The organism is Janthinobacterium kochi, from assembly GCF_051380715.1.
In the GTDB taxonomy this organism is placed as follows: Bacteria; Pseudomonadota; Gammaproteobacteria; order Burkholderiales; family Burkholderiaceae_D; genus Janthinobacterium.
Map to the genome: position 1 here is coordinate 115,344 of NZ_JBNYXO010000009.1, position 55,510 is coordinate 170,853.

A 55,510-nucleotide genomic window follows, 5' to 3' on the forward strand; every position below is an offset into this window, starting at 1 on the left:
GGCCCCGCTTGGTGGTGAAAAACGGTTCAAACATATGTTCGCGCACGGCCGGCGCCAGGCCGATGCCATCGTCGGAAAAATCCAGCAGCAACCAGCGCAAGGCCGCCTCATCTGCATCCGCCTCGATGCGCGCGCGTATCGTGATGCGTCCTGGCCCGCCCTGCGGATAGCCGTGGCGGGCGCTGTTCATCAGCAGGTTCGAGAGGATTTGCGACAACTTGCCGGCCGCCAGGCGCACCTGGCAATCGGGCGCGATATCGAGTTCCACGCCCAGTGCCGCCTTGCGCAGTTCCGGACTGTGCGCCGACACCAGGCCGTGCACATAGTCGTGCAGCGCCAGGTCGGCCACGTATTCGCTGACCTGGTCCACGGCCAGCTGCTTGAAATTGCCGATCAGGTCGGCGGCGCGCGCCAGGTTGCGTTCGATCAAGGCGGCCGCGCCTTTCAGGGATTCGGCAATGTCGACCAGTTCGGCCCGGCTGACCTTGGCGCCGCCCAGCAGCTGCACCAGCTGGTCGGCATAACTGCCCATGCTCGACGCCGCCGTCAGCGCCACGCCGATGGGCGTGTTGACTTCATGCGACACACCGGCCACCAGCGAACCGAGGGCCGCCATCTGTTCCTGCTCGATCAGGTTGGCTTGCGCCGCCAGCAGCGACTCGGTGCGCACGCGCACGATTTCTTCCAGCTGCTGCGTGCGCTCCTGGTGCTGCAGCTCGGCCGCGCTGCGAGCCGAGAAGATCGACAGCAGCAACAAGGCCAGCAAGCGCTTGTTTTCATCGATGGGACGCGTGTCGATGGCCGACAGGATGCCCAGGGTCTTGCCTTCGGTATCGATCAGCGGCATGCCGACATAGCTTTCCGCATGCATGTCGACCAGGAGGCTATCGAATGGAAAGCGACGCTGGATGTCGCTGCCATGAAAACACATGCTCTGGCAGGTCACGTCCTGGCAAGGCGTGTGCTGCAGGCTGTATTCGATATTCGGCCGGTAGCCGTCGCCGCCCCACAGGGCCAGCGTGCGGATGCCTTCGCTGCCATCGTCCATGCGCACCAGGCGCCCGGCGATCACATAGTGCACATCGAGCGCTTCGGCCAGCTCCTTGACGAGGATGCGCAGGAAGTCGTCGCCACGGGCGTGCGCCGTCGAGGCCGTAATCGAGCGCAGGGCCGCTTCCGCCAAGGTGCGCCGCTGCTCGGGGTCGAACAGGGGTTCTTGCGAATTCACATCAAACAACGGAATACTCATGAATGCTCCTGCGCAGCACTGGAAGCGCCAGCAAACCTGCCGGCGTGGCAACCCTCAGCCATGGCCCGCCCCAGCGGACCTGCCGCGATTGTACCCCTGGCTATTGTTTAATAATACAGATACGCAGGAATTTTTTATAGCCAGCCGGAACGCTTGAACAAGTAATACATATAACCGCAGACACAGCTCATCAGTCCCACGGCCACGGGATAGCCGTATTGCCAGTCCAGCTCCGGCATGAACTTGAAATTCATGCCCCACACGCCGGCAAACGCTGTGAACACGGCGAAAATGGCCGCCCAGGCCGCCAACTGCTTGTTCACTTCGCTCTCATCGATGGCCACCATCGACAGATTCACCTGGATGGCCGTGCTGATGGTGTCGCGGATGGTGTCGAGCGTGCCATTGATGCGCGCCAGATGATCGTGCACGTCGCGGAAATACTCCTGGGTATCGTGGCATAGCGGCGGCACGCGGCCGCCGTGCAGCTTGCCCACCGCTTCCATCAGGGGCGCCACCACGTGGCGCAAGACCATGACCTTGCGCTTCAATTGATACAGCCGTTCGATATTGTCGCGCTCGGTGCCACGGTCGAAGATACGGTCCTCGATCAATTCCAGCTCCGATTCCAGCGCGTCGAGCACGGGAAAGTAACGGTCGACGACGGCGTCCATCAGCGCGTACAGCACGAAGGCCGAGCCCTGGCGCAGCAAGTGCGGCTCCCGTTCGGCGCGCGCGCGCACGCCGAGGAAACCTTGCGAGCTGTTGCTGCGCGACGAGAGCACATAATTCGCGCCGACAAAAATGTCGACTTCACCCATGACCAGTTCGTTTTCGACCATTTCCACGGTTTTCACGACGGCAAACAGGGAATCGCCATATTCCTCGATCTTCGGACGCTGGTGGCCCCGCTGCGCATCCTCGACGGCCAATTCATGCAGGCAAAATTCGTGCTGCATCTGTTTCAGCTCAGCCGGCGTGGCATCGAGCAGGGCGACCCAGACGAAACAGTCGGGGCGCTCGACATAATCGCTGATGTCGTCAATCGGCAAGTCGGCCAGTTTTTTGCCATCCTGGTAGGCCACGCAGTTAATCAGCATACAGTTCCACAATGAAGGTTAAGACCGGACGAAACAGTCCGGCAAGCGCCAGCTTACCTTATCGCCTGCTGCGTGTGTGTTGTGGCGTGCAAGGGACGCCGGGAAGGGAAGCGGACGGGGGAGTCCCCGTCCGCAGCGCGTCAATCGTCCTTGGCGCCGTCGATGCCCAGTTCGGAGATCTTGCGGGTGATGGTGTTACGGCCGATGCCCAGGCGCACGGCGGCGTCGTTCTTGCGCCCGTGCGTATGCTTGAGCGCCGTCTTGATCAGGGCCGACTCGAATTGCCGCCCCAGCACGGCCATGACTTCCTGCTGCCCCGCGCCCAGCATGCCGGCCGCCTGCAATTCCAGCAAGCCGATCCAGCCCGGCGGCGCGCCGCTGGCAGGCGCAACGGCGTCGAAGACCTGGCCGCCGTGCGGATGGGCAACGGCCGCCGGCGCAGCCTCGCCCGCCGCCGCAGTGGCCGCGCCATCGCCCTGCCCCTGCGTCAATTCCAGCGGCAAGTCCTTGATTTCCACCGTCTGGCCCGGCGCCATGACGGTGATCCAGTTGCACAGGTTTTCCAGCTGGCGCACATTGCCGGGCAAATCGAGGCTGCTGAGAAACTGCATCGTCGGTTCGCTCATGCGTTTGGCTTCCACGCCCAACTGGCGCGCGCTTTGCACCAGAAAGTGGCGCACCAGGATGGGGATATCCTCGCGCCGCTCCCGCAAACTGGGCAGGCGCAGGCGGATCACGTTCAGGCGGTGATACAAGTCTTCGCGGAACAGGCCATCGCGCACGCGCTGCTCGAGGTTCTGGTGCGTGGCCGTAATGACGCGCACGTTCGCCTTCATCGGCTGATGGCCGCCGACGCGATAGAAATGGCCGTCGGACAGCACGCGCAGCAAGCGCGTCTGCAGGTCGAACGGCATGTCGCCGATTTCATCGAGAAACAGGGTGCCGTTCTCGGCTTGCTCGAAGCGGCCCCGGCGTGTCGTCTGGGCGCCCGTAAACGCACCGCGTTCGTGGCCGAACAATTCGGACTCCAGCAAATCCTTCGGTATCGCCGCCGTATTCAGGGCAATGAAAGGCTGCGCCGCGCGCGGGCTGTGCTTGTGCAGCGCGCGCGCCACCAATTCCTTGCCGGAACCGGATTCGCCCGTGATAAGCACCGTCACGTTCGATTGCGACAGGCGGCCGATGGCGCGGAAGACTTCCTGCATGGCCGGCGCCTGGCCGAGGATTTCCGGCGTTTCAGACGGACCCGATTCGACGCTGGTCTCGCGCAGGCTTTCTTCCAGCGCGCGGCGGATCAGCTCGACAGCCTTGTCGATGTCAAACGGCTTGGCCAGGTATTCGAAGGCGCCGCCCTGGAAGGACGCGACCGCCGAATCGAGGTCGGAAAAGGCCGTGATGATGATGACCGGCAGGCCGGGAAAACGCGACTTGACCGTCTGCAGCAATTCCAGGCCGGAGGCGCCCGGCATGCGGATATCGGACACGAGCACTTGCGGCGTGTCAAATTCCAGTGCGGCGATGGCGTCGCGCGCATTGGCAAAACTCTTGGTGGCGAGATTTTCCCGCGCCAGGGCTTTTTCCAGCACCCAGCGGATTGATTCGTCGTCGTCAACTATCCAGATTGGCTTCATTAGTGTGTGCGTCCCGCAATGGATTTCATGGGTGGGATACCTCCTCGCTTATGGCAAGGGTAGAACGATCCTGAAATCGGTGTATCCAGGCCGGCTTTCGCACTCGATCACGCCCAGGTGCTGTTGCACGAAGGTTTGCGCCAAGGTCAGTCCCAGCCCGCTACCGCCTTCCCTGCCCGACACCAGCGGGTAGAAAATCCGGTCGCGGATCTGGGGTGCGATGCCCGGTCCATTGTCAATGATATGCAAGTCTAATGCCAGGCCATAACGGACCTTGGCCAGGGTCACCTGGCGCGCCACGCGGGTCTTGAAAATCAGCTCCGCATCGCCCGCCTCGATGCGCTCGGCCAGGGCTTGCGCCGCATTGTGCGCGATATTGAGCACGGTTTGTATCAATTGTTCCTTGTCGCCGCGAAACTCGGGGATCGACGCGTCGTAATCGCGCGAAATGGTGAGGCCGCTGGGAAACTCGGCCAGGATCAGGCTGCGCACGCGCTCGCACACTTCGTGGATATTCACGTCGCCCACGATATGCGGGCGGCGGTGCGGCGCCAGCAGACGGTCGACCAGGGTTTGCAGGCGGTCCGCTTCCTTGATGATGACTTGCGTATATTCGCGCAGCTCGCTCAGGTGCAAGGCCGGCAATTCCAGCTCCAGCAACTGGGCCGCGCCGCGGATGCCGCCCAGCGGATTCTTGATCTCATGCGCCAGGTTGCGGATCAACTCCTTGTTGACCTGGCTCTGGTCGAGGATGCGCTCCTCGCGGTCGAGTTTCAGCTGCTGCACGTTTTCGCGCAGCTCGATCAGCACACCGTCGCGCGGTGCGTCGAGCGCGCTGACGATGCTGTGCACGCGCAGCGGCTCGCGCCCCAGGCGTTCCAGGCTCAGGTCCTGGCGCAGGTCCGAAAATTTATGTTCGAGCGCCTGCGCGCAAATGCCGGCCAGCTCCTCGGGGTTGAGGAACAGCGCCGTCAGCTTTTGCCGCGACAGGGCCTTCAATGAGCTTTCCAGCAGGTTTTCCGCCGCCGCGTTGGCATAGCTGATGCGGCCGTCGCCATCGAGCAGGATCACGGCCGAAGCGAGCAAATCAAGGCCGGCCAGGTGGGCCGGGCGGCTGGAATGGTTGTCTAGTGTCATGTGCTTTACCGAATATTCGCGATCTCGCGTTTCAGGGCCTCGACGTTTTGCTGTGTTCGGCCAATGTTGTCCTTCAACTGCGCCACCCGTTCCTGATATTTCGCATAGTTACGCTCATTGCCCTGGCGCTCGGGTTGTCCGCCATTCAATTCCAGGCGCTGTGCCGCCAGTTTCTGCTCTTCGCTGCGCAATTCGTCCTGCAGGATCTGGCGCCGGTCCAGGTCGCGCGCGCGCTGCTCGGCGCCATCGACCGTGGGAAACGCGCCGGCGGCAGGCGCCGCCGTGGCCGCCGCCTGCGTGGCGGGCCGGACAGGCGCGCCGGCCAGCGGCGCCTTCTTGCGCGGCGGCTCCGTCATGGCGCCGGGCAAATCGAGCAGCTGGCAATGCGCGCCAGCGCGCTTGTCCGTATACGTCTTGTGTCCTTGCGCATCGGCGCACACATACAGCTGCCCGTGCGCCTGTGCCGCCGCGCCCAGCAATCCTGCCATCAGCGCCATTCTGTAATGCTTGGTCAATCTTCACTCCTGTCGGCTCGTGCCGCATCGTTCCTGGGCCGACTATACAACACCGCACTCTCACCGCCTTGGCGTACTGCATAAAAAAACGCGGGCAAGACCGATCGCCTCACCCGCGTTTTTTATTCACTACCGGCAAGTTGCCGGCATGGCGCCATTACAGCGAGTAGTACATGTCGAACTCGGCAGGATGCGTGGTCATGCGCATGCGCTGCACGTCTTGCATTTTCAGTTCCAGGTACGCGTCGATCATGGAATCGCTGAACACGCCGCCACGGGTCAGGAACTCGCGGTCCTTGTCCAGGGCTTCCAGTGCTTCTTCCAGCGAAGCGCACACGGTAGGGATCAGTGCGTCTTCTTCTGGCGGCAGATGGTACAGATCTTTCGAGGCGGCTTCGCCCGGATGGATCTTGTTGGCAACGCCGTCCAGGCCAGCCATCAGCAGTGCGGCGAAGCACAGGTAAGGATTCGCCAGTGGATCCGGGAAGCGCGCTTCGACGCGGCGGCCTTTAGGATTGGCCACGTGCGGGATACGGATCGAGGCGGAACGGTTTTTCGCCGAGTACGCCAATTTCACTGGCGCTTCGTAGCCTGGCACCAGACGCTTGTACGAGTTGGTGCCCGGGTTGGTGATCGCGTTCAGTGCCTTGGCGTGCTTGATGATGCCGCCGATGTAATACAGGGCGAAATCGGACAGGCCGGCATAGCCGTCGCCAGCGAACAGGTTTTTGCCATCTTTCCATACGGATTGATGCACGTGCATGCCCGAACCGTTGTCGCCAACGATAGGTTTCGGCATGAAGGTAGCCGTCTTGCCATAGCTGTGCGCCACGTTCCACACCACGTATTTCAGGTTTTGCGTCCAGTCGGCGCGCTCGACCAAAGTCGAGAAGCGGGTGCCGATTTCATTCTGGCCGGCGCCAGCGACTTCGTGATGATGTACCTCAACCGGGATGCCCAGCGATTCCAGAATCAGGCACATTTCCGAACGCATGTCCTGGAAGCTGTCCACTGGTGGCACCGGGAAGTAGCCGCCCTTGACGGTAGGACGGTGGCCGCTGTTGCCGCCTTCGATATCCTTGCCGGTCGACCACGAACCTTCGTCCGAACCGATCTTGACGAAGCAGCCCGACATGTCGATCTTCCAGCGCACGCTGTCGAAGATGAAGAATTCTGGCTCAGGGCCGAAGTAGGCGGTATCGCCCATGCCCGACGATTTCAGGTAGGCTTCGGCGCGTTTCGCGATCGAGCGCGGGTCGCGGTCGTAGCCCTTGCCGTCCGACGGTTCGATCACGTCGCACTGCATGAACAAGGTCGTTTCTTCCATGAACGGATCGATATTGGCCGTGTTTGGATCCGGCAGCAAGATCATGTCGGACGCTTCAATGCCTTTCCAGCCAGCGATCGAAGAGCCGTCAAAGGCGTGGCCCGACTCGAATTTATCCATGTCGAAGTGCGACACGGGAACCGTCACGTGCTGCTCTTTACCACGGGTATCGGCAAAGCGGAAATCAACGAATTTGACTTCGTTTTCTTCTACCATCTTCAAGACTTCTGCGGCTGTCATTGCCATGCGTATCTCCTAAATGAATGTGGGGTGAGCCGACCTTAATGCGTCTGGGCTGATGAAGCGAAGCAAACATTGCGTGCCACCAAAACTCATAAGGATCATAGCAGATTCCATGCCAGCTTCTGGAGCACCTTGGTGCCGGCAGCAAAATTACTGCCATCCCAGTGAAAGTTTTCCTGCCCGCGATTTTCACGCGCGTATGCGCCACATCAAGAATGCACTATGCAAGTGCAAAAAACGAATAACGCACTACTATCGTGCATTTCTCACGAATTCCCGAAAAATGCCTCATTGTGGTGCATGCGCCGTGCACCATGCATTCCCGTTTGCGGGGCGCGCACGGCGCACTATAATCGTTCACACCTTTCCACTTTCATCGAGGACGCCATGATTACCGCCGCCGACATCCTGACCACCGCCCGCAGCCGGGCCAATGAAGGTACGCCGTACGCCGGCGCCGTCACGCCGCAGGAAGCGTATGACTTGCTGCAAGGCGATGCCGCCGTCAAGCTCATCGATGTGCGCACGAATGCCGAGCGCGACTGGGTCGGACGGGTCGACATCGCCGATACCCAGCATGGTGCGGTGCAGTGGGCCACCTACCCGGGCGGCGTGCCGAATCCCGACTTTCTCGCGCAACTGGCGGCCCAGGCCGGCAAGGATGAGGTACTGCTGTTCCTGTGCCGCTCCGGCGTGCGTTCGCGCCATGCGGCCAAGCTGGCCACCGAGCACGGCTATATCAACTGCTTCGACATCCTCGAAGGCTTCGAAGGCGACAAGGATGCCGACGGCCACCGCAAACAGATCAGCGGCTGGTGCAAGGCGGGCTTGCCGTGGCTGGGCGCCTGACGCTGGCCGCTTGATTATCTGAACAGTGTTTGATCTCGCGGGCCACCCTGCGGCCCGCCATCGGCTACAACCATCCATGCGCGCCAGATTTTTTCAACTGCGGCGTAAATTCTCCTTGCGAAAATGTACTTTATATAGTACAACGTAGAGGTGCGTCATGGATGCTTCCGGCTTGCGGCAGATTACCCTGTTGTTCTATGCGAACGGCAATGGCGGCGAACCCGTGCGCGACTGGCTCAAGTCGTTGCCGCTTGAAGAGCGGCATGTGATCGGGCAAGACTTGATGCACGCGCAATGGCGCTGGCCCGTCGGCATGCCCCTGTGCCGCCATCTGGGGCAAGGTCTATCGGAAATTCGCAGCAGCTTGCCAGGCAACCGCATCGCCCGCGTGCTGATCTGCCATCACGGCGATTGCCTGGTGGCGCTGCACGGCTTTATCAAGAAAACCCGGACGACGCCGGAAGATGACCTGGCGCTGGCCCGCAAACGCCACAAGGAACTGACATGAACGCCACCGCTCCCCACCTCGGCAGCAGTCTCGACGACTTCCTCAAGGAAGAAGGCATCTTTGAGCACACGCAAACCCGCGCCATCAAGGAAGTGATCGCCTGGCAACTGACGCAGGCGATGCAGGAACAAGCGATGTCGAAGACGCGTATGGCGGCCCTGCTGCAGACCAGCCGCTCGCAGCTCGACCGCCTGCTCGACCCCAGCAGCGACGTGACCCTGTCCACCCTGGAGCGCGCCGCCGCGCTAGTCGGGCGCAAGCTGTCGATCACCTTAGTTTGATTCTGCCGGCTGGTGCTCGCCCATCAAGGTCAAGATGCGCTTGCGCACGAAATTGATGTGGCTGCGCAAGCCGTACAAGCCATCGGCAAATGACAGGGGAATCGAGATCTGGTTGACCATTTCCTCGATCTGGTCCAGCCGCTTCAATTGCGCCGCATACACTTGCGCACGCTGCTCTTGCGGCACGTCTTCCAGCGCCTGCTCCACCGTGCGCAGCTGGCCATACCAGCGGTACACGCGCGAACGGATGCGCCACACGTACAGCGGAGGCACCACGCGCGACAGGGGCAATATCAAAGCACCCAGCGCCACCACCAGCACCCACATGCGGTCGAAGAAATTGGCCAGCCAGAAACTCATGTAGCGCTGCAGCACGGGCGCGCCATCCTTGTAGAATTTCAGCGCTTCGGGTGCCACGGGGATTTCCGTATAGCGCGCGGACGGGAATTGCCCCTGCTGCTGGAACCAGCCCGTACCGCCATGAATGCCAGCCGCCGCCTGCACGAACAGGTCGATCAAGGCTGGATGCAAGTCTTCGCGCGCGACTAAAGTGGCCGTCGGCGCGATCAGGTGGTAATCCTGCGCCGGAACGTTACGCCCCAGGTCAACGATACCGCGTGGCAAGACGACATGCGTGAGGAAAGGCAGGCGCCGCGTATAAGCTTCCGCCTGGGAAAAATCAAACAGCTTGATGCCCGGCGTTTGCAGCAGCATCTGGATCAGCGGCGCTTCCGGCGCCGAGCTGAACACGAGGCCGTCGATGCGCCCTTCCAGCAGCTCCACCGTGGCGGGCGTGTTTTGCAAGTCGCTCACGGTCAGCTCGTTGGCTTCCACGCCATTCACCGACAGCAACTGCCGGAACAGGCTGGGCACGCCCGTGCCTTCCGGCCCCAGGTTGATCTTCATGCCTTTCAATTGCGTCAGTTCCGTCACCGCCTTGTCTTCGCGCAGGAACAGCCAGACGGGTTCCGTAAACAGGCTGCCCAAGGATATGAGGCCATGGCGCTCGGCATCGGCGTGCTCCGTCGAGCCGCTTTGCACGAAGGCGATATCGGTCTTGCCGCTATTTAAGCGCTGCAGGTTTTCCTGCGAGCCCAGCGATGGCTGCAAGGTCACTTTGATGCCGTGCTTGGCCAGGGTGGCCGCGTATTTCTTGCCGAACTCTTCGTAGGCGCTATTGTCCTGCCCCGTCGACAAGCTCACCTGGCGCGGCGGCGCCGGGTCGACCAGCCAGTAAGCGAGCGCGCAAAAAGCGCCGACCAGCAGCAGGGTGGGACCGGCGGTGGCGAGGAAATCGCGCACGGAAAAGCGGCTGAACGCGAGGATTTTGGACATGTGGTGGCGCATAGGTTTCATGGGTGGCTACGATGCCAAGAAAAACGCAACTATGCAAGGCACTTTCGCGCGCGCGGCATGGCCAAATCCGCTACAGTGCTGGATCGACCACCTGCCCCACGGAGCCCTGCATGCTGAAAATTCTTGGAAAAGCCGCCTCGATCAATGTCCGCAAAGTCTTGTGGACGTGCGAAGAACTCGACCTGCCGTACGAACGCGAAGACTGGGGCAGCGGCTTTCGCAGTACCGACGACCCCGCCTTCCTGGCCTTGAACCCGAACGCCATGGTGCCCGTGCTGCTCGATGGCGACCTGGTCCTGTGGGAATCGAACACGATTTGCCGCTACCTGTGCGCCCAGGCGGGCCGCGATGACTTGCTGCCAAGTACCCCCCGCGCCCGCGCGGAAGTGGAAAAATGGATGGATTGGCAAATGGGCGATTTGAACAACAGCTGGCGCTACGCCTTCATGTCGCTGGTGCGCCACAGCCCCGCTCACCAAGATGCGGCGCAGCTGGCGGCCGGCATTGCCGGATGGAACAAGATGATGGGCGTGCTGGAACAGCAGCTGCAGCGCACGGGCGCCTTCGTCTGCGGCGAACAGTTCACCTTGGCCGATATCGTGCTGGGCCTGTCCGTCAAGCGCTGGCTGATGGCGCCCATGCAGCGCCCCGAGACTCCCGCCATCGCCGCCTACCATGCGCGCCTGGCAGATAAAACCGCCGTGTTTGCCGGCTAAAAAAACGCCGGCGTGAACGCCGGCGTTTTGCTACAACTGCCTGCCAGCTGCTAATTAGTGCACTGCTTGGCCACGCCCTCGGCCGGCGCGGGCGCCTCGATCAGCGGCATCAGGCTCGGCGCCAGGGACACCAGCAGTTGCACGGGCAAGGCGCTGGTGAAATCGTAGTTCTTCGATTCCGGTCCCCGCACATACGCCGTCATGCTGCCATAGAAGCGTTCGCCGATATTGAAGACGAACGTGGCCGAACGGTTCACGTAGCGCGACTCGATCAGGCGGCCACCGGCGCCGTACACGTCGAAGCGCTGGTCGCCCGTGCCCGTCTTGCCGCCCATGGGAATCGGCACGCCGTCGGCGCCGACGAATGCCGTCTTCGCCCGTTTCGCCGTGCCGTCCGACACCACTTCGCGGATGGCCTTGGCGACGGCCTTGGCCACGTCCGGCGACAGCACTTGTTCCGCCTCCACCTTCGTGCCCCGCTTGACCATGGTGTCATATGGCGTGTTGGCGGCGAAATGCATGGAATCGATGCGCACGCTCGGTTTGCGCACACCATCGTTGATGATGATGCCCATCAACTCGGCCAGCGCCGCGGGACGGTCGGCGGACGCGCCCAGGGTCGTCGCATACGATGGAACGAGGGAATCGAAGGGATAGCCCATCTTCTTCCACTGGCGGTGGATTTCCAGGAAGCCTTCCACTTCCAGCAAGTTGGCGATGCGGCGGTCCTGCGCATGCTTGCGGTGCGTATTGAACAGCCATTTGTACACTTCCTGGCGCTCCTTCTCGCTGGCCGCCACCATCTGCGACAGGGTGGAACCTTCATGCTGGCGCAGATACGCCACCATCCACAGTTCCAGCGGATGCACATTGGCGAGGTAGCCCCGGTCGGCCAGCGACCAGTTTTCCATCGCATACTGCTGGTACATCTTGGCCGCGCGCTCGGGCGGCACTTCGTTTTGCGATGGCAGGTTGGCGTTGAGGAAATCGCCGAATTCCGCCACCGTGCCCTTCGGATTGACGGTACGGAAGATATTCGCCAGGCGCACGGGGGTCGGGCGGATACTGGCCAGCAAGATCTTTTCCTGCTCGTCGACGCTCTTGCCACGGTACTTCTGGTAGAAGCGGTGCAGGAATTCGCGCCCTTCCTTGTCGGCAAAACGGCTCAGGTACTGCGCCCGGCGCGGGTCGTCCGCATCCGCCAGCAGCGAGGCAGAGGAATCGGGGCGCGAGAACATGTAGTAGCGCGCCACGTCGCGCATCAGGCGCACGAACACCAGGTTGGTCGACTGGCGCAGCGCCTGCTGCACGGTCATGATGCGGCTATCGTCGAGCTTGGAAAAGTTGCCGAAATGGTGCAAGCCGCCACCCGTGAAGAAACCTTCGCCCGGATTGCCCGAATATTTGCGTTCCATGGCAGCCGCCAGCATGGCGGGCAGCTTGCGCGCCTCGCCGAGCGGCAATGGTTTCAGGTAAGCAATCGCCCACTGCGACAGCATGTCCTTCGGATCGACGGCGATTTTATTCAGTTCGGCGGCACCCATGCCGCTGTAGCGCTGGTGCAACTGGTCGATGATGTCCATATACGTCACCAGGGTGCGCAGCTTGGCCGTGGAACCGAGGTCCAGCTTGGCGCCTTCGTTGATGTCGAGCGGCTGGTCAAAGTTATCCGTTTGCACGCGCAGCAAGTTGGCTTGCTCGCCCTTTTGCAGCAGGGTAAAACTGTAGACCACGTTGGCCGGGTCGCCATTGCCCAGCATGCCCTTGCCCGTCAGGCCGGCCGCTTTCGCCACTTCAGGATCGCGCAATTCGCGCAAGACCTTGGTGACGGCGTTTTGCGCCTGCGCGTCGAGCGTGCTGACCACTTTCAGGTCCAGGCGGTCGAGGTTGTACAAGCGCGGATCGCCGAGCATGCTGGCCAGATGGTTGCGCACGGCATTCGAGGCCTTGCGCGTGACGAACGAGGTGGACGCTTCCGACTGCACGCCCGAAGCCGCCGACGGGCGCAGCTTTTCGGCGATGGCCGCATTGCGCAGCTGCGGCGAAATCACGCCCGCTTGCGCCAGCAAACGCAGATGGCTGTTGGTCAATTCTTCCAGGTCGGCGCCGCCGGCCACCAGATAATGCGAAGGGCGGCGCTGCGCGATCAAGAGGCTCAGCGCCTGCTTGTAGGCCAGCGCACTGCCCGGCTGGTCCATATTACCCTTGAGCAAAGTCTTCACCTCGGCGAATGGACGGCCATACCAGACCCACATTCCGTCGCCGATGCCGTTGACTTCGCCAAAACCGCTTTTTGCCGACAGCGGCACGGTATTCAGGTAGTTGACGACGATCTTGCGCCGCGCTTCCATGGTGTTTTCGCCATCCTGGTACGAGCGCAGGCTGGCCGACAGCATCTGCAGCAGCTTGTCCTGCATGGAACTGGTACGGCCATCTTCCGAATGGCGGTATTTTTCAATTTGCGTGGCCAGGGTGCTGCCGCCACCGCCCCGGTGGCCGCCGAACAGGTTCAGCGCCTTGTCCAGAATCGCCTTGCTCAGGCGGTCCCATTCCACGGCGGGATTGCGCTCGGGCGTGCCCGGATCGAGCAATTCGCGGTTTTCGATGAACAGCAGGCTTTGCACCAGCGCGGGCGGCGCATCAGCGAAGCCGTCGAACATGCGCTCGGGATAGCTGGCCGCGAACAGGGGCGCGGCGCGGCAATCGAGGATGGTCAGTCCGGCGCGGTTTTTCTCGTGATACGTGGCAAAGACGCCGCGGTCGACCAGTTGCACCATCTTCGGCGACATACGCGCCTGCGCCGTGACGGCATAGTCGCGCGCATTGAGCTTGCTAATAAAGTCCGGCAGGCTGGCATAGCCGAGCCGCTCGTCATACGGGCCGTGCTGCGGATAGCGGATGGCGCCCGCCGGTGCGGGGCCAGGCTCGACCTTGAACGTCAGTTGGCGGTCCAGGCGCGTGAAAAACTCCGCCTGCAGGGCCGAGGTGCGCACTTCACGCATGACGAACCAGGCCACGCCGGCGATCAGCGCCAGCACAATGATGGCAAAGATCGGCCAGATGCGCGAACGGCGCTTCTTCGGCGGGCTCGCCGGCGGCGGTGCCTCGGCAACTGGATCAGAGGGGGGCCGCTCTTGCGCGGCCAGGTTGACGCCTGTGTCTGTCATGGGATACTGGGGTAAAGTTGGGTTTGGACGGCGCGGAAAAGGCGGTAGCGATACCGCTCCGCGCAGGATAAGACGTGGGCCAGCCAAGGCCGGTCACAACAAAGCTTGCTTAACATGATGTCCATACCAGTGAATCAAAAAACACGCTACTGCACAGGCAGGCAACCCCGCGTTTGACACGCCAGGCTCCTGTTCACCATTCCACCACATCGGCATGAAAACGACTGACGAGCGCACACAAAAATCTTGCTTCATTAAAGATTTTCGCAAAAAAACAACGTCCTGGAACGTACGCTTGCGTACATAGATGCAAGGCGGGCTGGACGCCAGCGAAAAAGCCGCCGGCGCCGGGCTGGCAGCAGCTCAGATGGTGGTGTATTCCGCGTGCAGGGCGTCGAGCGCGGCGCGCATGTCCGCAAAGGCGGCCGCAGCTTGCGCCGGTTCGCCCTTGACGCCCAGTTCGATATGCCGGCGCGTTTGCGCATCGCCCACGCTGGGCAGGCTGAACACCTTGATCAGCGGAAACTCCGCTTCCAGGCGCACCATCAGCGGCGTCAGCAACGATTCGGCCGTTTCATACACGAGCAAGGCATGTTCCGCATGCGGCACCTGGTTGAACAAATGGCTGTAATGCGTGTCGAGCACCCATTCGATCATGGGCCAGGACATGACGGGGAAGCCCGGTACGAAGTAATGTTCGCGCACGGCAAAGCCGGCTATCTTGTTGTACGGATTCGGAATCAGCTCGGCGCCTTCGACAAACTCCGCCATTTTCAGGCGGTGCAGATTTTCCGGCGAGTTCAAGTCCGCCGGCACGCCCGCCTCTTCGCCCATCTCCGTGATGCGCTGCTCGATATTGAGTTTGCCCTGCGGATGCAGCACCAGCGGCAAGCCCAGCGCATCGGCCGCCGCCTGGCGCGTATGGTCGTCCGGCGTGGCGCCGATGCCGCCAAAGCTGAAAACGATGTCGCCGCTGGCAAAACTGCGCTTGAGCAAGGCGACCAGGCGTGCCGGCTCGTCGCCCACGTATTCCGCCCAGCTCAGCTGCAAGCCGCGCTGCTTGAGCATGCTCACTACTTTCGGGAAATGCTGGTCGGTGCGCTTGCCCGACAGGATTTCGTCGCCGATGATGATCAATCCGATAGCCATGAAACTTCCTCGTAGAATTCGACAAAAATACTCAAGCGTCCGCAGGCGCCACGTCGGTCATGCCGCGTACGCCCCGCAAACGCGACAGTGCTTCCAGGCAGTAATACTGGAACCACAGACCCGTAAAGATAAAGATCAGTACATACAGCCAGATGGCGAACGCCGCCAGGAAGGGGAAGAACACCACCGACATCACGCCGCCCATCCACAGCATGCCCGGCACGGCGCCGGCCGCGCCGGAGACCATGCCGATGGCCAGCAGGGGCCAGCGCTGCGTGCGCATGATGGCGTGACGCTCTTCCACACTGGCATAGTCGGCCATGGCGTCATACGCCATCACGCGGTAAGTCAGCCAACCCCACAGCACGGCTTGCCCCACCAATGCGGCGGGCGGAAACGCATACAGGGGCAGCATGACCACCCAGACGACGATGAACAGCAAGAACGTGGCCAGCGAGGTACCGACGCTGCCAGCCAGGCTGCCGCCATGTTTCTTTTCCAGTTGCGGAAAGTGCCGCCCGCCAATGTGGCGGCCGATGGCCGGCATGGCGAACACGCCCATGAAGATCAGCGCCGTCAATATCATCAGCGGCAGCAGCATGAACATGGCGATCAGGGGCACGATCACGGCTTTCAGCACACCCAGGCCAAAGGTGGCCAGCACCTGGCCGCTGGTGCGGAAGAAATCATACTGCGTGAACAGCGCATGCAGGCTGTCGATCAGCGGCTGCAGGCCTACATACAACAGTGTGCCCCACAGGATCAGCGACAGGATGAAGGGCGCGATGCTCAGCAGCAGTATCTTGCCGTGCAATTGCGACAGCAGGGCGCGGCCATACGAATTCAGCACATTACGCATCAACGGCGTCCTTTTCGTTTAATTCTTGCAAATTCCACCATGCGGCGCAGACCCAGCCATTGCTGTTGCCAGAAGCCGTGGCCATAATGGCGCCCCGGCCGGCCCACGCCATGGCTGTCGATGCGGGCCAACTGGTCGCGCACGCCCGTGCGCGCATAGCCCGCCGAGAAATTCGCGGTGCCCAGCAGCATATCCCAAATCGGCAAGACCACGCCGAAGTTGCAACCACCCATGCTGCCCTTGCCTTTCGACTCGTGCCCCACGCCGATCGCGTGGTGCGTGCGGTGGAAACGGGGCGAGATCAACAGCCGCTCGCCGATGCGGCCGAAGTGTATCCTCACATTCGCATGCTGCAAGCTTTGCAGAATGCGCGAAATCGACACCAGCAGCACGTACTGGCCCGGCGGCACGCCGATACCGAGCGCCACCAGGGCCATCACCACGTCGCGCAGGAAGTCATCGAGCAAGTGGTTGCGGTCATCGCTCCACAAGTTCATGTTTTGCTGGCTGTGATGCAAGCTGTGCAAGCCCCACCACCAGCCGAAATGGTGCGAGGCCCGATGGTAGCAATAGTCGACGAAGTCCAGTATCACAAAATAAATGATAAAACTGAGCAAGGGACTGATGCCGGGCAACAGCGACTCCAGATTCAAGGGATGGATATTGTCGAAACGCAAAGCGCCCGCCAATGCATCCATCAGCGGATCGAGCGTGAAGAAGACCACGACAGAAAACAGGCCGATGCGGTGCAGTACGGTGTAGATAAAATCGTTCCAGCGGGCGCGCGGATCCGTCATTTTTTGCGCGGGAATCAAGGCTTCGAGCGGGCGCAGCACGAGAAACAGCAGCACCAGTTCGCACAGGCCGATCAGCAGCCATTCCGTGCCCTCGAACGCCTCTTCCGTGAATTCGCCAAAACCCAGGTGATACACGAGGGGATTCACCACAGTCTGGAACAGCCAGCCTTGCGCCACGCCAAAGGCGTCGACCACGGCGTCGATGGCGGGCGTGACGAAGCCGAGGATGTCGGCGGCGGTCATGGCTGGCCCTTCTTCTGCGCGTAGGCAGGATGCTCGCGCAAGGTGGCAAAGCAGAAGCCCTTGTCTTGCAAGCCGGTAATCAGGGCGTCCAGATTGGCCGGTGCCCACGGCTCCTTGCGCGACCAGATGCCCATGTGCGCAATGAAAATGTCGCCGCTGCGCAAGTTCGCCAGGGCTTTTTTCAGCAGCATGGCGTTCGGATACTTGTCGCTGGGCAGCTCATCACCCGAGTAGCCCGCCGGCGCCCAGCCCGCATGCTGGTAGCCGCAGGCGCTGCCGGCGGCCAGGGTGCGCGGCGACGTGTAGCCGCCCGGCGCGCGCCAGAATGGATCGAGCTTGTGCCCGGTCAACTCCTGGAAGCGCGTATCAACGCGGCGCAATTGCTCGCAGAACTGCTTATCGGTGAAGGAGGCCAGCTTGCCGCCGTCCTTGCCGAACTGGGGCTTGACCTGGGTCAAGCCGTTGGCCAGATCCTTCTTCCAGTACACGTGGTCAAACGTATGCGTGCCGAATGCATGGCCTTCGGCGACGCGGGCCTTCCAGTACGGCGCCCACGCGGCATCGAGCGAATAGTCGCCGCGCGTGGTCTTTTCATTGGCCAGGAAGAAGGTTGCCTTCACATGGCGTTGATTCAGCACGTCGGCGATCAGTTGCGCTTGCGACTGGCTACCTGTGTCGAACGTCATGTAGATGGTGCCCTTGCAGGCGGCTGGGGCTGAAGATGCGGCTGTTGCCGGTGCTGCTGGTGCCGGTGCGGCGGCATGCGCGGGCGACAGCATGGCGCCGGCGCACAGCAGCATGGCGGGCACGCCGCCCGCGAAAGTGAGGCGTTTCATCATCCTACCCGTCATCACATGCGCGGCGAGTGGGTGGCGAAATACACGCCGTGGGGCGAGCGGCCCACCGGTATCATCTTGATCACTTTGCGCGTGGTCAAATCGATCACAGCAACTTTCTTGATCCAGCGCAGGGTGACCCACATGGTCTTGCCATCGGGCGTGATTTCCATGCAATCGGGGCCGCCGGGCACATTGATGGTGCCCACGTTTTCAAGCGTCTTCTGGTCGATGATGTTGATGGTGTTCGACACGCGGTTCGACACGAACGTCATGCGGTTGTCACCGAGCGCGCGGAAATTATGCGTGCCGGCGCCCGCCTTGATGCGCTTGACGGTCTTTTGCGTGCGCCAGTCGATCACTTCCACGTAATCGCTGCCCATGATACCCACCAGCAAATGCTTGCCATCGGGCGTCATCGTGATGCCGGCCGGTGCCGGGCCGACAGGCATGGTCCATTTGACGGTTTGCGTGGCCAGGTCGATGGCGCTGACCTGGTTGCTGCCCTGCTGCGTAATGAAAGCCATGCTGCTGTCGGCCGTAAACGCCATGTGGCTGGGCAATTTTGCTAGCGCGATGCGCTTGACCAGGGTCAGGTTCTTGCCGTCGTAGCGGTACAGGTCAATGCGATCCAGGCGCAGCGAATTCGAAATGAACCACTTCTGGTCCGGCGAAAAGCCGATCTGGTAAGGGTCGAGGATATTGCTGATGCGGCGCTGGATCTGGCCCGACACGGGGTCGAGGAAGATCAATTCGTTGCCGACGGAACTGGCGACGATCAGCGATTTTCCATCCGGCGTCTCCATCAGATGATGCGGTTCCTTGCCGACGGCAAAGGTGGACAGGGGAGCATAGGTTTTCTGGTCCAGCAGTTGTACCGTAGCATCACGGGAATTGAGCACCACCACCACTTCGGCTTGCGCCGTCGATATTGCGGAAACCAGGCACAGCGAGGAAAAAACAAGGCGGCGTAGACTGCGGAACATGGAAGAAATCACTGTTAAATACAAAATAGGTATTTTACGTGGAACACTGTATCTATTGTGTGAAATCCCCCCTTAAATGCGACCGGCAGCCACACATCTCCGTAATTTCCCCTTTTTCCCTGCGCCGCGCCTGGAATGGCGCTTTGCAACTCATTGCTCTACAATCTGAAGCTTTCATCGCCTACACAAGGATTATCATGACCACCACCACTACCGCTTCCGGCCTGCAATACATCGACACCGTCGTCGGCGAAGGCGCTGAAGCCCAAGCCGGCAACAATGTTGTCGTGCATTACACGGGCTGGCTGCAAAACGACGACGGCAGCGCCGGTTCGAAATTTGATTCGAGCAAGGACCGCAACGACCCATTCGAATTCCCGCTGGGCGCAGGCCGCGTCATTCAAGGCTGGGACGAAGGCGTGCAAGGCATGAAAGTGGGCGGCAAGCGCCAGTTGATCATCCCCGCAGCACTGGGCTATGGGGCACGCGGCGCCGGCGGCGCGATTCCACCGAACGCCACCCTGATTTTCGACGTCGAACTGCTGGGCGTATAAGACTGCCAGGCAGTCCAGACACTGCCTGCCGCCAGACGCCGTCCTTGAGACGGCGTTTTTTTTGAGTGTCTCCTCTAATGCACGGCGCCCTTTTTTCACTATGATGTCAGGCACTGCAGCATGCAAGGTGGCCACTCCGCCGGGCCTGCCGTACTTTTCCAGCGATTCCATCAGCACACAGGAGCCATCATGAGTTTACAAGAGCAATTCGAACAAGCGCAGCTCGATTCCAAGACCCTGTCCGAGCGTCCGGACAATATGACCTTGTTGAAAATCTACGCCTTGTTCAAGCAAGCGTCGAGCGGCGACGCCACAGGCGAGCGTCCTGGCATGACCGACTTCGTCAACCGCGCCAAGTTCGACGCCTGGGCGGCCCTGGCCGGCACCTCGAAGGACGAGGCGCAACAGCAATACATCGACCTGATCGAAGACTTGAAGGACTGATCTTCCCCCCCTGCCCCGACGCCTGCCGGGGCAGTATAATTTCTGCATGACACCATCACCGCTTTCCCAGGTTTCTCTGGCGCATGCCGCCGACTTGCCCCGTTTGTTCGACGTCTGGCACCTGTCCGTACGCGCCACCCACGATTTTCTTGCCGATAGCGATATTGCCTTCCTGATGCCCTTCGTGCGCGACGAGCTGGCCAGAGTGACGGCCGAACGCCTGCTGCACGTGCTGCGCGCCGATGACGGCGTCGCGTATGCCTTCCTGTGCGTCGAGCACGCCAACATCGAGATGCTGTTCGTGCATCCCGAGCAGCGCGGCAGCGGCGCCGGTCGCGCGCTGCTCCAGTACGCCATCGCCAGCCTGCAAGCCAAGGCCGTCGATGTCAACGAGCACAACACGCAAGGCCATGGCTTTTACCGCCACCTGGGCTTTATCGAGGATAGCCGTTCCGAACTCGATCCGTTCGGCAAGCCTTTCCCCATTTTGCACCTGAAACTGGCCAAAAATGGCTGAAAACTCACCAAAAACCACAAAAGCAGGCCGTTAACGTCAAAGTGGCTACCAAAACGGTAGCCACTCTTTCATGCTGAAACGGCGTGAATACTTACTTCTTGGCAGCCGCCAGCGCTTGCGCGATCCAGCCGTCAAACTTTTGCTGGTGGTACTTGATCCAGCCTGCCGTATGGCGGGCGATATCGGCCTGCGTGCTTTCACCGCGGCGCATGCGCTCGTTCTGCGCATTGATGTCGGCCACGGGCAATTGCATCACTTCGAACAGCTTGGCGGCGGCCGGGTTTTTCTCCGCCCAGGCCTTGTTGGACACGATGCGCGCCGTGTTGACGGCAAAGCCGTAATCGCTGCCATCGTCGAGGCGGGTATTCACCTTGTCCGGATTGGCCGAGAACGGCACTTTCAGCCAGACCACATCCTTGCCAGGCACCAGCACGCCACTGACCCAGTACGGCGTCCACGTGTAGTACAGGATCGATTCGCCACGCTTGTAGCGGCCCAGGGTGTCGGCGATCAGGGCCGCATAGCTGCCCTGCACGTGCGTCACCGTCTCGCGCAATTTGTACGCATCCATGTGCTTCTCGATCAGCGCTTCGCAGCCCCAGCCGGGGTTGCAGCCCGTCAAGTCAGCCTTGCCATCGCCATCGTGGTCGAACAGCTTGGCCAGGGTGGGATCGCGCAACTGGTCGATATTCGTGATGTTGTACTTTTCCGCCGTCGCCTTGTCGATCAGATAACCTTGCGCGGCAGGACCGGCATACTGGCCCGTGCGCAACAGCTTGGCGTCGCCGCCTGCATTGTTATAGAAATCCTTGTGCATGGGGTCCCAGTGCACGGCCATGAAGGTGGCGTCGCCGTTGGCGATGGCGATATGCGCGGTCGGATACTCCACTTCCTTGATCGGCTGCACTTCGTAGCCGAGCTTTTCCAGGGCTTTGTCGACCAGCATGGTCTGGAAGGTTTCTTCCGCGATCGAGCTTTGCAGCGGCTGCACCTTGACGCCCTTGCCGGGCAGCGCATCGGCGGGGGCGGCCGGCGTCTGCGCCATGGCCAGGCTGGTGGTCAGGGCCAGGGCGGCGATCGCCAGGGCGGAAAACAGCTGGAACTTGCGTTGCGATTTTTGCGTCACTTTAAAATTGTCAATTTGATGCATGTGATTCCTTTCTTATTGTGCGTTGGCCAGCGTGGCTTGCTGTGCGGCATTGGCTTCAGCCTTGGCGGCATTGCCGCGCACCAGGCGCAGCACAAAACCGGCAGGACCCGTCTGATACCAGTGGCGCACGCCACGGCGTGGCTGGCCCATCGCTTGCGTCAAACGGTCCAGGGTGATGGCCAGCAACACGATGCCCAGGCCGCCAACGGTGGCCAGACCCATGTCCAGGCGGCCGATGCCGCGCAGTACCATTTGCCCCAGGCCACCGACGGCGATCATAGAGGCGATCACGACCATCGACAGCGACAGCATCAGCGACTGATTGATACCAGCCATGATGGATGGCATGGCCAGCGGAAACTGTACGCGGGTCAGCAACTGCCACGGCGAGGCACCATACGCGCGGGCCGCTTCGATCAAGTCCGGACGCACCTGGCGGATACCCAGGTTGGTCAGGCGCACCAGCGGCGGCAGGGCAAAGATGATGGTCACGATCACGCCCGGCGCATTACCGATACCGAACAGCATCACTACCGGCACCAGATACACGAAGGCAGGCGTGGTCTGCATGGCGTCCAGCAGGGGGCGCAGAATATTCTGCGCGCGATCGCTGCTGGCGAGGAAAATACCCAACGGCAAGCCGATGGCCAGACAGAACGCCAGCGAAGTGAGCACCAGCGACAGGGTGGTCATGGCTTCCGGCCAGATGCCCAGCATCGACACCACCAGCAGCGCCAGCACGGTGCCGACGGCCAGGGTACGGCTGGTAAATTGCCACGCCAGCAAACCGATGATGGCGATCACCGTCAGCGACGGGGCCGCCAGCAGCACGCCTTCCACGCCGTTCAGGGTGCTGTCGATCGGCGCGCGCACTGCCTGGAAGAAAGGACGGAAATGCGCCACGACCCAGCCCAGGCCCTGGTTGATCCAGCTTTCCAGCGGCAGCGAGCCGTCGAAAATCTGTGTCAGGTGAAAGCCGCTCGCATGTTCCGGCTGCACGGCAGGCGCGGCGGCGTCCAGCCAGGCGGTGCTGGCCTCGGTGGGCGGCGTCAGCGCCCAGGGATTGATCTGGGCGGCCTGTTCAACAACAGGTTCTACTGTGGAAACGGTGCTTGGGTTCATGCTTGTCCTTTCTGTAATTGTGGCTCGGCAATGGCTGGCGTATCGCGGTCGAGGAACTTCAGCAAGGTCGTCTTGCTGATGGCGCCACGGAAGCTGCCATCATTGGCCACCACAGGGACGGCGTAAGGCAGTTGCGCCACCTGGCCGAACAGGCCGGCGACTGGCTCATCTGCATTGATGGTCTGCACGTCGGGCAGATAGGCATGCGCCAGGCCCAGCGGGCCGACATGGCCGTCGAGCGCATTGCGCAGCGAATCGACCGAGACGACGCCGAGGAACTTGCGTTGCGGATTGACGATATACGCAAAGGCGCGATCCTGCTCTTCCAGCATCGACAGCGCGGCGCGCGAGCCGCGGCTCGGCGATTCCGACACCACGATCTGGCTCTTGCGGGCAATGTCGCTGGCCTTGAAGACGGCGGCAGCATCGACGCCGCGCACGAAGTTGCGCACGTAATCGTTGGCTGGTTTGCGCAGGATTTCTTCCGGCGTGCCCACTTGCACCACGTGACCGTCTTTCATGATGGCAACGCGGTCGCCGATGCGCATGGCTTCGTCGAGATCATGCGAAATGAAGACGATGGTGCGGCGCTTGATTTGCTGCAAGCGCAGCAGTTCTGATTGCATTTCCGTACGGATAATCGGATCGAGCGCGGAAAACGCTTCATCCATCAGCAAAATCGATGGATCGCAAGCCAGTGCACGGGCCAGGCCCACGCGCTGCTGCATGCCGCCCGACAATTCGTCGGGATAGCTGGCGCCGTAGCCATCCAGGCCCACTTGCTCCAAAGCTTGCTGGGCCAGCGCATGGCGCTCAACCTTTGGCATGCCAGCCAGCTCCATGCCGAAGGCAGTGTTATCGAGCACGGTAATTTGCGGCAGCAGCGCGAATGACTGGAACACCATGCTGATGTCCTTGCGGCGCAAGGCGCGCAGCTGGGCGTCCGGCAAGGTATTGATATCGTTGCCGTCGATCAGGATGCGGCCGGCGGTTGGCTCGATCAGGCGGTTCAGCATGCGCACCAGGGTCGACTTGCCCGAACCGGACAGGCCCATGATGACGAAGATTTCGCCCGCTTCAATGGTAAAGGTGGCGTCGAAGACGCCGATGGTGCAGTCGGTCTTGGCCAGGATGTCCTGCTTGCTGGCGCCCTGACGGACGAGTTCAAGTGCTTCTTCTGGCTTGTCGCCGAACACTTTGAATACATGGTCGATAATGATTTGTTTTGCCACGATGTGGTTCTCCCTCGATTTGACGAATGGAATGAAACCCAGCAAGCTGCTAGCTTGCGGCGGGAATCAGCAAACCCCGTTCCGTCGGCTACGCCACGGCGCAAAAGCGCACGGGAGCGACAGGAAACAGGGGGGTGACACGCGTGTGACCAGCGGATGGCCAAAGCCGATGCCGGGGTGTCGTGTGCGTGCTAAAAGAGGCTGTGGTTCAGGACTTTTAACAACGCTAGCGCCATGCAAATACATGGCACCAAATGTATTTAACCGAAAAAATCGATTACTTACGTTTAACTGGATGCGGGTGTAAAACCCAAGGAATTATTCACCACTCAGCGAGTGGGGAGTACTGCGAAGCAGAAGGTGAAACGCGGTGTAGCTGTTGTAAATATGACTCAATTGTAACGCAAAAAGCCAGCAAAGTCCAATGGCTTTCCAAATGGAAATGTGCTAGCAATGTTCGCTAACGTACAGTCGGACGTAAAAAAGGCGAAAAGCGACGTGCATGCATCGTCTTTTCGCCCATCACTGCGGCACGCTCCCTAGCACCAAACAGGGCGCCAGACAAGCGGGTGCAACGCCATCAAACTGCTTCGGTAAACACCTTGCGCATCTTCTCGGCAATCTTGCCTTCGATAGTGGAGGCAAAGGCGCTGAGCATGAAGCCCAGCTTGATTTGCAGTTGCGCCTGCTCTTTTTCCAGGGTCAGCGAACCATCGACGCCGCTGCGTTCGAAGTGCAGCACATCGCCATCCCAGGTGCACGCCAGGTCATACTCCTGGGCCAGCTTGTCGGCTACTTGCTGCGCCGCTTCGCGCGCCTTTGCTGCTGTCAGCTTATGTTGCTGAACTATATTTATATCCGCCATCAAACGATCCTTTTATTAAAAACGGGGGCAATACGGCCAGCATCATACCAGCCGCCATGCGACGGGCACGACCATGCCCGGCACCGGCCTGGCAAAAAAACGGCCGCCGCCCCACATGTCGTTTGCGCGGCATCAAACCGGACACGCCGAAGCGGGACGACTATTCCAGTTCCAGTTGCGCGTGTTTTGGAGAGCTACCATGGACCAGAAAGTCATCGTACCGGTCGAAGCCGTATTGAGCAAATGCGTATCCTTGCCCGTCGGCTATGTCCCTACCCCATCGGCGCCCTACCGCCAGCACCGCAAGAGTGCGCAACTGACCCTGCAGCCGGGCCCACCCCGCCTGAGCGACGCAACGGCCCGCAATCTGGCCGCTGTGCCCGTCGGTTCGCGCGTGCTGATCTGGAAACAAGACCCGTCCGTCAGCGACCTGGGCACGCGCAAGGCCTTCTTGCCAGGCCTGATCCTGCAAGGCCCGCGCGACGCGCGCATCACGTTTGGCGAACCGGGCATCGCGCAGGTCAGCCCAAATACCTTCGGCGACTTCATCGTCTCGCCCAACACAGACCAGTTCGATGCCGTGCATACCTTTGCCATCGTGCGCATGACGCTCACCATGTACCAGCGCGCGCTGGCCAGCAACGACACAGCGCCGCCTCTGCCCTGGCAATGGAATAGCGCCAGCAATACGGCGCCCCTGCGCGTGTTTCCGCACGGCTTGCCCAATGTCATGAATGCGTATTACAGCCGCAGCGACAAGGCCCTCAAGTTCGGCGACTTCATCCCCAGCGGCGCCACCGAGCGCGTCTACACCTGCCGCTCGCTCGACATCGTCTCGCATGAAGCGGGACACGCCATCCTCGATGGCCTCAAGCCGAATTGGCTGCTCAACAATAATCCACCGCAGACGGGCGGCTTGCACGAATCGTTCGGCGACCTGACAGCCATCTTCCTCGCCCTGTCGCAGCTGGACCAGGTAGAAGCGGTGATTGCCCAGACCAAGTCCGACCTGCACGACAAGACCTTCCTGGCCGACCTGGCCGAGCAGTTCGGCCTGGCCCTGGGCCGGCCAAACGGCTTGCGCAATGCCGACAACGACATCAAATTATCGGAAGCAGGCACGGAAGTGCACGCCATCTCGCAAGTGTTTACGGGCGCCATCTACGACATCCTGGCCGACATCTTTGCCCACGAACGCCAGCCCCAGCTGGAAGACGATGCGGCCGTGCTGCACCGCTGCGGCGACTACCTGCGCAGCCTGGTCCTGCGCGCGCTGGTGGCCTCTCCTGACCATGCGGCCACGTATGCCGACGTGGCCGGCCACATGCTGACGATCACCGAGGCCGACGGCAACGGCGCCTACCTGGACTTCATCCGCAACAGCTTTACCGTGCGCGAAGTGCTCAAGGCCAATGCCATGACAGCGGATGGCCAGATGACCTTTGCCCCCGACGTCGTCGACGGGGACGGTGCCGTGCAAGACAGGCGCGCCTGCTGCGGTACCATGAACCATGCAGAATACAGCGAGTCGGACCAATTGCTCGAAGCGGAGCGCGAAGCGCTGGCCGCCTGGTGCCGCAGTTACGGCGCCCGCTAGACAGTACAACTGCGCAGTGCAGCTGCGCACCAGCGCGCCCGCTTCAAACCTGCCGGACTGGCCCCACCACCCTCGACAACAAGGAGCAGCATGAAAATTTCAGCCCGCAGCAGCGGCGGCTTTGCCGGCCTGAGTGAACAATATGACATCGATACGCAAGCCCATCCGGCTGGCCCCGGGCTGGAAGCGGCATTGGCCAGTAGCGGCTTTTTCACGCACCAGCAAGCCACAGGCGAACAAGTGGGCGCAGATATCCCCCACTGGCAGATCACCGTCGATGCGCCGACCGCGCGCCGCACCATCACGTTTGCCGAGGATGGCAGCGCTGAAAATGCACGTTGGCAGCAATTGCTGACGCAAATACGCGCCAGCGCCTGATTGTTCCGGCACTTATTTGCGCAGATCTTGACTTGAGTAAAACAAAAACACCACACGACAAGACAGCACGCCGCCCGCCCTGCACCCTGCAGCATCGGGCGACTGTCGCTTTCTTGCCGCGTTCGTCATGGCAACGTCCCGGATAGTCGCTGAATTACACTCTCTGCGCGGCAACGGCAACGCGAAAAAATGAATTTGCTTATATGTATTGTATATAAGCGGGATTTGTGAGAAATAGCGAATTGCCTTAAAATACAATGCTTTGCTTTAGTATGCGCCGCCGAGGTTCCTGCAGGCGCTACAGCACCTCCCCCAAAATTGATAGGACTGTTATGACCCACGTTGTCACCGAATCCTGCATCGCCTGTCGCTATACCGACTGCGTCGATGTCTGCCCGGTAGATTGTTTCCGGGAAGGCCCGAACTTCCTGGCGATCGATCCGGACGAATGTATTGACTGCGCCGTCTGCGTGGCAGAGTGCCCGGTGAACGCGATTTTCGCGGAAGAAGACGTACCGGGCGATCAGCAAGCCTTCATCAAGATCAACGTCGATCTGGCCCGCAACTGGCCTTCGATCACCAAAACGAAGGCTGCCTTGCCGGAAGCCGAGCAATACAAGGACGTCAAGGACAAGCTCGACATGCTGGTGCGCTAAGCGCACGGCAGTTGCGGCGGCCATTCCGGGAGGAATATTCCTCCCCGCAGGGGCGTGGCGGCAAATAAATGTACCAAAAGCAGCGGAAACGCTGCTTTTTTTGCTTTTAAAACATCATTGCAGGTCTATCCACGCAAGTGTGGCGCGGTGTCACAACGATGCGCAAACTATGGGCCTATGCGCGGTAAAGCACATTTTGTCCTCAACAAATATCGTAGAATTGGATTATGATATTTGAGCCGATATTGGCGCTTGGAATTAAACAAGGACTCTATATGCTTTACCAACTGCACGAACTGCAACGCTCCTTCCTCACTCCGGTGATGCAATGGGCAGACATGTCCTCCAAGTTATTTACCAACCCGGTTTCCCCACTGGCCCACACTCCGTTTTCGCAACGCATCGCAGCCGGCTACGAGCTGATGTACCGCCTTGGCAAAGACTACGAAAAACCGCAATTCGACATCAAGTCCGTGCTTGTCCAGGGCGAGAGCGTCGACATCCGCGAACACGTTGTCGTGACAAAACCGTTTTGCCGCCTGATACACTTCAAAAAAGAAGCCACTGGCTTGCAACAGCCCAAAGTTTTGCTGGTTGCCCCCCTGTCCGGTCACCACTCGACCCTGCTGCGCGATACCGTGCGCGGCTTGCTGGCCGAGCATGATGTCTACGTCACCGACTGGACGGACGCGCGCATGGTACCGCTGACGGAAGGCCCGTTCCACCTCGACGACTACATCTATTATGTGCAAGAGTTCATCCGCCTGCTGGCGCCTGACTTGCACGTGATTTCCGTCTGTCAACCGACCGTGCCCGTGCTGGCTGCCATCTCGCTGATGGCGACGGCAAAAGATCCGCTCATGCCGAAGACCATGACGATGATGGGCGGCCCCATCGACCCGCGCCGCTCGCCTACGCAAGTAAACAACCTTGCGACGGAAAAGAAATTCTCGTGGTTTGAAAACACCGTGATCTACGCGGTGCCGCCGAACTACCCTGGCTTTGGCCGCAAAGTGTATCCAGGCTTCCTGCAGCACGCCGGTTTCATCGCCATGAACCCGGGCCGCCACGCACAAAGCCACCGCGAGTTCTACATGCACCTGGTGACGGGCGATGACGAGCCGGCGGAAGGCCACCGCCAGTTCTACAACGAGTACAACGCCGTGCTGGACATGCCGGCCGAGTACTACCTGGAAACCATCAAAACGGTTTTCCAAGAATTCAGCCTGCCGATGGGCACCTGGAAAGTGGGCGGCCAGCTGGTGCGTCCGCAAGACATCACGAATGTGGCGCTGTTTACCGTAGAAGGCGAACTGGACGACATTTCTGGCGCCGGCCAGACGCAGGCGGCGCACGACTTGTGTTCCGGCATCCCTGCCGAGATGCAGCAAGACTTCGTGGCGCCGAAATGCGGCCACTACGGCATTTTCTCGGGCCGCCGCTGGCGCGAGATCATTTGCCCGAAAATCGGCGAATTCATCCAGAAACACGGCTAATACACGCCATATCCATCAAAACGCCATGCCAGCTCACACTGGCGTGGCGTTTTCTTTTATGCCCAACTCATGCCCGTTCGATTTTCACCGCCGGGCGCGTATTGACAAAAATCTGCTCGACTCTCGGCTCGCCCGGCCCCGGCTTCTTCATCACATAGCCATTCACGGGCTCCGAACGGTTCACCCACAGCGCGTAATACAGATGGTCGGCGCGCGGATCTTCCGTATTCGGGTGGATCGATATCGTCAGGCCAAGGCTGTTGAGCTGCAGCCACGGCACGATCACGGGCAACAAGTCATTGGTAAAGCCAAAATAAGAGGCTATGTCACCGTCAGATGTGGGAACACTCCCAGCGTTGCTTTCAATAACGTTACTGGTGAACGGATGCGCCGGGCGTCGAGTATCCAGCGCCATCCCAGGTAGTTCGGCAGGAAGCGCGTCGCCACGCCGTGAAAGGGGCGCAGCCATTGCCGCAAGCGGCTGTGATAGGCATACATGTTCTGCACGTGAGCGGCGCCCTGCACACATAGGCCGCATAGCTGTGGCGCGCCGTGTCGGAGGCATCGACGGGCAGGTAGGCGGCCAGCGCCGACGAGCCGCTGCCCTGCCAAGAAGCGGGTTCGCCGGGGCTGCGCTGCTGCGTTTCATGCGAATACTCGAGGCCGACGCTGAGGTCAGCCGGCTCGCTCAATCCCAGCTGCGCCGGGCGCCCCCAGCACGAGCACGGCCAGTCAGGGCGTCGCTGGGGCGGTGGCCAGGCTCTGGTCCAGGCGCTTCCAGTAATCGCGCTCCAGCCTGGCCGTGTCGATGTCGCGCGCCGCCTCGTTGAAGCGCTTTTGCCGCGCCGCACCTTCAGCATCGCGCTGGAAGCACACGTGCACGGGGCGCTCCTTGAAGACGGTATCGATGATGGCGATGCGCTCGCGCTCGGCCTTGCTGAAGTTGCGTCCCATCAGCAGGTGCTGCAGGACATGGCGCTCGATGACGATCACGCGGTAACGCTTGATGAACAGTTTCTTCAGATTCGTGGCGTCGTTCAAGCCCTCCTCCGTCTTCAGTTCGCCACGCGCCACCATGCCATCGAACTGTTCGCCATTCGAATAGCCGGCCACGGTACCGATGCGCAGCTTGCCCAGCTCCGCCAGGGTGGCGCCGGGCACGCCATCTTCCTTCAGGTAGGCCAGCACGCCTTGCGTATTGCCAACCGGAACAGAAAAGTGACAGAGTTTTTCTCGTTCGGGCGTGCGCCAGACGGCCAGCAAACCCGCATAGCGGGGACTGTCCAGGCCAAACTGCATGGCACGCTTCCACGGAAAATACTCATATTTGACGACATAGCCCATGCGTTCGAAGATGGCGCTGACCATCGCCCCGGACATGCCATCGGCAGGCAGACTGCGGGTAATGAACGGTGGCCAGTCTTCCGCAGCGAAGCGAACGATACGCGAGCTGGCAGCGCCCGGTGCCGCCATGGGGGTGCCTGCCTGCCCGTGCGCAAGGGCAAGTGTAGAGTGCATGAACAAACAGAAGGGCAAACCAACTGTCCGAAGGAAACGCATGTTTTGCTCCTATGGCCTGGCGCGCCTTGCAGTGCAGGCTCGGCAACAGGACTGGCGGTCGGCTTTTTTAATCACAGGCTTGATAAAAATCATGCTCCCACAAAAAAAAGAAATTGCAAAGTTGTTTATTTGCACTTTGACATTCCCAGGAGAAATAAAATACGATTGCGGCGCGCCTGCAACAGATGGGCACGGCGCACGCTATCCCCCTCTCACGAGCCAGGTTTTTACTTGTGCATGGCCCAGATGGCCGATAATGACGTTTTAGCGTATTGAAGATGACCGTGCCGCATCCCGCCTCTCCCTCACTTGCCGACCAGATCGAAGACTTGCTGCCGCAAACGCAATGCACCAAATGCGGCTACAACGGCTGCCGCCCATATGCGGAAGCGATTGCCGCAGGCAGCGCCGACATCAACCAATGCCCACCGGGCGGCGCGCAAGGCATCGTGCGCCTGGCCGGCTTGCTGGGCAAAAAAGTGATTCCACTCAATCCCGTCAACGGCCTCGAGCGTCCGCGATCTGTCGCTTACATCGATGAGTCGCTGTGTATCGGCTGTACCCTGTGCATCCAGGCCTGTCCCGTTGACGCCATCGTCGGCGCCGCCAAGCAGATGCATACGGTGATCACCAGCCTGTGCACGGGCTGCGACCTGTGCGTGGCGCCCTGCCCCGTCGACTGTATCGTGATGTATCCCGTCAGCGGCGACGCCACCGGCTGGGATGCCTGGAGCCAGATGGACGCCGACGACGCGCGCGCGCGCCACGATTTCCGCACGCAGCGGCTGCGCCGCGAAAGCGAGGCCAACGACGCGCGCCTGGCCGCCAAGGCCGTCGCCAAGATGCAGGAAGTGACGCAGGAAGTGCCCGTCACGCCCGATGAGCAGGCGGAAAAAGAGCGCAAGCGCGCCATCATCGCCGCCGCCATGGAGCGCGCGCGCGCCAAGGCCGCGGCCGCTAGCACGGACACCGCCCAGCCAGCCCCCACCACCCCGAAAAAAGACGCATGAACGCCGCCAAACGCCTGGAAATCTTTTCGCGCTTCCGCGCCGCCAATCCTTCGCCGAAAACGGAACTCGAATACACGACGCCGTTCGAGCTGCTGATCGCCGTGCTGCTCTCGGCGCAGGCGACGGACGTGTCCGTCAACAAGGCCACCCGCCTGTTGTATCCGGTCGCCAATACGCCGGCCACGATATTAGCGCTGGGCGTCGACGAGCTGGCCAGCTACATCCGCACCATCGGCCTGTTCCGCACCAAGGCGAAGAACGTCATCGCCACCTGCCAGATCCTGCTCGAGCAGCACGGCGGCGAAGTGCCGCGCGACCGTGCCTCGCTGGAAGCCTTGCCCGGCGTGGGCCGCAAGACGGCGAATGTGGTCATGAACACGGCGTTTGGCGAACCGACCATGGCGGTCGACACGCATATCTTCCGCGTCTCGAACCGCACCGGCATCGCGCCAGGCAAGAATGTCGATATCGTCGAGCAAAAACTGCTGAAATTCGTGCCCAAGGAATTCCTGCACGATGCCCACCACTGGCTCATCTTGCACGGTCGCTACACGTGCACGGCGCGCAAACCGCAATGCTGGAACTGCATGATTGCCGACTTGTGCGATTACAAGAGCAAGTCGCCGATGCCGGCCGTGGTCTGACAACATACCCCTTACGAACGGCGACACCATGTTGCAAACGACGCTAGATATCCTGGCTTGCCCCGCCTGCCGACAACCCTTGCACAGCGACACGCCAGCCGGGGCGTCGGCATCGTTGCTGGAAGCGATATTGCGCTGTCCGGCTTGCGCCATCGACATTCCCGTCATACAGGGCTTCGCGCTCTTCACGGAAGCGCGGCAAGGCTGCGATGCCCAGATGCTGTCGGCGCTGCGTGCCCAGCTGACGCCCAGCGCCGAGTATCTGTCCTTCATGCACCGCCGCCATGTGCGCCGCATTCCCGACCGCTACGCCGCCTTCCAGCCTTTCAATGAATCGACCCGCGCCTTTTATGCCTTGCTGGACCTGGCCAGGGAGCAATTGCAAGCAGGCGACCTCATCCTCGATACCTGGGGCCGCACGGGCTGGAGTGGCGAAATGCTGGCGGCGGCGTTTCCCCAGCAACATGTCATTTCTGTATGGGAAGGCAATTTCGATGTGCTCGGCTACATGGGGTACGCCCACTGGCTGCCCGCAGGACAACGCGCGTCCAACCATGACATCATTTTCTTGCCACCAGGCAGTCCCATGCCTTTTCGCGACGGCACGTTCGCGCTGATCCATGGCCTCGATTCGCTGCACCGCTATGCACCATTGACTTTTGCCGGCGACATGCTGCGCATCGCCCGCAACGACGCGCCGATCATCTTCCCGCACGTACACATGGCCAATAGCCAGCCCGCGCCCTACTTCGAGCGCGGTGGCAACATCCTTCACGGCCGACACTATCAGCAGCGCTTTGATGCTGCGCAAGCCCGCGGCGCACGCAAGACGCTGGTAATGTCGGAAGTGACCCTGTTCGACGCCAAAGGACAGCTGCATGCCGAGCCGGACACTGCGCACTACAACGGCCTGGTGGCGCTGGTGCCACCCGCATGGGAAGGAGCACCCCTGCGCCAGGCCGATCTCGACCTGGCCTTGCCCGCATCGCGCGCTGTCGTCAATGCTTTGCTGCGACTCGACAGCCTGAATGGCTGCGCCGTGCCCGATACCGATGCGCTGGGCGGCCTGATGCAAGACTTGCTGCTGCGCCACCCGTGCTATGCGGAACGCCTGGCGCGCCTGGGGCCGCAGAAACTGAGCGCCGGGCAATTGCAGCTCCTGTTCCAGCTGGGCCAGCTACGTACCTTGGACGAGGCGGCACAGCGGCTGAATTTGCCGGTGGAATATGTGTGCCAGCAGGCAAAGAGCATGGTCGATAGCGAACTGCTGCAGATGGCCCCCATCAGTGGCGCCATGGCCCGTTTGCAGTCCTACTATGCCAGCCAGATCGTACGCCCTCTGCCGCAGGAAGAAACCTTCGAATATCTGTGGCAACGACTGCCGGCGCTGTACCGGCAACGCCCGCTACTGCTGTGTGGCATGGACGGCAGCGCGTTTGGCTGGGCGGAAGTCGAGCTACTCGTGCCGGCATTGCAACGTGGCTTGCTGGCGCTGGGCGTACGGGCTGGCGACCGCATCGTCATGCTGTGCGCACACCATCCTGAAGCAGTACTGCTGAGCTGGGCCAGCTGGCGCATCGGTGCGATCGTGGTTCCTTTGCGCAAGGAATTGGCGGACACGCCCACCTTGTTGCAACCTTTGCTGGAACGCATCGCTCCTGCCTTGCTGGTGCTGGACCGCCCACGTCACAGCGCCGCCGCCCTGGCGACATGCCCGGCGCTGTTGCTCGACGATATAGTCCAGGATGCCACCACGGTCTTGCCGCCAGGCTGCGCGCTGCCTGAACTGTCAGCCTTGCTGGAAGGCTGGATGGAGCTGCCGTCCATACCGGAGCTGTCCGGCCATGGCATCCACCCCGATGATCCTGCCGTGATTTTGTTTACCTCCGGCAGCACCGGCACGCCCAAGGGTGTCGTGCACAGCCAGCGTTCGCTACTGCAAAGCGGCCAGCTGGCGGCCACGCAATTTGGCTGGCACGACGGCGACATATTGCTGTCGCTGGGCGACTGTCACACCATGAGCGGCTTGCGCAACCCCATGGTCGCCGCCCTGTTTGCCGGTGCCAGCGTGTATCTGGCCGATGAAAACGAACGAGGCAATGTCGGCAAAACCTTGCAGGTGGTCCAACGCCATGGCATTACCGTGCTGGCGACAGGCCCCGCATGGCTGGCCATGCTGCAGCGGCTGCCAGCGCACCTGACCCTGCACCCGGCCAGCTTGCGGCAAATCATTTCCACGGGCGCGCCTTTGCAATCGTCACTGCACACGGCATTGAGCGAGCGCATGCGGCTCGCCATCGTCGATTACTATGGGCTGACGGAGACGGGCGGCCTGTGCATGCTGTTCCAGCACGCACCCGGTGCCGCGCAAGCGTGCGGTCGTCCGGCAGGCGCCGTGCTGCAAATCTGCGATAGCGACGGCCTGCCGCTCGGCCCGGGCCAGGCAGGGGAGTTGCGCGTGCACAGCAACCAGTTGATGAGCGCGTACTGGGGCGATCCGGCGCAAACCGCCGCCATTGCCCGCGACGGCTGGCTCTACACGGGCGATATCGCCAGCCATGATGGCCTGGGCAACATCACGCTGCTGGGGCGGCACGATGACCAGCTCAAGAATGAATATGGCGACATCGTCCATCCCGCCCCGCTCGAACACGCCATGTGCAGCCATCCGCTGGTACGGCAAGCGGCCGTCACCGCCGGGCCGCAGGGCTTGATCGGCATGCTGGTGGTCGACGATGGCTTCGACTTGCCCGCTTTTGTCGCCTTTTGCCGCCAACACCCGCAAATCGACGCTTTTCCCCGCGAACTGCGCCTGCAGGCAGCCTTGCCCTACACCGCGGCAGGAAAGCTCGACCGTCGCGCACTGGCCCATTCGATCTCACAGTAACAGGCAGGCACACCATGTTTCAGACCCGTCCCACGCCTACGCATACGCCATTCCTGATCGCTGCCAGGACGCTTGGTCACGCCGACCTGGAAGAACAACTGCTGAAAGTGGCGGCCAGGCTGATCGCCAGCGAACTGCAACATAAACGCGTGCTACTGATGGTGCGCGACGATCTGGCATTTGCCCCCTTGCTGCTCGGCTGCATGCGGGCCGGCGCCATTCCCCTGCTGCTCGATCCGGGCACCTCCATGCGGCAAGTCAAGGATCTGCTGCAACACACGCCCATCGATGCCGTCATTGCCGATGCAGATGTGATCGCGCTATGGCGCACCCAGGATCTGCCCTTGCCAACGCAGCAAATCTGCGTCGGTGCGATCCAGGCCAAGGGCGCTCTGTTGAGCAAATTGCTGGGAAGGCGGCCACCCGCGGACCTGGACAATTGGCCCGGCCTGCTGGCAGCCCCAGCGCCGGCGCCCTTGCCGCCGGCACGGCAGGAAGGGCCCGCCTACGTCGTATTCACGTCGGGCAGCACGGCCAGGCCGAAAGGCGTGGAAATGCACTGGCCCGCCCTGCTCGCCCACCTGCAGACCATAGGCGAACATTACGCACTGACACCCGCTTCCCGCCTGCTGAATTTGATGCCGCTATCGCACGCCGATGGCCTGGTGCAAGGCGTGCTGCTGGCTTACCAGCGAGGCTGCACCCTGGTGCGTCCCGCGCCCTTCAGCATCGTCGCCATCGAGGCCATTTTGATTGCCATTTACCGTGAACAGGTGACCCACCTGATCGCCGCGCCGACAGCGCTGGCCCTGCTGCAGCAATATGGCGCCCACCTGGCGGAAAACTTCGACAATGGCCATTTCCGCTTCGCCATTTCCTGCAGTGCTCCCCTGAGTCCAGCCACCTGGACCAGCTTCAGCCAGTGTTTCAAGGTAAAACTCATCAATACCTATGGCTTGAGCGAAACGGGGACCTGCGGCTTGTATGCGGGACCGGATGCCGCCAGCCACAAGATCGGCAGCGTGGGCGTGCCGCGCGACATGCTGGCCAAAATCATGCGCGACGATGGCGGTGAGGCCGGCTGCGATGAAGCAGGAGAACTGTGCCTGCAAGGAGCCAACCTGATGCATGGCTATCTTGATAATCCGCAAGCAACCGCTGCCGTGCTGCGCGACGGCTGGCTGCATACGGGCGATCTGGCACGGCGCGACAGCGATGGCGTGTACTGGATCACGGGGCGCCTCAAGGATGTGATCATTTGCGGCGGCTACAACCTGTCGCCGGAAGCCATCAACAGCGTGCTGCTGCAGCACCCGGCCGTGCTGGAAGCGGCCACCGTCGCCATGCCCGACCCGACCTGGGGCGAGATTCCCGTCGCCTGCGTCGTATTACGCCCCGGCATGGAGGCGGATCAGCAGCAACTGCTGCAGCATTGCGCCCAGTATCTGGGGGTACACGAACTGCCGAAACGCATCAGCTTGACAGGCCAGTTGCCGCGCACGCCGTCCGGCAAGGTTATTACGGCACAGTTACAGCATGCACTATCGGTGAGCCCGATGGTGGACAGCGCACACGGCAATCAGCAGGAAGACATTTTTGCACTGGCCGCGAGCCTGTTCAACTTGCCAGCAGGCGTACTGAAGGGTGATTCAGGTCCCGCCAATACGCCAGGCTGGGACTCGCTGGCGCACATCAACTTCGTCATCGGCCTGGAAACCCTGTTCAAGATACGCCTGAGTCCATCGGATGTGGTGCACATGGAAACGATGGATGCCACTATGCAACTGATTAAACGGCTGACACGCTGAGATGGCCTCAACACCTCCTTTGCGCATCTGGCTGTACAGCGCATTGCTGGCAGTGAGCGTGGTCGCGCTACTGGCGTTGCAGCGCCATGCTCCGTGGCTTGAGCCCAAGCCTGAGCCAGTCATCACCAAGCATACGCAGCGCTTTCTGGCATCTGCGTATGGCGGCGAAATGCCAATACGCGTGCTGGGCCTCGGCTCATCCTTGCTGTGGGCTGCCACCCCTCCCTCAACAATGAATGAAATCGCCCTGCTTCCTGGCATTAGCTGGATGCGCATGACCAAGCCAGGTAAAGGATTGGGCGCACTGCAAGCGAGCCTGATGCCAATCGAAAACAAGCCACCGAACGTCCTCGTTATTGAGGAAAACCTGTTATTCGCCGATAGTACGGTGGAGGACCAACTGCGCGATGATCTGTCCCTGTTAATGAGAAATGTGGCCTACAAAGTCACCGAACAGGCACACTTTGCGCCCCAACGAGCTTATGTGGAACTGGCTGATCAAAAAGAACCTTTGCCCTATGAGGAATTTCCACAAGAGATAAAGAAACAGCTGGTCCTCAAGAATGCCAACAACCTGCAAACCATATTCTCCCATGGTACGATCAACCTGGCGTTGACTGACCTGCTGCAGCGCTTGTCACAGCGCGGCATACACATCATCGTTCTCGAACTGCGTCGCTCCGAATTGGTGGAACAAGTCATTGCCCCACAAAAAAAGCGCTGGCAAGAACAGTTGCGGCTGGCCCTGCCGCCCGGCCCCCAAGTCAGCTACCTCGCATCACCTCAGTTATCCCCACAAGAACTGTACTTTGACGGTAGCCACATGAATGCCGCTGGCGCCCGCCTGTTTGCACCCTGGTGGCAAGCGCAATTACAGCAACTACGGGATGAACGTTAACATGGTGTGGATGACAACCTTCGGCATGCTGGGCATGCTGGTGCTGATCCCGCTCTACTGGCGCCTGCCTCCTGCATGGCGGCCCTGGCTGCTGACGCTGGGCGGCGCCATCTTGCTTGCACATGATGACTGGCGCAGCGTGGCAGCCTGGAGCGCCTTGCTGGCCTGGCTGGCCTTCATCTGCGGTCCGCAATGGCGCCGCCCGGCCATGCTGCAAACACTGGGCCTGGCCGGCGTGCTGCTCGCCTTTATCGCTTACCAGTATGCCAAAGCCAGCCACGACCTGGCTGCCTGGCTGGGCTACGCTTTTGTGTCGCTGAAAGCCTGGCACTTGATCGCCGAGCATGGCAGTGGCATCGCGCGCGATGGCCGCGCCGGCACTACCCTAGGCTATCTGCTCTTCCCGCCCACCCTGGCCGTTGGTCCGGTCCAGCGCTACGATGCCTTCCGCATGGAACTATTACGCGCGCGGTGGGACAGGCAACTCGCTTCGCAAGCCTTGCAGCGCATGCTGTACGGTTATTGCAAAGTGGTTTTACTCGCAGGGTATCTTCTCAATTTCAAATTCAACACTCTGAATCTGTCCACCGGAAACGCCTGGCTCGATGCCTACCTGCCGCTGGTGGGGTATGGCTTGAACCTGTACTGGCAATTCTCGGGCTATTGCGATATCGCCATCGGCTTTGCCGCGTTGCTGGGCGTACGCGTGCCGGAAAACTTCCATTTCCCCTTTGCCGCCCGTAACCTGCCCGATTTCTGGCGCCGCTGGCACATCACGGTGTCGGAGTGGTGCCGCGATTTCGTTTTCCGGCCCATCCTCTCGCGCACGCGGCACTATCTGTTTGCCAGCTTGGGCAGCATGATCGTGCTGGGCTTGTGGCATGAACTGTCGCCGCGCTACCTGGCCTGGGGCCTGTTCCACGGCGCCGGCCTGGTCATCGTCCACCTGTGGGACAAGCACATGCCATGGGCGGAACAGTTGCGCCACTACGCCCTGTGGCGTGCCTTCAGCTGGTTTTTGACCTTGCAATTTGTCATACTCAGCTTCGCGCTGACGTCGACAACTGACTTGCAGGCGGCCTGGTCTTGCCTGACGATGCTGTTCGCACCACTGTTACCCGGGAGTTAAGGTGTACCAATTTCTCTTGCGCTACCTGCCGGCACCGCTCGTGCACGGGCTCTTCACGCTATGGTATGGGGGATTGCTGCTGCTGCTGTGGCTGAAATGGCCGCTGGCCCTGGGTGTGGGCTTCCGTTACGGACAACTGTAGGCCGTGGCCGGTGCAGACACCGACCACATTGCCGCCTACAGCAACACCATATTATCGCGATGAATCAGCTCATGGCCTTCCATGTAGCCGAGAATCGCCTCGATCTCGGTGGAGGGCTTGCGCATGATGCGGCGCGCTTCGCCGCTCGTGTAGTTGGACAGGCCGCGCGCCACGGGCACACCGGCGGCATCGATGCAGGTGATCACGGCACCGCGGCCGAATTCGCCGTTCACGCCCGTCACGCCGATGGGCAACAAGGACTTGCCCTCCTGGCGCAGCTTTTGCACGGCGCCCGCGTCCAGCACGACGGCGCCGGCCGTGTGCAGATGATCGGCCATCCACTGCTTGCGCGCCGTCAATTGCCCCGTTTGTGCCCGCAACTGCGTGCCGATCGCTTCGCCCTGGGCCAGGCGGCTGAGCACGTCGCTGTCGCGGCCCCAGGCGATGATCGTATGGGCGCCGGACTTGGCGGCGCGCTTGGCGGCGAGGATCTTCGTCAGCATGCCGCCACGCCCCAGGCTGGAGCCGGCGCCGCCGGCCATCGCTTCCAGGGCCGGATCACCCGCCACGCCTTGCGTGATCAGGTAGGCGTTCGGGTCCTTGCGCGGGTCGGCCGAGAACAGGCCGTGCTGGTCCGTCAGGATGACCAGCGCATCGGCCTCGATCAGGTTGGCCACCAGGGCGCCCAGGGTATCGTTGTCGCCGAACTTGATTTCATCGGTGACGACGGTGTCGTTTTCATTGATGATCGGCACCACGCCCAGGCGCAGCAGGGTCGTCAGGGTGGAGCGGGCGTTCAGGTAGCGTTCACGGTCTGCCAGGTCGGCGTGCGTGAGCAGCACTTGCGCCGTGCCCAGCTGGTGGGCGCGGAAGCTGCTTTCATAGATTTGCGCCAGGCCCATCTGGCCGACGGCGGCGCAGGCCTGCAATTCGTGGATATCGGTGGGGCGCTGCTCGAAACCGAGGCGCAGCATGCCTTCGGCGATGGCGCCGGAGCTCACCAGCACGACTTCCTTGCCCAGCGCGCGCAAGCCGGAAATCTGCGCAGCCCAGCGCGCGATGGCGGCATGGTCGAGTCCGCGACCGTCGTTGGTGACCAGCGAGGAGCCGACTTTAATGATAATGCGGGTAGCTTTTTGAATCACGGAATCCATGGGGCGGCGCTCTTCACTTAATAGACGTCAGCGCGCAGGACGCAGCAGCAGCAAGGCCAGCCCCGCCGTCAGCTCGCTTGCGCACATGAACAACACAAAACCCTGGGGCAAGCCGAAACTGATGGCCGCGTACAAACGGCCGGCGGGCTGCGCCAGGACCAACATTGCAGTGATATCGCCGAGGATGGGCGGTTCGCCCTGCCGTGCTGCGAACAGTGCCAGGAGCGCGGTAGCGCCCCAGACACCGACATGGGAGGCGTAGAACTGGCTGTAGCCATTGACGCCATTGAGGAAGATGCCCATGCCGGCCGCCAACTCATCGGCGAACAGCAGGCAGGCGACCACGCTCAGCCCGTAAGCATACGCGATCAGATGCAATACACGGCGCTGCCACGCTTGCTTGCGCGAAGACGCGACAGCGACCGCCTGTACCGACATCAGGATACAGCCTTAGAGCCTATCCCAGTAGGGAGCGTCATCTGCTGGTAGTTCATCAGAAGCGCGGACAAGGCGTGAGGAGGACGCGTGGCGAGCCACGCGACGACGAGCAACGCAGTCCCCGCTTCTGAGGGGCGCCAGCAGGGGATGTATTCATCTACTGGGTAGGCTCTTAATCGAGGATCTTGAAACGCGGATCGTCCGGGTCGATCGACGAGATACCGCGTGCTTCTTCGGTCATCTGCGTTTCTTCGGCACGGCTTTCGCTGTGTTTCTTCGCTTCCAGATGTTGATAAATCGCATTCACCAGTTCCGGGCAACCCTGATGGTTCAGCGCGGAGATCTCGAAGACGGGACCTTTCCAGGCGAAACGCTTGAGGAAGTCCTTCACCAGCTTCTTGCGGTCTTCTTCCGGCACCATATCGAGTTTGTTCAACACCAACCAGCGCGGCTTATCGACCAGCGATTCGTCGTATTTCTTCAGTTCCTTGACCAGCGCCTTGGCTTCCTTGACAGGATCGACGTTGGTTTCAAACGGCGCCAGGTCGACGATGTGCAACAGCAGACCCGTGCGCTGCAAGTGACGCAGGAATTGATGGCCCAGGCCCGCGCCTTCGGAAGCGCCTTCGATCAAGCCGGGAATATCGGCGATCACAAAGCTCTTCTCGTGCGACACGCGCACCACGCCCAGGTTCGGGTGCAGGGTGGTAAATGGGTAATCGGCAATTTTCGGACGCGCGTTCGAGACGGCCGAAATGAACGTCGACTTGCCGGCGTTCGGCATGCCCAGCAGGCCCACATCGGCCAGTACTTTGAGTTCCAGGCGCAGTTCGCGGCGTTCACCTTCCTTGCCCTCGCCTTTTTGGCGCGGTGCGCGGTTGGTCGAGGACTTGAAGTGGATATTGCCCCAGCCGCCTTCGCCGCCCTTGGCCAGCATTTCGGTCTGGCCGTGTTCGGTCAGATCGGCCAGGATTTCGCCGCTCGCGTTGTCGATGATCAAGGTGCCGACGGGCATGCGCAGATGGATGTCATCGGCGCCCTTGCCATAGCAATCTGCGCCACGGCCAGGCTCGCCATTGCGAGCCTTGTGCATTTTGGAGAAGCGGAAATCGACGAGCGTGTTGATATTGCGGTCGGCGACTGCCCAAATGGTGCCGCCCTTGCCGCCATCGCCGCCATCGGGACCGCCGAAAGGCCGGAATTTTTCACGGCAGAAAGAGGCGCAGCCGTTGCCGCCATCGCCCGCGATGACTTCGATTTTTGCTTCGTCGATAAACTTCATAATTTTGCCGCCATAAAACTAAAAAGGCTCTACCTTGGGCAGAGCCTTTCGATTGAAGGCTTGCGCCTTACATCATGCGATCACGGCGGAGCGAACTGGCGCCCCGCGATGAATTACGCTGGTACTGCTGCGTTAGGTACAACGGTCACGAATTGCTTCGAGCCAGCACCTTTGACAACGAACTTCACTTTGCCCGCGATCAACGCGAACAAGGTGTGGTCTTTGCCCATGCCTACGCCTTCGCCGGCGCGCACTGGCGTGCCGCGTTGACGAATGATGATGCCGCCAGCATTGATAGCTTGGCCGCCGTAGACTTTAACGCCCAGACGTTTTGATTCTGAATCACGGCCGTTTCGCGTTGTGCCGCCGCCTTTTTTATGTGCCATTTAAGACTCCTTGATAGCTGATTAATTCAAACAGCGGCGATTAGCCGTTGATCGAAACGATTTGGATTTCGGTAAAATTCTGGCGATGGCCTTGATGCTTTTGGTAATGCTTACGACGACGCATCTTGAAAATTTTGACCTTATCATGGCGACCATGCGCCACAACCGTAACCAGTACCGTTGCACCTTCGACCAATGGCGCACCAAATTTAATGGTGTCGCCCGCGCCTACTGCGAGAACTTGATCGATGGTGATTTCGGAACCAATGTCTGCCGGTATCTGTTCTACTTTAAGTTTTTCGCCAGCGACAACTTTGTATTGTTTGCCACCGGTTTTTATGACCGCGTACATGATTTGAAACCTCATCAAATGTTGAAAGAATTTGTCCCACTGTCACGCAAAGCAAGCCGTACACAACAGGGGGAACCAGCGATTATACACGGACTGAGAAATTGCGTCAAAAACTATTCACAAAGCTTGATGATCGTGGTATGTCGACAACCTGACCGTCATGTCAGGCTTGCGCCAGGCGGACAGAAAAGCGCGTGCCAGTGCCAACAAGGTCAAACAATTGCTCTACAGTCATAGGCAAACATCACGCTCGCGCAAGCCTTGTCGTATAATCGCCGCACCCACAATCTAATGCAGGTTCGCCTTGTCTGACGCTAACAAACACGTTAACCAAAACACCATCGTGCAAACGATTGCCGCCGATATGGACGCAGTCAATACGGTGATCCGCCAAAAACTGCACTCCGACGTGATTCTGATCAACCAGATCGCTGAATACATCATCAGTGCAGGCGGTAAACGCATCCGTCCCGTGCTGATTTTGCTGGTGGCCAATGCCCATGCTTATCGCGGCACGGCGCACCATGAACTGGCTGCCGTGGTCGAATTCATCCATACCGCCACCCTGCTGCACGACGACGTCGTCGATGAATCGTCGATGCGCCGCGGACGCCAGACGGCCAACGCCCTGTTTGGCAATGCGGCCTCGGTGCTGGTGGGCGACTTCCTGCATTCGCGCTCGTTCCAGTTGATGGTGTCGCTCAATAATATGCGCGTCATGCAAATCCTCTCCGACGCCACCAACGTGATCGCCGAAGGCGAAGTGCTGCAGTTGCTGAACATGCACGATCCGGACGTGACGCAAGAGAGCTACCTGAACGTCATCCGCTCGAAGACAGCCAAGCTGTTCGAAGCGTCGGCGCAACTGGGCGCCCTGATCGCCGGCGCCAGCGAAGACGATATCGAAGCGGCTGCCGAATACGGCCGCTCGCTGGGTACGGCATTCCAGCTGATCGACGACGTGCTCGACTATGCAGGCGACGCCACCGAAATCGGCAAGAACGTGGGCGACGACTTGCGCGAAGGCAAACCGACCATGCCGCTGATCTGGCTGATGGAAAACGGCACGCCGGAGCAGCGCGAACTGGTACGCAGCTGCATCGAGCAAGGCGACGAACAGCATTTCGACGCAATCCTGGCCGCCATCACCAGCAGCGGCGCCCTCGATTACACGCGCAAACAGGCCGAAATCGCCGGTCAACGCGCCGCCGATGCCATCTCCGGCTGGCCGGACAGTGTCTACAAGCAATCCATGCTGCAACTGTGCTCGTTTGCCGTCGACCGCAATCACTGATCGCGTTTCACTAAAGCGATAAAAAACGGCGCCACTGGCGCCGTTTTCTTTATGTGCCGCTGCTGCGTTCGTGCTCCATCGCCGCGCCCGCCAATGCCTGCACGATGGCCGGCTCCGCTTCCAGCCGCTCGCTGTAGCGGCTGCCCAGGTAATCACGGCGGTCGCGCACCAGCAAGGTGAATTTGTACAACTCCTCCATCACATCGACCAGGCGCTCGTAATACGGCGACGGCTTCATGCGGCCCGCATCGTCGAATTCCTGATACGCCTTGGCCACCGAGGACTGATTCGGAATCGTCACCATGCGCATCCAGCGTCCCAGCACGCGCAAGCCGTTGACGGCGTTGAACGATTGCGAACCGCCCGACACTTGCATCACGGCAAGGGTGCGTCCCTGCGTGGGCCGCACGCTGCCCGTTTCCAGCGGCAGCCAGTCAATCTGCGATTTGAAGACGCCCGTGACGGCGCCATGCCGCTCGGGACTGCACCAGACTTGCCCTTCCGACCAGAGCGACAGCGCACGCAGTTCCTGCACTTTCGGATGCTCGGGCGAAACACTGTCGACCATGGGCAAGCCATGCGGATCGAACACGCGCGTCTCGGCGCCAAAATGGCGCAGGATGCGTTCTGCTTCCAGCGTCAGCAGCTTGCTGTACGAGCGTTCGCGCAGCGAGCCATACAGCAGCAGGATGCGCGGTGCGTGGGTGGAAACTGTGACCGGCGCCAATTTATCCAGGCTGGGCAGATCCAGGTGCGCGGCGCTGATGTTGGGTAACTCATTGGCCAGCTCATTGGGAAACTCATCCATCTCAGACCACCGGCTTGCCGTCGGCGCCGACCACGGGCTGGCCATCTTCCTTGGCAAAAGCGCCTTGCTGCGGCAGCGGCAGGATGTCCAGCACTTTTTCCGAGGGCCGGCACAGACGCACGCCCAGTTCCGTGACGACGATGGGGCGGTTGATCAAGATAGGATGAGCTTGCATGGCATCGAGCAGGGCCGCATCGCTCAGCTCAGGATTGGCCAGGCCCAGCTCGTCGTACAGGGCGCCCTTGTCGCGCATCACCGCGCGCACGGACAGGCCCGCACGCTTGATGAGGTCGACCAGTTCCTCGCGCGAAGGCGGGTGCTTGACGTAATCGATGATGACAGGCTCGACGCCTGTGTTGCGGATCAGGGCCAGGGTGTTGCGCGAGGTGCCGCACGCCGTGTTGTGATAGATCGTGATCGTCATGTCGTGGTTTCCTTCAGTAAATGTGGTTCGCTGATGCAGCAAGGCGCGCCAGCGCAGCAGTTCTCGCTCAAAAAGGCCAGCAAGCCGTTCATGCCCGCATAGTTGGCGGCATAGATGATGGAGCGGCCCGCCTTGCTCGCCGTCACCAGATCGGCGTGCGCCAGTTCCTTCAGGTGAAACGACAGCGACGATGGCGCAATGGCCAGCGCCTCGGCAATTTTCGTCGCGGCCATGCCCTCCGGCCCCGTCTGCACCAGCAGGCGGAACACGGCCAGCCGCGATTCTTGCGCCAGCGCCGCCAGCGCCGTGATGGCAGCCGTGCTCGTCAGCGGCCCTGCTTGCAGCGTCATTGCGTTTTCATTTTCCATACTTCAATAATAATCGAATTATGGAATCAATGCCAGCGATCGCGGTGCGTACGTAACCCAGCGCACCGACTGTCATGGCCTATCGGTCTATCTTGATGAAAAAATCACTGCGATTGACATCCCCATGACACGCTCGACACCCCTGAAAATCCTTGGCTGGAGCCTGGCCGCCCTGCTGGCCCTGGTCGCCCTCCTCGTCATCCTTGTGCTGACTTTCGACTGGAACCGCGCTCGCCCCTACATCAACGAGAAGGTGTCGGAAAGCACGGGGCGCAGCTTCGTCATCGCCGGTGACCTGCAAGTCAAATGGAAGCGCGGGTTGCAGACGGAGCCGGGCTGGTGCCGCTATGTGCCGCGCCCCCACATCAGTGCCCAGGACGTGCGCATGAGCAACCCGGACTGGGCCACGGCCGGTCCGCAACTGGCCAGCGCGAAACGCATCGACGTGGCCCTCCATCCGCTGCCCCTGCTGCAGCACAAGGTCGTGCTGACGGACCTGGCGCTCGACGCGCCGCAGATCGCCCTCCAGCGGCGCGCCGATGGCAGCAACAGCTGGACCTTGAGGGATAACGGCCCTTCGGCATGGGAAGTGGAAATCCAGCGCATGGCCTTCGGCGACGGCGCCATCCGCTACCTGGACGAGGGCATCGCCCTCGACGTGCGCGCCAAGGTCAGCTCGACGGCGCCCGACGCCACGCCGGGCGATGCACCTGGTAACGCGCCCGTACAGAAATACGGCATCGCCTTCACTCTGGGCGGAACCTACCGCAAGGCGCCCGTGACGGGCGGCGGCAAGGCCGGCGCCGTGCTGTCCCTGACAGACAACAACACGGTCTATCCGGTGCAGGCGCACGCCGTGCTGGGTAAGAACAAGGCCAGCATCGATGGTACCCTGACGGACCCGCGCTCATTGTCGGGCATCGATTTGCAGCTGAGCCTGGCCGGCGCCAGCATGGCCGACCTGTATCCGCTGACGGGCGTGCTGCTGCCGGAAACGCCGGACTACGCCACCAAGGGGCGTTTGCTGGGCAAGAAGGATGGCGCCAGCTGGAGCTGGACGTACCAGAACTTCAAGGGCACGGTGGGCCAGAGCGACCTGGCCGGCACCCTGCAATACCTGCCGCGCCAGCCGCGCCCCTTGCTGCGCGGCGAAGTGACATCGCAGCAGTTGCGCCTGGAAGACCTGGGCCCCACCATCGGCGCCGACAGCAATGCGCAGAAACAGGCGCGCGGCAAGGCACCCGTGCAGCCCGAGAATAAAGCCTTGCCCGTGGAACAGTTCAACACGGCCAAATGGAATGCGCTCGATGCCGACGTGAAATTTACGGGCAAAAAACTGGTGCGCACGCACGATATCCCGCTCAACGATGTCGTCGCCAACATCCACATGAAAGACAAGGTGCTGAGTTTGACGCCGCTCAACTTCGGCATGGCCGGTGGCGACATCACCGCGAACATCACGCTCGATGGCCGTCAAAAGACCATCGCCGCGCAAGCCAAGGTGGCGGCGCGCCACCTCAAAATTCGCGAACTGTTTCCCAAGCTGCAATCGATGCAAGCGAGCTTCGGCGAAGTGTATGGCGACGCGGCGCTGACGGGTCACGGCAACTCCATCTCGGCCATGCTGGCCAGCGCGAATGGCGAACTGGCGGCCACCGTCAGCGAAGGCTCCGTCAGCCAGTTCATGCTGGAATTGGCCGGCCTGAACCTGGCCAATGCCGTCTTCGTGAAAATTTTTGGCGACAAGCAAGTCCACCTGAACTGCCTGGCCAGCGACTTCGCCGTCACGAATGGCCAGGCCGACGTGCGCCGCTTCGTGCTCGACACGGACACGGCCGTCGTGAATATCACGGGCAACGTCAACCTGGCAAGCGAAACCCTGGACCTCGACGTACGCCCGCGCACCAAGGGCGCCCGCATCATCACCCTGCGCACGCCGCTGTATGCGAAAGGCACATTCAAGAACCCGGACGTGGGCCCGCAAAAAGGTCCGTTGGCATTAAAAGCCGGCGCCGCCGTGGCGCTGGCCACCATCGTCACCCCGCTGGCCGCCCTGCTGCCCCTGGTCAACGTCGACAAAGCCCCCGACACGGACTGCGCCGCCGTCATGGCGCAAGCGAACGCCACGCGCAAGGCGCCCACTTCACCGGCGACAAAGGCACCGGCAAAAAAAGTCAGCGAAGCAGAGATCAAAAAGGCCCAGCAGGAAAAGAAATAGACCTTGACGCAGCCGCTTGAAAGCCGCCCCGCCATCTGCTGTAATGAAGGAAAGCGGGGTGTGGCTCAGCCTGGTAGAGCGCTGCGTTCGGGACGCAGAGGCCGGAGGTTCGAATCCTCTCACCCCGACCAGTCGCGTCTGCCCTATACGCCTCCATAACTGCTCACGTCTTGACCCTGCGTGTTGGTGTGTTGCCGAGAAGTATGATATTAATTACATCATTAATATCCTGATCACTTCTCGCGCAAGGGCCTGACCGATGTCTTTCCTGATAGTTGTGGCCGCACTGGCCTTCCTCATGCTGGCAGCCTACCGCGGCTACAGCGTGATCCTGTTTGCGCCCGTCGCCGCGCTCGGTGCCGTGCTGCTCACCGATCCGTCTGCCGTACCGGCCGTCTTCAGCGGTATCTTCATGGAAAAGATGGTGGGCTTCATCAAGCTGTATTTCCCCGTCTTTCTGCTCGGCGCCGTGTTCGGCAAGCTGATCGAGCTGTCCGGTTTTTCCCAGTCCATCGTCGTGGCGGCCATTCGCTACATCGGCAGTTCGCGCGCGAATGCCGTCATCGTTGCCGTGTGCGCGGCCCTGACTTACGGCGGCGTGTCGCTGTTCGTGGTCGTGTTCGCCGTGTATCCGTTCGCAGCCGAACTGTATCGCCAGAGCAATATCCCCAAACGGCTGATGCCGGGCGCCATCGCCCTGGGCGCGTTTTCCTTCACCATGGACACTTTACCGGGCACGCCGCAGATCCAGAACATCATTCCCACCACTTTTTTCAACACGACCGGCTGGGCTGCGCCATGGCTGGGCACCATCGGCGCCGTGCTGACGGTGATCATGGGCCTGGCCTTTCTGGAATGGCGCCGGCGTTCCGTCATGGCGACGGGCGAAGGCTATGGGGCCGAGGCCGACAAGGCCACGGCCAACGTGGGCGACTTGCCCCATCCGCTGCTGTCGGTGGCGCCTTTGGTGCTGGTAGGCGTGGCCAACTTTGCGCTGACCAAGCTCATTCCCCATTGGTATGGCGCCAGTTACGTGCTCACCGCCGACGCCCTGCCGGGCCTGCATGCGCCCGTGACGACGGCGATTGGCGCCGTCACGGGCATCTGGGCCGTGGAAGGCGCGTTATTGCTGGGAATTTTACTCGTCTGCGTGACGGCCTTCGGGCGCATCCGCGCCGCCTTTGCCGAAGGCACCAAGGCGGCCGTGGGCGGTGCGCTGCTGGCGGCCATGAATACGGCGTCCGAATATGGCTTTGGCGGCGTCATCGCCGCGCTGCCCGGTTTTCTTGCCGTCAGCAACACCTTGCGCAGCGTGCCCGATCCGCTCGTCAACGCGGCCGTGTCCGTGACGACCCTGGCCGGTATCACGGGCTCGGCCTCGGGCGGCATGAGCATCGCGCTGGCCGCCATGTCGGACAGTTTCATCCAGGCCGCGCAGCAGGCGCACATTCCGCTCGAAGTCATGCACCGCGTGGTGGCGATGGCCAGCGGCGGCATGGACACCCTGCCACACAATGGCGCCGTGATCACCCTGCTGGCCGTCACGGGTCTGACGCACCGCCAGTCCTACCGCGACATTTTCGGTATCACCGTCATCAAGACGGTGGCCGTGTTCCTCGTCATTGCCATCTATTACATGACGGGGCTGGTTTGACCTAAAGCCGCGACGACGATGCCGGCTTCGCCAACACTTGCGCCGGCTTGAACAAATGGCTGATGCCCATGGTCAGCAGCGGGCCGGCCAGCGCCAGGTAGGAACTGTCCACGCCGTACGGATTGCCCGCCAGGAACCAGCCGATGGTGGCGATCACGGAGATGATCACGCCGACAAAGGCGCCGCGCGGCGTGCCGAACTTCGGCGCATAGAAGGCCATCAGCACCAGCACGGCCAGGGTGGCACGCAGGGCCTTGCCGAGGAAGGCGATCATCAGCAGTTTTTCCGCATACAGCGCCAGCACTAGGGGCAGCAAGCCGGCCACGACGATGGCGATGCGCAGGAACATCAGCGATTTCGCGTCGTTCTTCGCCTTGTTGTACCAGGGATCATAAAAATCCTTCATGGCCAGCGTGGCCGATGCTAGGGTGGTGGCGGAAATGCCGCCGAACAGGGCGCCGGCCAGGCCGACGATCATGATGCTGGCGGAAAACGCCGGCATGTGGGCGATCAGGGTGGGGAAGGCGTCGATCGACTTCATGCCCGGATACAGCACGGCGCTGCACATGCCGATCAGGGCCGCCATCAAGCCGAACGGGATCATCAGCGAGGACACGTAATAGCAGGCGCGCTTGGCCACGGCCGGGTTATCCGTGCTGACCAGGGCCTGGATCACGTATTGCGTGGCAAAGATGGAACCGATGCCGCCGATCATCCAGGCGATGATCTGGCCCCAGCCGATCTCGACCCAGTTGAACATCTTGGCCGGCAGCTGCGCCTGCAGCGCGCCGATGCCGCCGGAGGCTTCCAGCGCATACGCCAGCGCCAGGATCACGCCCAGGTATTTGACGATGGAGTGGGCAAAATTGGTGTACACGACCGAGCGCATACCGCCCAGGCTGACATACATCACAGTGATGGCGCCCACCAGCAAAATGGCCACGGTTTTATTGATGTGCAGCACGGCCGCCAGTACGGCGCCACCGCTCGCGTACAGGGCCACGGCAACGATGCTCAGCGCAACGATGGTGAGGATCGATGCGGCATAGCGCACGGGTTCGCCATACGTTTGCGCCAGGATGCCGGAAATCGTCGACTGCCCGCTTTCCTTGTATTTTTTCACCAGCACGATGGCCAGCAGCAAGAAGCCCAGCGACAGCGCCACCAGATTCCAGGCGGCGGAAATGCCCAGTTCATAGCCCTTCTGGGCCGTGCCGATGCTGACGGAGCTGCCGATGAATTCCGACAGCAGCAGCGCGCCGATCAGGTAGGCGGGATAGTTGCGCCCGCCCGCCGTCATGCCCTCGGCGCTGTTGGCATGCTTGCGCACGCTATACGTAATGTACGACATGAGGGCGAAATAGCCCACCGTGACCGCAGCGATAATGATCAATCTGTTTTCCATTCGTCTACTCCAAGTCTGCTTTTCTTATTATTATTTTTCAAGAAAGCTTCCCCTGCCGCATGGCGGACCAGCCGGTGGCGGTGCTCAGGGGAAAGTCAAATTCCTGCCGTACCGATACGGTACAGCAAGCCTCACACTAAAAAAGTCCGCAACTGCTCTGTAAACAAGTCCGCCGCCTCGATGTTCGAAATATGCGAAGCGGGCAGGCTTGCCAGGCTGGCGCCAGCAATCTGCTGCTGCAGCCAGCGCGCGTCGTCGAGGGTAGTCACGAGATCGTGCTCGCCCGCGATGATCAGGGTCGGCACGGCTATCGTGCCGACACAGCCGTGCAAGTCCGCCTGGGCCAGCACTTCGCAGCAGGCCGCGTAGCCGCCGGCATCCTGGCCGCGCAAGGTTACGACCAGGCGCGCCACCGTGTCCGGCGCGCGCTGAAGAAACTGCGGCGTGAACCAGCGCGCGGCGGCGCCATCGGCCACCGCAGCCATGCCGTCGCGGCGCACTTGCTCCGCCCGCAGCTGCCACGGCGCGGTGCCGCCGATGCGCGCCGCCGTATTCGCCAGCACGAGCTTCGTCAGGCGCTGCGGCTGTTGAATGCCCAACCACTGCCCCGTCAAGCCGCCCATGGAAATGCCGCAGAAGGCGGCACGGGCGATATCGAGGTGGTCGAGCAGCGCCACCACGTCCAGTCCCAGCCGGTCGATGCCGAATGGCGCGCTGCCGCTGGCAGACTGGCCATGGCCGCGCGTATCGTAGCGCACAACAAAAAAGTCGCCGGCCAGCGCAGCCGCCTGCGCATCCCACATGGACAAGTCCGTGCCGAGGGAATTCGACAAGACCAGGCAAGGCTTGCTGCGCTCGCCATCCGTGCGGTAATGCATGCGAATACCGTCCACCTCGCACGTTTTCCTGGCAGTGTCGTTGCCTGTATGCGTCATTGCATCTCTCCTCAGGAATCGTCGTCGCGCACCGACGAGGGATGGCGGCACAGCGGCATCACGTCGATCTGCATATAGGGAAATAGCGGGAGCGAGGTCAGCAAATCATGCAGCTCGTCCACGCTATCCACGTCGAAGACGCTGACGTTGGCGTACTGGCCGGCGATGCGCCACAGGTGGCGCCATTTGCCCTCGTGCTGCAGGCGCTGGGCCAGTTCCTTTTCCGTCTGCTTCAGCTGCGCCGCCTGCTCGGCCGGCATGCTCAATGGCAGGTTCACGTTCATGCGTACATGGAATAACATGCTTGCTCCTTGTGGATTTATGGGCGCTGCATGGCATGCAGCTTGTCCATATCGATTTCGACGCCCAGGCCCGGCCCTGTCGGCACTTGCAGCATGAAGTCGCGGTACACGAGCGGCTCGCGCAAGACTTCCTGCGTCAGCAGCAGTGGCCCGAACAGTTCCGTGCCCCAGGCCAGTTCGGCAAAGGTGGAGCACACGTGGGCCGTGGCGGCGGTGCCGATGCCGCCTTCGAGCATGGTGCCGCCGTACAGGCCCACGCCAGCCAGGCGCGCCACGGTGGCCACTTCCAGCGCGGGCAGCAAGCCGCCCGACTGGGTGATTTTCACCGCATACACGTCGGCCGCATCGGCCTGGGCCAGCGCCAGCGCGTCGGCCGGGCCGTGCAAGGCTTCGTCGGCCATGATGGCCACGTCGAAGCGCTGCTTCAGGCGCGCCAGCGCGGCGCGGTTGCCCGCCTTGACGGGCTGCTCGATCAGGTCGATGCCGCCCGCTTCCAGAGCGGCGATGCCGCGCACGGCGTCCATCTCGCTCCAGGCCTGGTTGACATCGACGCGCACGCTGGCCCGTTCGCCCAGCGCCCGCTTAATCTCCAGCACGTGGGCCACGTCGTCCATCACGTCGCGCAGGCCGATCTTCAGCTTGAAGATGCGGTGGCGACGCAAGTCCAGCATTTTTTCCCCTTCGGCGATATCGCGCGCGGTGTCGCCGCTGGCCAGCACCCAAGCCACGGGCAGTGCATCGCGCACCCGGCCGCCCAGCAATTCCGACAGCGGCACATTCAGGCGGCGCGCCTGCGCGTCCAGCAGCGCCGTCTCGATCGCACACTTGGCGAAACGGTTGCCCTGGATGAGCTTGCGCACCTTGGCCATCGCCTTGGCCACTGCGCTCGCTTCCATGCCTACCAGCAGCGGCGCAATATAGGTATCGATATTCGTCTTGATGCTTTCCGGGCTTTCGCCGCCGTAGCTCAAGCCGCCGATGGTGGTCGCTTCGCCCCAGCCGGTGAAGCCGTCGGCGCAGCGCAGCCGCACCAGCACCAGCGTTTGCGTATTCATGGTGGCGACGGACATCCGGTGCGGACGGATGGTTGGCACATCGACCAGGTAGGTCTCGATATTTTGAATCATATTTATTCCGTATAATTCTGTGGAGTGGTGACACGATATGCCCCGAATCTCCCCACGTCCAACACCGAGTTGGTATCAAACCTATACCTGAAAGGTATGAAGATGGAATTACGCCACTTGCGCTACTTCGTTGCGGTCGCAGAGGAAAGGAACTTCACGCGGGCCGCCGCGCGCCTGCATATCGCGCAGCCGCCGCTCAGCCGGCAGATGCAGCAGCTGGAAGAAACGCTGGGCGTGGCGCTGATCGAAAAGGGCTCGCGGCCCTTGCGGCTGACGGAAGCGGGCGAGTTTTTCCTCGCCCATGCGCGGCCCCTGCTCGACCAGGTGCGCGACCTGAAGGCGATGACGCAACGCGTGGGGAAGCTGGAACGCACCGTGTCGATCGGCTTTGTCGCCTCGACCCTGTATGGCGAATTGCCCGACATCGTGCACCGTTTTTGCGAGCGCCATCCCGAGGTCGACGTGACCTTGCATGAAATGACGACGGTGCAGCAGCTCAAGGCCCTGAAGGAAGGCCGCATCGACGTGGGCTTTGGACGCCTGAAAAGCGAAGACCCCAGCATCCGCCGCATCCTGCTGCGCGAAGAGCGGCTGGTGGTGGCCCTGCCACCCGGGCACCGGCTAGCCAAGGGGGAAGGCGGCTTGCGCCTGATTGACCTGATCCATGAAACCCTGCTCGTGTATCCGAAAGCGCCCCGCCCCAGCTTTGCCGACCAGGTGCTAGCCATGTTCAGCGAAGGCAATGTCACGCCCGGCCCCGTCACCGAAGTGCGCGAACTGCAGATTTCCATGGGACTGGTGGCGGCCGGCCAGGGCATTTCCATCGTGCCGGAAAGCGTGCAAGCCATGCATCACCGGAACGTCGTGTACCGCAAGCTGGACGACAAGCATGCGTTCTCGCCCATTTTATTCAGCATGCGGCGTATGGACCGCTCGCCGGAGCTGGACAACCTCCTCGCCGCCGTGTACTCGATCTACGATGAACACGGCATCGCGCACGTCAAGGAAAGCCTGTAGCAGCTAGAGGGCGGCGTCGGCCAGCAATGCCGGCTGCAGCGCGCGGATGCGCAGCTCCGTGAAATAGCCTCCCGCCTCGTTGTAGCGCAGGTAGTGGCGACCGCAGTTCAGGCAGCGCGCCACCTGGCTCAGGTTCGCGGGATAGTAACGGGGCGCGATGGGCGCATCCGCGCTGTCATAGCGCGTGCCGTGCGGGTGGTACTCGGCAAACGTCGGTTCTTCGTACGGGTCTTCGCGCAGGGTGCCGATTTCTTCAAAGCGGTCCAGCTCCAGCGAGGTGGGCAGCCGTTGCCAGGCGCCCAGCGGGACGGCGCAGCAGCTGCATTTTTTTGTCACCAGGGCCGACGCGGCGGCCAGTGCGGACAAGGCGGGAAAATCGATGAATACCATGGTTCAGCCATTGCAAAGGGGCGGCCCATGGCAACGAGCCTGGCCGCGCCCCTTATTCTAGCGCAGACGCATCCTGCCGATACGCGCACCCCATTTCGCCAGGAGCAGCTCCAGCAGCATCAACATGCAGCCGGAAATGAGCAGCAGCGGCATCAGCGCGCACATGCCGGCCGCCACCAGCCAGGCCAGCGCGGACGGCGAAGTCCAGGCGCCCGGCAGCAGCCGGGGCAAGCCCAGCGAGCCTGGCAAGCGCCGCTTGAAAAACATCACCCAGCCCGACACCAGCGAGAACAGCACGCTGGCGCCAAACAGGAGTAACAGCGCCTGGTTCCACCAGCCGAACTCCCCGCGATGAAATGGAATGCCGATGGCCGTGGCCTTGCCAAACGCCGTCTGCGCCTGCCACCCTGCGTAATACAGGGGCTTGCCGCTGTAGGCATCGAATTGCAGGTCGAAGCGCAAGGTGGGCTGGCTGCGGTCGGCCATGGTGGCGCGCCACACATCGTCCTGGCTGGCCGGCGCCGTCAGCTGCACGGCGATAGCCGGAGCATGGCTGCGCGCCACTTGCCAGGCATCCTGCCAGTCGAGCGGAGCGCCCTCCTCGCGCGAATGCAAACCGCGCGGCACGGGCGGGGGCGCCTGGCCGCTGGCGTCGCGCAGCGCGCGGATGCGCCCGCCCGCCTGCTGGCTCCACGTCAGGCCTGTCGCCAGGATGACCAAACTGATAACGCCGAGCGCCACGCCCAGGAAGGCATGCCACTGGCGCCAGCCATTGCGGCCCCGCGCGCCCCGCTTCGGCAAGCCCGATTGCGCGCCGCGCGGCCACCACAGCACCACGCCCGTCACCAGCATCACCATCAGCCAGCTGGCCGCCAACTCGATCATCCAGCGCCAGCCATCGTTTTGCAGCAGGCGCGA

Annotated in this window: 55 protein-coding genes, 1 tRNA gene and 1 pseudogene (2 of these 57 only partly in view); 23 read left to right on the forward strand and 34 right to left on the reverse strand. The window is 61.5% G+C overall.

Features of this window, described 5'->3' with window-relative positions; all coding sequences use genetic code 11:
* From ACQ4WL_RS19370 to glnA, 6 genes are all read right to left on the reverse strand, one after another.
* Positions 1-1,249: the 5' portion of an ATP-binding protein gene (locus ACQ4WL_RS19370; RefSeq protein ID WP_436511207.1), read on the reverse strand. It extends 125 nt beyond the left edge of the window; only the first 1,249 of its 1,374 coding nucleotides appear in the window; the start codon lies at positions 1,247-1,249; its stop codon lies beyond the left edge, outside the window.
* Positions 1,250-1,383: 134 nt separating this feature from the next.
* On the reverse strand, positions 1,384-2,349 hold the full coding sequence (gene corA / locus ACQ4WL_RS19375; protein ID WP_101484056.1) for a magnesium/cobalt transporter CorA: 966 nt from the start codon (positions 2,347-2,349) through the stop codon (positions 1,384-1,386).
* Between the two features lie 140 nt (positions 2,350-2,489).
* Entirely contained in the window at positions 2,490-3,980 is a 1,491-nt protein-coding gene (ntrC, locus tag ACQ4WL_RS19380) for a nitrogen regulation protein NR(I) (protein WP_436511208.1), read from the reverse strand.
* A 48-nt stretch (positions 3,981-4,028) separates the two neighbouring features.
* Entirely contained in the window at positions 4,029-5,117 is a 1,089-nt protein-coding gene (glnL, locus tag ACQ4WL_RS19385) for a nitrogen regulation protein NR(II) (protein ID WP_035825143.1), read from the reverse strand.
* 5 nt (positions 5,118-5,122) lie between these two features.
* On the reverse strand, positions 5,123-5,605 hold the full coding sequence (locus ACQ4WL_RS19390) for a DUF4124 domain-containing protein (RefSeq protein WP_436511294.1): 483 nt from the start codon (positions 5,603-5,605) through the stop codon (positions 5,123-5,125).
* 184 nt (positions 5,606-5,789) lie between these two features.
* The gene (glnA, locus tag ACQ4WL_RS19395; RefSeq protein WP_071079202.1) at positions 5,790-7,205 is read right to left on the reverse strand and encodes a type I glutamate--ammonia ligase; all 1,416 of its coding nucleotides are present in this window, start codon (positions 7,203-7,205) and stop codon (positions 5,790-5,792) included.
* Positions 7,206-7,589: 384 nt separating this feature from the next.
* On the opposite strand from glnA, the gene ACQ4WL_RS19400 reads away from it, so the two are divergent.
* The 3 genes from ACQ4WL_RS19400 to ACQ4WL_RS19410 all read left to right on the forward strand — a co-directional run bounded on the left by ACQ4WL_RS19400 (position 7,590) and on the right by ACQ4WL_RS19410 (position 8,840).
* Entirely contained in the window at positions 7,590-8,051 is a 462-nt protein-coding gene (locus ACQ4WL_RS19400) for a rhodanese-like domain-containing protein (RefSeq protein ID WP_436511209.1), read from the forward strand.
* A 157-nt stretch (positions 8,052-8,208) separates the two neighbouring features.
* Positions 8,209-8,559: a type II toxin-antitoxin system RelE/ParE family toxin gene (locus ACQ4WL_RS19405; RefSeq protein WP_436511210.1), complete on the forward strand. Its 351-nt coding sequence runs from the start codon at positions 8,209-8,211 to the stop codon at positions 8,557-8,559.
* Complete coding sequence (locus tag ACQ4WL_RS19410; RefSeq protein ID WP_298401489.1) at positions 8,556-8,840, forward strand: Fis family transcriptional regulator; 285 nt, start codon at positions 8,556-8,558, stop codon at positions 8,838-8,840. The genes ACQ4WL_RS19405 and ACQ4WL_RS19410 overlap by 4 nt, the downstream gene beginning before the upstream one ends.
* Here ACQ4WL_RS19410 and ACQ4WL_RS19415 read toward each other — a convergent pair.
* A complete protein-coding gene (locus ACQ4WL_RS19415; RefSeq protein WP_436511211.1) occupies positions 8,832-10,175 on the reverse strand; it encodes a TAXI family TRAP transporter solute-binding subunit in 1,344 nt (447 codons plus the stop codon). The genes ACQ4WL_RS19410 and ACQ4WL_RS19415 overlap by 9 nt on opposite strands.
* 131 nt (positions 10,176-10,306) lie before the next feature.
* Here ACQ4WL_RS19415 and ACQ4WL_RS19420 point away from each other — a divergent pair, with 131 nt between their 5' ends.
* Entirely contained in the window at positions 10,307-10,912 is a 606-nt protein-coding gene (locus ACQ4WL_RS19420; protein WP_436511212.1) for a glutathione S-transferase family protein, read from the forward strand.
* A gap of 50 nt (positions 10,913-10,962) precedes the next feature.
* Here the strand turns inward: ACQ4WL_RS19420 and ACQ4WL_RS19425 are convergent, their stop codons facing one another.
* The 6 genes from ACQ4WL_RS19425 to ACQ4WL_RS19450 form a co-directional block, all read right to left on the reverse strand.
* Positions 10,963-14,079, reverse strand: coding sequence for a transglycosylase domain-containing protein (locus tag ACQ4WL_RS19425; RefSeq protein WP_436511213.1), 3,117 nt, complete (start codon positions 14,077-14,079; stop codon positions 10,963-10,965).
* Between the two features lie 363 nt (positions 14,080-14,442).
* Entirely contained in the window at positions 14,443-15,228 is a 786-nt protein-coding gene (locus tag ACQ4WL_RS19430; protein WP_436511214.1) for a competence/damage-inducible protein A, read from the reverse strand.
* Between the two features lie 31 nt (positions 15,229-15,259).
* Positions 15,260-16,087, reverse strand: coding sequence for an EI24 domain-containing protein (locus tag ACQ4WL_RS19435; RefSeq protein ID WP_436511215.1), 828 nt, complete (start codon positions 16,085-16,087; stop codon positions 15,260-15,262).
* Positions 16,087-17,127 (reverse strand): sterol desaturase family protein, encoded by a 1,041-nt coding sequence (locus tag ACQ4WL_RS19440; protein ID WP_436511216.1) that lies wholly within the window; start codon positions 17,125-17,127, stop codon positions 16,087-16,089. The genes ACQ4WL_RS19435 and ACQ4WL_RS19440 overlap by 1 nt, the downstream gene beginning before the upstream one ends.
* A complete protein-coding gene (locus ACQ4WL_RS19445) occupies positions 17,124-17,966 on the reverse strand; it encodes a polysaccharide deacetylase family protein (protein ID WP_436511217.1) in 843 nt (280 codons plus the stop codon). The genes ACQ4WL_RS19440 and ACQ4WL_RS19445 overlap by 4 nt, the downstream gene beginning before the upstream one ends.
* 11 nt (positions 17,967-17,977) lie before the next feature.
* Complete coding sequence (locus ACQ4WL_RS19450; protein ID WP_436511218.1) at positions 17,978-18,949, reverse strand: YVTN family beta-propeller repeat protein; 972 nt, start codon at positions 18,947-18,949, stop codon at positions 17,978-17,980.
* 197 nt (positions 18,950-19,146) lie between these two features.
* On the opposite strand from ACQ4WL_RS19450, the gene ACQ4WL_RS19455 reads away from it, so the two are divergent.
* The 3 genes from ACQ4WL_RS19455 to ACQ4WL_RS19465 all read left to right on the forward strand — a co-directional run bounded on the left by ACQ4WL_RS19455 (position 19,147) and on the right by ACQ4WL_RS19465 (position 20,464).
* On the forward strand, positions 19,147-19,503 hold the full coding sequence (locus tag ACQ4WL_RS19455; RefSeq protein ID WP_010395194.1) for an FKBP-type peptidyl-prolyl cis-trans isomerase: 357 nt from the start codon (positions 19,147-19,149) through the stop codon (positions 19,501-19,503).
* Positions 19,504-19,692: 189 nt separating this feature from the next.
* Positions 19,693-19,947, forward strand: coding sequence for an acyl-CoA-binding protein (locus tag ACQ4WL_RS19460; protein ID WP_152256538.1), 255 nt, complete (start codon positions 19,693-19,695; stop codon positions 19,945-19,947).
* Between the two features lie 46 nt (positions 19,948-19,993).
* Positions 19,994-20,464: a GNAT family N-acetyltransferase gene (locus tag ACQ4WL_RS19465; RefSeq protein WP_436511219.1), complete on the forward strand. Its 471-nt coding sequence runs from the start codon at positions 19,994-19,996 to the stop codon at positions 20,462-20,464.
* 91 nt (positions 20,465-20,555) lie between these two features.
* On the opposite strand, the gene proX is transcribed toward ACQ4WL_RS19465, so the two are convergent.
* From proX to ACQ4WL_RS19485, 4 genes are all read right to left on the reverse strand, one after another.
* Positions 20,556-21,614, reverse strand: coding sequence for a glycine betaine/L-proline ABC transporter substrate-binding protein ProX (gene proX / locus ACQ4WL_RS19470; RefSeq protein WP_436511220.1), 1,059 nt, complete (start codon positions 21,612-21,614; stop codon positions 20,556-20,558).
* Between the two features lie 12 nt (positions 21,615-21,626).
* Positions 21,627-22,736, reverse strand: coding sequence for a glycine betaine/L-proline ABC transporter permease ProW (proW, locus tag ACQ4WL_RS19475; protein WP_436511221.1), 1,110 nt, complete (start codon positions 22,734-22,736; stop codon positions 21,627-21,629).
* Entirely contained in the window at positions 22,733-23,968 is a 1,236-nt protein-coding gene (proV, locus tag ACQ4WL_RS19480) for a glycine betaine/L-proline ABC transporter ATP-binding protein ProV (protein WP_436511222.1), read from the reverse strand. Before proV ends, proW begins: the two co-directional genes overlap by 4 nt.
* Before the next feature lie 580 nt (positions 23,969-24,548).
* On the reverse strand, positions 24,549-24,833 hold the full coding sequence (locus tag ACQ4WL_RS19485) for a polyhydroxyalkanoic acid system family protein (RefSeq protein WP_436511223.1): 285 nt from the start codon (positions 24,831-24,833) through the stop codon (positions 24,549-24,551).
* A 199-nt stretch (positions 24,834-25,032) separates the two neighbouring features.
* Here ACQ4WL_RS19485 and ACQ4WL_RS19490 point away from each other — a divergent pair, with 199 nt between their 5' ends.
* From ACQ4WL_RS19490 to ACQ4WL_RS19505, 4 genes are all read left to right on the forward strand, one after another.
* Positions 25,033-26,430, forward strand: coding sequence for a gluzincin family metallopeptidase (locus ACQ4WL_RS19490; protein WP_436511224.1), 1,398 nt, complete (start codon positions 25,033-25,035; stop codon positions 26,428-26,430).
* A gap of 90 nt (positions 26,431-26,520) precedes the next feature.
* Positions 26,521-26,808, forward strand: coding sequence for a protealysin inhibitor emfourin (locus tag ACQ4WL_RS19495; RefSeq protein ID WP_436511225.1), 288 nt, complete (start codon positions 26,521-26,523; stop codon positions 26,806-26,808).
* A 332-nt stretch (positions 26,809-27,140) separates the two neighbouring features.
* Positions 27,141-27,464, forward strand: coding sequence for a ferredoxin FdxA (gene fdxA, locus ACQ4WL_RS19500; RefSeq protein ID WP_010395176.1), 324 nt, complete (start codon positions 27,141-27,143; stop codon positions 27,462-27,464).
* A 275-nt stretch (positions 27,465-27,739) separates the two neighbouring features.
* Positions 27,740-28,960 (forward strand): polyhydroxyalkanoate depolymerase, encoded by a 1,221-nt coding sequence (locus ACQ4WL_RS19505; RefSeq protein ID WP_436511226.1) that lies wholly within the window; start codon positions 27,740-27,742, stop codon positions 28,958-28,960.
* 67 nt (positions 28,961-29,027) lie between these two features.
* On the opposite strand, the gene ACQ4WL_RS19510 is transcribed toward ACQ4WL_RS19505, so the two are convergent.
* The 3 genes and pseudogenes from ACQ4WL_RS19510 to ACQ4WL_RS19520 form a co-directional block, all read right to left on the reverse strand.
* Complete coding sequence (locus ACQ4WL_RS19510; protein WP_436511227.1) at positions 29,028-29,255, reverse strand: DOPA 4,5-dioxygenase family protein; 228 nt, start codon at positions 29,253-29,255, stop codon at positions 29,028-29,030.
* Between the two features lie 26 nt (positions 29,256-29,281).
* Positions 29,282-29,494 (reverse strand): annotated as a pseudogene (locus tag ACQ4WL_RS19515) (IS1595 family transposase); the annotation flags it as partial.
* A 198-nt stretch (positions 29,495-29,692) separates the two neighbouring features.
* Positions 29,693-30,433 (reverse strand): substrate-binding periplasmic protein, encoded by a 741-nt coding sequence (locus tag ACQ4WL_RS19520; protein WP_436511228.1) that lies wholly within the window; start codon positions 30,431-30,433, stop codon positions 29,693-29,695.
* Between the two features lie 365 nt (positions 30,434-30,798).
* On the opposite strand from ACQ4WL_RS19520, the gene rsxB reads away from it, so the two are divergent.
* The 7 genes from rsxB to ACQ4WL_RS19555 are packed head-to-tail and all read left to right on the forward strand — an operon-like array spanning position 30,799 to position 39,038.
* Positions 30,799-31,530, forward strand: a complete 732-nt coding sequence (gene rsxB, locus ACQ4WL_RS19525; RefSeq protein ID WP_436511229.1) for an electron transport complex subunit RsxB — start codon at positions 30,799-30,801, stop codon at positions 31,528-31,530.
* A complete protein-coding gene (nth, locus tag ACQ4WL_RS19530; RefSeq protein WP_436511230.1) occupies positions 31,527-32,174 on the forward strand; it encodes an endonuclease III in 648 nt (215 codons plus the stop codon). Before rsxB ends, nth begins: the two co-directional genes overlap by 4 nt.
* A 28-nt stretch (positions 32,175-32,202) precedes the next feature.
* A complete protein-coding gene (locus ACQ4WL_RS19535) occupies positions 32,203-35,061 on the forward strand; it encodes an AMP-binding protein (RefSeq protein WP_436511231.1) in 2,859 nt (952 codons plus the stop codon).
* Positions 35,062-35,075: 14 nt separating this feature from the next.
* Positions 35,076-36,869: an AMP-binding protein gene (locus ACQ4WL_RS19540; protein ID WP_436511232.1), complete on the forward strand. Its 1,794-nt coding sequence runs from the start codon at positions 35,076-35,078 to the stop codon at positions 36,867-36,869.
* Between the two features lies 1 nt (position 36,870).
* Positions 36,871-37,767 (forward strand): hypothetical protein, encoded by an 897-nt coding sequence (locus ACQ4WL_RS19545; RefSeq protein ID WP_436511233.1) that lies wholly within the window; start codon positions 36,871-36,873, stop codon positions 37,765-37,767.
* A gap of 1 nt (position 37,768) precedes the next feature.
* Positions 37,769-38,896 carry an MBOAT family O-acyltransferase gene (locus tag ACQ4WL_RS19550; RefSeq protein ID WP_436511234.1) on the forward strand — a complete coding sequence of 376 codons (1,128 nt, stop codon included), beginning with the start codon at positions 37,769-37,771 and terminating at the stop codon, positions 38,894-38,896.
* Position 38,897: 1 nt separating this feature from the next.
* Positions 38,898-39,038 (forward strand): hypothetical protein, encoded by a 141-nt coding sequence (locus ACQ4WL_RS19555; RefSeq protein WP_175533213.1) that lies wholly within the window; start codon positions 38,898-38,900, stop codon positions 39,036-39,038.
* Between the two features lie 35 nt (positions 39,039-39,073).
* Here ACQ4WL_RS19555 and proB read toward each other — a convergent pair whose 3' ends face one another.
* From proB to rplU, 5 genes are all read right to left on the reverse strand, one after another.
* Positions 39,074-40,192: a glutamate 5-kinase gene (proB, locus tag ACQ4WL_RS19560; protein WP_436511235.1), complete on the reverse strand. Its 1,119-nt coding sequence runs from the start codon at positions 40,190-40,192 to the stop codon at positions 39,074-39,076.
* A gap of 27 nt (positions 40,193-40,219) precedes the next feature.
* A complete protein-coding gene (locus ACQ4WL_RS19565) occupies positions 40,220-40,630 on the reverse strand; it encodes a hypothetical protein (RefSeq protein WP_436511236.1) in 411 nt (136 codons plus the stop codon).
* Between the two features lie 172 nt (positions 40,631-40,802).
* Entirely contained in the window at positions 40,803-41,912 is a 1,110-nt protein-coding gene (gene obgE, locus ACQ4WL_RS19570) for a GTPase ObgE (RefSeq protein ID WP_096234008.1), read from the reverse strand.
* Positions 41,913-42,025: 113 nt separating this feature from the next.
* On the reverse strand, positions 42,026-42,298 hold the full coding sequence (gene rpmA, locus ACQ4WL_RS19575; protein WP_010395157.1) for a 50S ribosomal protein L27: 273 nt from the start codon (positions 42,296-42,298) through the stop codon (positions 42,026-42,028).
* Between the two features lie 40 nt (positions 42,299-42,338).
* The gene (rplU, locus tag ACQ4WL_RS19580) at positions 42,339-42,650 is read right to left on the reverse strand and encodes a 50S ribosomal protein L21 (RefSeq protein WP_038500602.1); all 312 of its coding nucleotides are present in this window, start codon (positions 42,648-42,650) and stop codon (positions 42,339-42,341) included.
* 304 nt (positions 42,651-42,954) lie between these two features.
* Here rplU and ispB point away from each other — a divergent pair, with 304 nt between their 5' ends.
* Positions 42,955-43,944, forward strand: a complete 990-nt coding sequence (gene ispB, locus ACQ4WL_RS19585) for an octaprenyl diphosphate synthase (protein WP_436511237.1) — start codon at positions 42,955-42,957, stop codon at positions 43,942-43,944.
* A gap of 49 nt (positions 43,945-43,993) precedes the next feature.
* On the opposite strand, the gene arsH is transcribed toward ispB, so the two are convergent.
* Genes arsH through ACQ4WL_RS19600 form a run of 3 tightly spaced genes read right to left on the reverse strand, consistent with a single transcriptional unit; the run spans position 43,994 to position 45,526 of the window.
* Positions 43,994-44,731, reverse strand: a complete 738-nt coding sequence (gene arsH / locus ACQ4WL_RS19590; RefSeq protein WP_436511295.1) for an arsenical resistance protein ArsH — start codon at positions 44,729-44,731, stop codon at positions 43,994-43,996.
* Between the two features lie 22 nt (positions 44,732-44,753).
* Positions 44,754-45,176 carry an arsenate reductase (glutaredoxin) gene (gene arsC / locus ACQ4WL_RS19595; RefSeq protein ID WP_436511238.1) on the reverse strand — a complete coding sequence of 141 codons (423 nt, stop codon included), beginning with the start codon at positions 45,174-45,176 and terminating at the stop codon, positions 44,754-44,756.
* Positions 45,173-45,526: an ArsR/SmtB family transcription factor gene (locus ACQ4WL_RS19600; RefSeq protein ID WP_436511239.1), complete on the reverse strand. Its 354-nt coding sequence runs from the start codon at positions 45,524-45,526 to the stop codon at positions 45,173-45,175. Before ACQ4WL_RS19600 ends, arsC begins: the two co-directional genes overlap by 4 nt.
* Positions 45,527-45,668: 142 nt before the next feature.
* Here ACQ4WL_RS19600 and ACQ4WL_RS19605 point away from each other — a divergent pair, with 142 nt between their 5' ends.
* The 3 genes from ACQ4WL_RS19605 to ACQ4WL_RS19615 all read left to right on the forward strand — a co-directional run bounded on the left by ACQ4WL_RS19605 (position 45,669) and on the right by ACQ4WL_RS19615 (position 49,416).
* Positions 45,669-47,762 carry an AsmA family protein gene (locus ACQ4WL_RS19605; RefSeq protein WP_436511240.1) on the forward strand — a complete coding sequence of 698 codons (2,094 nt, stop codon included), beginning with the start codon at positions 45,669-45,671 and terminating at the stop codon, positions 47,760-47,762.
* Between the two features lie 54 nt (positions 47,763-47,816).
* A tRNA-Pro gene (locus tag ACQ4WL_RS19610) sits at positions 47,817-47,893 on the forward strand.
* 128 nt (positions 47,894-48,021) lie between these two features.
* Positions 48,022-49,416, forward strand: coding sequence for a GntP family permease (locus tag ACQ4WL_RS19615; protein WP_436511241.1), 1,395 nt, complete (start codon positions 48,022-48,024; stop codon positions 49,414-49,416).
* A gap of 1 nt (position 49,417) precedes the next feature.
* Here the strand turns inward: ACQ4WL_RS19615 and ACQ4WL_RS19620 are convergent, their stop codons facing one another.
* The 4 genes from ACQ4WL_RS19620 to ACQ4WL_RS19635 all read right to left on the reverse strand — a co-directional run bounded on the left by ACQ4WL_RS19620 (position 49,418) and on the right by ACQ4WL_RS19635 (position 53,185).
* Positions 49,418-50,821, reverse strand: coding sequence for a sodium:solute symporter family protein (locus ACQ4WL_RS19620; protein ID WP_436511242.1), 1,404 nt, complete (start codon positions 50,819-50,821; stop codon positions 49,418-49,420).
* A 131-nt stretch (positions 50,822-50,952) separates the two neighbouring features.
* A complete protein-coding gene (pcaD, locus tag ACQ4WL_RS19625; protein WP_436511243.1) occupies positions 50,953-51,756 on the reverse strand; it encodes a 3-oxoadipate enol-lactonase in 804 nt (267 codons plus the stop codon).
* Between the two features lie 11 nt (positions 51,757-51,767).
* Complete coding sequence (gene catC, locus ACQ4WL_RS19630) at positions 51,768-52,058, reverse strand: muconolactone Delta-isomerase (RefSeq protein WP_436511244.1); 291 nt, start codon at positions 52,056-52,058, stop codon at positions 51,768-51,770.
* Positions 52,059-52,075: 17 nt separating this feature from the next.
* Positions 52,076-53,185, reverse strand: a complete 1,110-nt coding sequence (locus ACQ4WL_RS19635; protein WP_436511245.1) for a muconate/chloromuconate family cycloisomerase — start codon at positions 53,183-53,185, stop codon at positions 52,076-52,078.
* A 102-nt stretch (positions 53,186-53,287) separates the two neighbouring features.
* On the opposite strand from ACQ4WL_RS19635, the gene ACQ4WL_RS19640 reads away from it, so the two are divergent.
* Positions 53,288-54,202: a LysR family transcriptional regulator gene (locus ACQ4WL_RS19640; protein ID WP_436511246.1), complete on the forward strand. Its 915-nt coding sequence runs from the start codon at positions 53,288-53,290 to the stop codon at positions 54,200-54,202.
* 3 nt (positions 54,203-54,205) lie between these two features.
* Here the strand turns inward: ACQ4WL_RS19640 and ACQ4WL_RS19645 are convergent, their stop codons facing one another.
* Together ACQ4WL_RS19645 and ACQ4WL_RS19650 are read right to left on the reverse strand one after the other, a co-directional pair.
* Complete coding sequence (locus ACQ4WL_RS19645; RefSeq protein WP_436511247.1) at positions 54,206-54,592, reverse strand: hypothetical protein; 387 nt, start codon at positions 54,590-54,592, stop codon at positions 54,206-54,208.
* Between the two features lie 57 nt (positions 54,593-54,649).
* Positions 54,650-55,510, reverse strand: partial view of a PepSY-associated TM helix domain-containing protein gene (locus tag ACQ4WL_RS19650; RefSeq protein ID WP_436511248.1) — the 3' portion only. Its footprint extends 489 nt past the window's final position; only the last 861 of its 1,350 coding nucleotides appear in the window; its start codon lies off the right edge, out of view; it ends in the stop codon at positions 54,650-54,652.

Excerpts from the sequence above, each read along its gene's own strand:
- corA (WP_101484056.1), bottom strand. The coding sequence starts at position 2,349 with ATGCTGATTAACTGCGTGGCCTACCAGGATGGCAAAAAACTGGCCGAC.
- ntrC (WP_436511208.1), bottom strand. The coding sequence starts at position 3,980 with ATGAAGCCAATCTGGATAGTTGACGACGACGAATCAATCCGCTGGGTG.
- glnL (WP_035825143.1), bottom strand. The coding sequence starts at position 5,117 with ATGACACTAGACAACCATTCCAGCCGCCCGGCCCACCTGGCCGGCCTT.
- ACQ4WL_RS19390 (WP_436511294.1), bottom strand. The coding sequence starts at position 5,605 with ATGGCAGGATTGCTGGGCGCGGCGGCACAGGCGCACGGGCAGCTGTAT.
- glnA (WP_071079202.1), bottom strand. The coding sequence starts at position 7,205 with ATGGCAATGACAGCCGCAGAAGTCTTGAAGATGGTAGAAGAAAACGAA.
- ACQ4WL_RS19400 (WP_436511209.1), top strand. The coding sequence starts at position 7,590 with ATGATTACCGCCGCCGACATCCTGACCACCGCCCGCAGCCGGGCCAAT.
- ACQ4WL_RS19405 (WP_436511210.1), top strand. The coding sequence starts at position 8,209 with ATGGATGCTTCCGGCTTGCGGCAGATTACCCTGTTGTTCTATGCGAAC.
- ACQ4WL_RS19410 (WP_298401489.1), top strand. The coding sequence starts at position 8,556 with ATGAACGCCACCGCTCCCCACCTCGGCAGCAGTCTCGACGACTTCCTC.
- ACQ4WL_RS19415 (WP_436511211.1), bottom strand. The coding sequence starts at position 10,175 with ATGTCCAAAATCCTCGCGTTCAGCCGCTTTTCCGTGCGCGATTTCCTC.
- ACQ4WL_RS19420 (WP_436511212.1), top strand. The coding sequence starts at position 10,307 with ATGCTGAAAATTCTTGGAAAAGCCGCCTCGATCAATGTCCGCAAAGTC.
- ACQ4WL_RS19425 (WP_436511213.1), bottom strand. The coding sequence starts at position 14,079 with ATGACAGACACAGGCGTCAACCTGGCCGCGCAAGAGCGGCCCCCCTCT.
- ACQ4WL_RS19430 (WP_436511214.1), bottom strand. The coding sequence starts at position 15,228 with ATGGCTATCGGATTGATCATCATCGGCGACGAAATCCTGTCGGGCAAG.
- ACQ4WL_RS19435 (WP_436511215.1), bottom strand. The coding sequence starts at position 16,087 with ATGCGTAATGTGCTGAATTCGTATGGCCGCGCCCTGCTGTCGCAATTG.
- ACQ4WL_RS19440 (WP_436511216.1), bottom strand. The coding sequence starts at position 17,127 with ATGACCGCCGCCGACATCCTCGGCTTCGTCACGCCCGCCATCGACGCC.
- ACQ4WL_RS19445 (WP_436511217.1), bottom strand. The coding sequence starts at position 17,966 with ATGATGAAACGCCTCACTTTCGCGGGCGGCGTGCCCGCCATGCTGCTG.
- ACQ4WL_RS19450 (WP_436511218.1), bottom strand. The coding sequence starts at position 18,949 with ATGTTCCGCAGTCTACGCCGCCTTGTTTTTTCCTCGCTGTGCCTGGTT.
- ACQ4WL_RS19455 (WP_010395194.1), top strand. The coding sequence starts at position 19,147 with ATGACCACCACCACTACCGCTTCCGGCCTGCAATACATCGACACCGTC.
- ACQ4WL_RS19460 (WP_152256538.1), top strand. The coding sequence starts at position 19,693 with ATGAGTTTACAAGAGCAATTCGAACAAGCGCAGCTCGATTCCAAGACC.
- ACQ4WL_RS19465 (WP_436511219.1), top strand. The coding sequence starts at position 19,994 with ATGACACCATCACCGCTTTCCCAGGTTTCTCTGGCGCATGCCGCCGAC.
- proX (WP_436511220.1), bottom strand. The coding sequence starts at position 21,614 with ATGCATCAAATTGACAATTTTAAAGTGACGCAAAAATCGCAACGCAAG.
- proW (WP_436511221.1), bottom strand. The coding sequence starts at position 22,736 with ATGAACCCAAGCACCGTTTCCACAGTAGAACCTGTTGTTGAACAGGCC.
- ACQ4WL_RS19485 (WP_436511223.1), bottom strand. The coding sequence starts at position 24,833 with ATGGCGGATATAAATATAGTTCAGCAACATAAGCTGACAGCAGCAAAG.
- ACQ4WL_RS19490 (WP_436511224.1), top strand. The coding sequence starts at position 25,033 with ATGGACCAGAAAGTCATCGTACCGGTCGAAGCCGTATTGAGCAAATGC.
- ACQ4WL_RS19495 (WP_436511225.1), top strand. The coding sequence starts at position 26,521 with ATGAAAATTTCAGCCCGCAGCAGCGGCGGCTTTGCCGGCCTGAGTGAA.
- fdxA (WP_010395176.1), top strand. The coding sequence starts at position 27,141 with ATGACCCACGTTGTCACCGAATCCTGCATCGCCTGTCGCTATACCGAC.
- ACQ4WL_RS19505 (WP_436511226.1), top strand. The coding sequence starts at position 27,740 with ATGCTTTACCAACTGCACGAACTGCAACGCTCCTTCCTCACTCCGGTG.
- ACQ4WL_RS19520 (WP_436511228.1), bottom strand. The coding sequence starts at position 30,433 with ATGGCGGCACCGGGCGCTGCCAGCTCGCGTATCGTTCGCTTCGCTGCG.
- rsxB (WP_436511229.1), top strand. The coding sequence starts at position 30,799 with ATGACCGTGCCGCATCCCGCCTCTCCCTCACTTGCCGACCAGATCGAA.
- nth (WP_436511230.1), top strand. The coding sequence starts at position 31,527 with ATGAACGCCGCCAAACGCCTGGAAATCTTTTCGCGCTTCCGCGCCGCC.
- ACQ4WL_RS19535 (WP_436511231.1), top strand. The coding sequence starts at position 32,203 with ATGTTGCAAACGACGCTAGATATCCTGGCTTGCCCCGCCTGCCGACAA.
- ACQ4WL_RS19540 (WP_436511232.1), top strand. The coding sequence starts at position 35,076 with ATGTTTCAGACCCGTCCCACGCCTACGCATACGCCATTCCTGATCGCT.
- ACQ4WL_RS19545 (WP_436511233.1), top strand. The coding sequence starts at position 36,871 with ATGGCCTCAACACCTCCTTTGCGCATCTGGCTGTACAGCGCATTGCTG.
- ACQ4WL_RS19550 (WP_436511234.1), top strand. The coding sequence starts at position 37,769 with ATGGTGTGGATGACAACCTTCGGCATGCTGGGCATGCTGGTGCTGATC.
- proB (WP_436511235.1), bottom strand. The coding sequence starts at position 40,192 with ATGGATTCCGTGATTCAAAAAGCTACCCGCATTATCATTAAAGTCGGC.
- ACQ4WL_RS19565 (WP_436511236.1), bottom strand. The coding sequence starts at position 40,630 with ATGTCGGTACAGGCGGTCGCTGTCGCGTCTTCGCGCAAGCAAGCGTGG.
- obgE (WP_096234008.1), bottom strand. The coding sequence starts at position 41,912 with ATGAAGTTTATCGACGAAGCAAAAATCGAAGTCATCGCGGGCGATGGC.
- rpmA (WP_010395157.1), bottom strand. The coding sequence starts at position 42,298 with ATGGCACATAAAAAAGGCGGCGGCACAACGCGAAACGGCCGTGATTCA.
- rplU (WP_038500602.1), bottom strand. The coding sequence starts at position 42,650 with ATGTACGCGGTCATAAAAACCGGTGGCAAACAATACAAAGTTGTCGCT.
- arsC (WP_436511238.1), bottom strand. The coding sequence starts at position 45,176 with ATGACGATCACGATCTATCACAACACGGCGTGCGGCACCTCGCGCAAC.
- ACQ4WL_RS19600 (WP_436511239.1), bottom strand. The coding sequence starts at position 45,526 with ATGACGCTGCAAGCAGGGCCGCTGACGAGCACGGCTGCCATCACGGCG.
- ACQ4WL_RS19605 (WP_436511240.1), top strand. The coding sequence starts at position 45,669 with ATGACACGCTCGACACCCCTGAAAATCCTTGGCTGGAGCCTGGCCGCC.
- ACQ4WL_RS19615 (WP_436511241.1), top strand. The coding sequence starts at position 48,022 with ATGTCTTTCCTGATAGTTGTGGCCGCACTGGCCTTCCTCATGCTGGCA.
- ACQ4WL_RS19620 (WP_436511242.1), bottom strand. The coding sequence starts at position 50,821 with ATGGAAAACAGATTGATCATTATCGCTGCGGTCACGGTGGGCTATTTC.
- pcaD (WP_436511243.1), bottom strand. The coding sequence starts at position 51,756 with ATGACGCATACAGGCAACGACACTGCCAGGAAAACGTGCGAGGTGGAC.
- catC (WP_436511244.1), bottom strand. The coding sequence starts at position 52,058 with ATGTTATTCCATGTACGCATGAACGTGAACCTGCCATTGAGCATGCCG.
- ACQ4WL_RS19635 (WP_436511245.1), bottom strand. The coding sequence starts at position 53,185 with ATGATTCAAAATATCGAGACCTACCTGGTCGATGTGCCAACCATCCGT.
- ACQ4WL_RS19640 (WP_436511246.1), top strand. The coding sequence starts at position 53,288 with ATGGAATTACGCCACTTGCGCTACTTCGTTGCGGTCGCAGAGGAAAGG.
- ACQ4WL_RS19645 (WP_436511247.1), bottom strand. The coding sequence starts at position 54,592 with ATGGTATTCATCGATTTTCCCGCCTTGTCCGCACTGGCCGCCGCGTCG.